The organism is Pantoea sp. UBA5035, from assembly GCF_002415245.1.
Lineage (GTDB): Bacteria > Pseudomonadota > Gammaproteobacteria > Enterobacterales > Enterobacteriaceae > Pantoea > Pantoea septica.
The window spans coordinates 109454-165757 of record NZ_DICD01000008.1; the positions used below are offsets into that span (position 1 = coordinate 109454).

At 59.3% G+C, this 56304-nt stretch carries 53 protein-coding genes and 2 tRNA genes (1 of these 55 running past the window's edge); 31 read left to right on the forward strand and 24 right to left on the reverse strand.

Annotated features, from left to right (window positions below):
• Position 1: a 1-nt sliver of an HTH-type transcriptional regulator RutR gene (rutR, locus tag B3229_RS05390; protein ID WP_048782218.1), read on the reverse strand. 635 nt of this gene lie to the left of the window's left edge; a 1-nt sliver of its 636-nt coding sequence is all that appears in the window; only part of the start codon is in view: it crosses the left edge, with 1 base visible at position 1; the stop codon falls past the left edge of the window.
• A gap of 306 nt (positions 2–307) precedes the next feature.
• Between rutR and rutA the strand changes: the two genes are divergently transcribed.
• The 6 genes from rutA to rutG are packed head-to-tail and all read left to right on the forward strand — an operon-like array spanning position 308 to position 5221.
• A complete protein-coding gene (gene rutA, locus B3229_RS05395; protein WP_048782220.1) occupies positions 308–1396 on the forward strand; it encodes a pyrimidine utilization protein A in 1089 nt (362 codons plus the stop codon).
• Positions 1396–2115, forward strand: coding sequence for a pyrimidine utilization protein B (rutB, locus tag B3229_RS05400; RefSeq protein WP_286869998.1), 720 nt, complete (start codon positions 1396–1398; stop codon positions 2113–2115). The genes rutA and rutB overlap by 1 nt, the downstream gene beginning before the upstream one ends.
• Positions 2116–2119: 4 nt before the next feature.
• The gene (gene rutC, locus B3229_RS05405; protein ID WP_033789402.1) at positions 2120–2515 is read left to right on the forward strand and encodes a pyrimidine utilization protein C; all 396 of its coding nucleotides are present in this window, start codon (positions 2120–2122) and stop codon (positions 2513–2515) included.
• Positions 2515–3318, forward strand: a complete 804-nt coding sequence (gene rutD, locus B3229_RS05410; protein ID WP_286870001.1) for a pyrimidine utilization protein D — start codon at positions 2515–2517, stop codon at positions 3316–3318. Before rutC ends, rutD begins: the two co-directional genes overlap by 1 nt.
• Positions 3319–3328: 10 nt before the next feature.
• Positions 3329–3853: an NADH-dependent FMN reductase RutF gene (gene rutF / locus B3229_RS05415; protein ID WP_048782228.1), complete on the forward strand. Its 525-nt coding sequence runs from the start codon at positions 3329–3331 to the stop codon at positions 3851–3853.
• 42 nt (positions 3854–3895) lie between these two features.
• A complete protein-coding gene (gene rutG, locus B3229_RS05420; protein WP_048782230.1) occupies positions 3896–5221 on the forward strand; it encodes a pyrimidine utilization transport protein G in 1326 nt (441 codons plus the stop codon).
• On the opposite strand, the gene B3229_RS05425 is transcribed toward rutG, so the two are convergent.
• The gene (locus B3229_RS05425; RefSeq protein WP_286870002.1) at positions 5222–6130 is read right to left on the reverse strand and encodes a DMT family transporter; all 909 of its coding nucleotides are present in this window, start codon (positions 6128–6130) and stop codon (positions 5222–5224) included.
• A 152-nt stretch (positions 6131–6282) separates the two neighbouring features.
• Here B3229_RS05425 and wrbA point away from each other — a divergent pair, with 152 nt between their 5' ends.
• Genes wrbA through B3229_RS05440 form a run of 3 tightly spaced genes read left to right on the forward strand, consistent with a single transcriptional unit; the run spans position 6283 to position 8558 of the window.
• Positions 6283–6882: an NAD(P)H:quinone oxidoreductase gene (wrbA, locus tag B3229_RS05430; protein ID WP_286870004.1), complete on the forward strand. Its 600-nt coding sequence runs from the start codon at positions 6283–6285 to the stop codon at positions 6880–6882.
• Positions 6883–6902: 20 nt separating this feature from the next.
• Positions 6903–7133: a YccJ family protein gene (locus tag B3229_RS05435; protein ID WP_033751138.1), complete on the forward strand. Its 231-nt coding sequence runs from the start codon at positions 6903–6905 to the stop codon at positions 7131–7133.
• A 51-nt stretch (positions 7134–7184) separates the two neighbouring features.
• Complete coding sequence (locus tag B3229_RS05440) at positions 7185–8558, forward strand: NAD-dependent succinate-semialdehyde dehydrogenase (RefSeq protein ID WP_286870005.1); 1374 nt, start codon at positions 7185–7187, stop codon at positions 8556–8558.
• A 56-nt stretch (positions 8559–8614) separates the two neighbouring features.
• On the opposite strand, the gene agp is transcribed toward B3229_RS05440, so the two are convergent.
• The 3 genes from agp to B3229_RS05455 form a co-directional block, all read right to left on the reverse strand.
• Positions 8615–10267 (reverse strand): bifunctional glucose-1-phosphatase/inositol phosphatase, encoded by a 1653-nt coding sequence (gene agp, locus B3229_RS05445; RefSeq protein WP_048786958.1) that lies wholly within the window; start codon positions 10265–10267, stop codon positions 8615–8617.
• 236 nt (positions 10268–10503) lie between these two features.
• Positions 10504–10591: transfer RNA gene (locus tag B3229_RS05450), tRNA-Ser, on the reverse strand.
• Between the two features lie 67 nt (positions 10592–10658).
• A tRNA-Ser gene (locus tag B3229_RS05455) sits at positions 10659–10746 on the reverse strand.
• 219 nt (positions 10747–10965) lie between these two features.
• Between B3229_RS05455 and yccA the strand changes: the two genes are divergently transcribed.
• Both yccA and tusE read left to right on the forward strand, forming a co-directional pair.
• On the forward strand, positions 10966–11622 hold the full coding sequence (gene yccA, locus B3229_RS05460) for an FtsH protease modulator YccA (RefSeq protein ID WP_048783003.1): 657 nt from the start codon (positions 10966–10968) through the stop codon (positions 11620–11622).
• Between the two features lie 139 nt (positions 11623–11761).
• A complete protein-coding gene (gene tusE / locus B3229_RS05465) occupies positions 11762–12088 on the forward strand; it encodes a sulfurtransferase TusE (RefSeq protein ID WP_048783001.1) in 327 nt (108 codons plus the stop codon).
• Here the strand turns inward: tusE and yccX are convergent, their stop codons facing one another.
• Complete coding sequence (gene yccX, locus B3229_RS05470; RefSeq protein WP_048782999.1) at positions 12089–12367, reverse strand: acylphosphatase; 279 nt, start codon at positions 12365–12367, stop codon at positions 12089–12091.
• An 85-nt stretch (positions 12368–12452) separates the two neighbouring features.
• On the opposite strand from yccX, the gene rlmI reads away from it, so the two are divergent.
• Together rlmI and hspQ are read left to right on the forward strand one after the other, a co-directional pair.
• Positions 12453–13643 carry a 23S rRNA (cytosine(1962)-C(5))-methyltransferase RlmI gene (gene rlmI / locus B3229_RS05475; RefSeq protein ID WP_048782997.1) on the forward strand — a complete coding sequence of 397 codons (1191 nt, stop codon included), beginning with the start codon at positions 12453–12455 and terminating at the stop codon, positions 13641–13643.
• A 59-nt stretch (positions 13644–13702) separates the two neighbouring features.
• Positions 13703–14020, forward strand: coding sequence for a heat shock protein HspQ (hspQ, locus tag B3229_RS05480; RefSeq protein WP_033751160.1), 318 nt, complete (start codon positions 13703–13705; stop codon positions 14018–14020).
• 32 nt (positions 14021–14052) lie between these two features.
• On the opposite strand, the gene B3229_RS05485 is transcribed toward hspQ, so the two are convergent.
• The gene (locus B3229_RS05485) at positions 14053–14475 is read right to left on the reverse strand and encodes a CoA-binding protein (protein ID WP_286870009.1); all 423 of its coding nucleotides are present in this window, start codon (positions 14473–14475) and stop codon (positions 14053–14055) included.
• A 172-nt stretch (positions 14476–14647) separates the two neighbouring features.
• On the opposite strand from B3229_RS05485, the gene B3229_RS05490 reads away from it, so the two are divergent.
• Both B3229_RS05490 and mgsA read left to right on the forward strand, forming a co-directional pair.
• Positions 14648–15289 (forward strand): DUF2057 family protein, encoded by a 642-nt coding sequence (locus B3229_RS05490; RefSeq protein WP_048782993.1) that lies wholly within the window; start codon positions 14648–14650, stop codon positions 15287–15289.
• A 68-nt stretch (positions 15290–15357) separates the two neighbouring features.
• On the forward strand, positions 15358–15816 hold the full coding sequence (gene mgsA / locus B3229_RS05495; RefSeq protein ID WP_048782992.1) for a methylglyoxal synthase: 459 nt from the start codon (positions 15358–15360) through the stop codon (positions 15814–15816).
• Here the strand turns inward: mgsA and helD are convergent, their stop codons facing one another.
• Complete coding sequence (helD, locus tag B3229_RS05500; RefSeq protein ID WP_286870138.1) at positions 15817–17871, reverse strand: DNA helicase IV; 2055 nt, start codon at positions 17869–17871, stop codon at positions 15817–15819.
• Between the two features lie 124 nt (positions 17872–17995).
• On the opposite strand from helD, the gene B3229_RS05505 reads away from it, so the two are divergent.
• Both B3229_RS05505 and yccS read left to right on the forward strand, forming a co-directional pair.
• A complete protein-coding gene (locus B3229_RS05505) occupies positions 17996–18439 on the forward strand; it encodes a YccF domain-containing protein (RefSeq protein WP_033751174.1) in 444 nt (147 codons plus the stop codon).
• 9 nt (positions 18440–18448) lie between these two features.
• A complete protein-coding gene (yccS, locus tag B3229_RS05510; RefSeq protein WP_286870010.1) occupies positions 18449–20587 on the forward strand; it encodes a YccS family putative transporter in 2139 nt (712 codons plus the stop codon).
• Here the strand turns inward: yccS and B3229_RS05515 are convergent.
• Positions 20584–21195, reverse strand: coding sequence for a TfoX/Sxy family DNA transformation protein (locus B3229_RS05515; protein ID WP_277268743.1), 612 nt, complete (start codon positions 21193–21195; stop codon positions 20584–20586). The two genes, yccS and B3229_RS05515, sit on opposite strands and share 4 nt — an antisense overlap.
• Positions 21196–21404: 209 nt before the next feature.
• Between B3229_RS05515 and sulA the strand changes: the two genes are divergently transcribed.
• Together sulA and ompA are read left to right on the forward strand one after the other, a co-directional pair.
• Complete coding sequence (sulA, locus tag B3229_RS05520; RefSeq protein WP_048782983.1) at positions 21405–21896, forward strand: SOS-induced cell division inhibitor SulA; 492 nt, start codon at positions 21405–21407, stop codon at positions 21894–21896.
• A gap of 353 nt (positions 21897–22249) precedes the next feature.
• Positions 22250–23317: a porin OmpA gene (gene ompA / locus B3229_RS05525; RefSeq protein ID WP_033751180.1), complete on the forward strand. Its 1068-nt coding sequence runs from the start codon at positions 22250–22252 to the stop codon at positions 23315–23317.
• A 72-nt stretch (positions 23318–23389) separates the two neighbouring features.
• On the opposite strand, the gene matP is transcribed toward ompA, so the two are convergent.
• Positions 23390–23857 carry a macrodomain Ter protein MatP gene (matP, locus tag B3229_RS05530; protein WP_143807619.1) on the reverse strand — a complete coding sequence of 156 codons (468 nt, stop codon included), beginning with the start codon at positions 23855–23857 and terminating at the stop codon, positions 23390–23392.
• A gap of 162 nt (positions 23858–24019) precedes the next feature.
• On the opposite strand from matP, the gene B3229_RS05535 reads away from it, so the two are divergent.
• Together B3229_RS05535 and fabA are read left to right on the forward strand one after the other, a co-directional pair.
• Positions 24020–25777, forward strand: coding sequence for a Lon protease family protein (locus tag B3229_RS05535; protein ID WP_286870139.1), 1758 nt, complete (start codon positions 24020–24022; stop codon positions 25775–25777).
• A 67-nt stretch (positions 25778–25844) separates the two neighbouring features.
• Complete coding sequence (fabA, locus tag B3229_RS05540; RefSeq protein WP_033751185.1) at positions 25845–26363, forward strand: bifunctional 3-hydroxydecanoyl-ACP dehydratase/trans-2-decenoyl-ACP isomerase; 519 nt, start codon at positions 25845–25847, stop codon at positions 26361–26363.
• A gap of 57 nt (positions 26364–26420) precedes the next feature.
• Here the strand turns inward: fabA and rmf are convergent, their stop codons facing one another.
• The 6 genes from rmf to rlmKL all read right to left on the reverse strand — a co-directional run bounded on the left by rmf (position 26421) and on the right by rlmKL (position 34382).
• Positions 26421–26588 carry a ribosome modulation factor gene (rmf, locus tag B3229_RS05545; protein ID WP_072010433.1) on the reverse strand — a complete coding sequence of 56 codons (168 nt, stop codon included), beginning with the start codon at positions 26586–26588 and terminating at the stop codon, positions 26421–26423.
• A gap of 278 nt (positions 26589–26866) precedes the next feature.
• Positions 26867–27433: a membrane integrity-associated transporter subunit PqiC gene (gene pqiC / locus B3229_RS05550; protein ID WP_286870015.1), complete on the reverse strand. Its 567-nt coding sequence runs from the start codon at positions 27431–27433 to the stop codon at positions 26867–26869.
• Entirely contained in the window at positions 27430–29073 is a 1644-nt protein-coding gene (pqiB, locus tag B3229_RS05555; protein ID WP_033751191.1) for an intermembrane transport protein PqiB, read from the reverse strand. Before pqiB ends, pqiC begins: the two co-directional genes overlap by 4 nt.
• Positions 29060–30328, reverse strand: coding sequence for a membrane integrity-associated transporter subunit PqiA (gene pqiA / locus B3229_RS05560; RefSeq protein ID WP_286870016.1), 1269 nt, complete (start codon positions 30326–30328; stop codon positions 29060–29062). The genes pqiB and pqiA overlap by 14 nt, the downstream gene beginning before the upstream one ends.
• A gap of 16 nt (positions 30329–30344) precedes the next feature.
• On the reverse strand, positions 30345–32261 hold the full coding sequence (locus B3229_RS05565) for an ABC transporter ATP-binding protein (protein WP_048782971.1): 1917 nt from the start codon (positions 32259–32261) through the stop codon (positions 30345–30347).
• Positions 32262–32267: 6 nt separating this feature from the next.
• Positions 32268–34382, reverse strand: a complete 2115-nt coding sequence (gene rlmKL / locus B3229_RS05570) for a bifunctional 23S rRNA (guanine(2069)-N(7))-methyltransferase RlmK/23S rRNA (guanine(2445)-N(2))-methyltransferase RlmL (RefSeq protein ID WP_048782969.1) — start codon at positions 34380–34382, stop codon at positions 32268–32270.
• 176 nt (positions 34383–34558) lie between these two features.
• On the opposite strand from rlmKL, the gene B3229_RS05575 reads away from it, so the two are divergent.
• Positions 34559–35668 (forward strand): YcbX family protein, encoded by a 1110-nt coding sequence (locus tag B3229_RS05575; RefSeq protein WP_286870019.1) that lies wholly within the window; start codon positions 34559–34561, stop codon positions 35666–35668.
• A gap of 3 nt (positions 35669–35671) precedes the next feature.
• Here B3229_RS05575 and B3229_RS05580 read toward each other — a convergent pair whose 3' ends face one another.
• The 5 genes from B3229_RS05580 to B3229_RS05600 all read right to left on the reverse strand — a co-directional run bounded on the left by B3229_RS05580 (position 35672) and on the right by B3229_RS05600 (position 41216).
• On the reverse strand, positions 35672–36214 hold the full coding sequence (locus B3229_RS05580; protein ID WP_286870020.1) for a cell division protein ZapC: 543 nt from the start codon (positions 36212–36214) through the stop codon (positions 35672–35674).
• 153 nt (positions 36215–36367) lie between these two features.
• On the reverse strand, positions 36368–37378 hold the full coding sequence (gene pyrD / locus B3229_RS05585; RefSeq protein ID WP_286870021.1) for a quinone-dependent dihydroorotate dehydrogenase: 1011 nt from the start codon (positions 37376–37378) through the stop codon (positions 36368–36370).
• Positions 37379–37498: 120 nt separating this feature from the next.
• Positions 37499–38506, reverse strand: a complete 1008-nt coding sequence (locus tag B3229_RS05590; protein WP_286870022.1) for a glycosyltransferase family 2 protein — start codon at positions 38504–38506, stop codon at positions 37499–37501.
• Entirely contained in the window at positions 38503–40029 is a 1527-nt protein-coding gene (locus B3229_RS05595) for a lipopolysaccharide biosynthesis protein (RefSeq protein ID WP_033751212.1), read from the reverse strand. Before B3229_RS05595 ends, B3229_RS05590 begins: the two co-directional genes overlap by 4 nt.
• A 206-nt stretch (positions 40030–40235) precedes the next feature.
• On the reverse strand, positions 40236–41216 hold the full coding sequence (locus B3229_RS05600) for a glycosyltransferase family 2 protein (RefSeq protein WP_048782959.1): 981 nt from the start codon (positions 41214–41216) through the stop codon (positions 40236–40238).
• A 765-nt stretch (positions 41217–41981) separates the two neighbouring features.
• Between B3229_RS05600 and ssuE the strand changes: the two genes are divergently transcribed.
• The 5 genes from ssuE to ssuB are packed head-to-tail and all read left to right on the forward strand — an operon-like array spanning position 41982 to position 46238.
• A complete protein-coding gene (ssuE, locus tag B3229_RS05605) occupies positions 41982–42533 on the forward strand; it encodes an NADPH-dependent FMN reductase (RefSeq protein WP_033789321.1) in 552 nt (183 codons plus the stop codon).
• A gap of 14 nt (positions 42534–42547) precedes the next feature.
• The gene (locus B3229_RS05610) at positions 42548–43495 is read left to right on the forward strand and encodes a sulfonate ABC transporter substrate-binding protein (RefSeq protein ID WP_048782956.1); all 948 of its coding nucleotides are present in this window, start codon (positions 42548–42550) and stop codon (positions 43493–43495) included.
• Positions 43496–43505: 10 nt separating this feature from the next.
• Entirely contained in the window at positions 43506–44651 is a 1146-nt protein-coding gene (ssuD, locus tag B3229_RS05615; protein WP_286870027.1) for an FMNH2-dependent alkanesulfonate monooxygenase, read from the forward strand.
• A 10-nt stretch (positions 44652–44661) separates the two neighbouring features.
• Positions 44662–45453, forward strand: a complete 792-nt coding sequence (gene ssuC / locus B3229_RS05620; RefSeq protein ID WP_048785793.1) for an aliphatic sulfonate ABC transporter permease SsuC — start codon at positions 44662–44664, stop codon at positions 45451–45453.
• Positions 45450–46238 carry an aliphatic sulfonates ABC transporter ATP-binding protein gene (ssuB, locus tag B3229_RS05625; RefSeq protein ID WP_033789312.1) on the forward strand — a complete coding sequence of 263 codons (789 nt, stop codon included), beginning with the start codon at positions 45450–45452 and terminating at the stop codon, positions 46236–46238. Before ssuC ends, ssuB begins: the two co-directional genes overlap by 4 nt.
• Before the next feature lie 191 nt (positions 46239–46429).
• Here the strand turns inward: ssuB and pepN are convergent, their stop codons facing one another.
• Positions 46430–49045: an aminopeptidase N gene (pepN, locus tag B3229_RS05630; RefSeq protein ID WP_286870028.1), complete on the reverse strand. Its 2616-nt coding sequence runs from the start codon at positions 49043–49045 to the stop codon at positions 46430–46432.
• A gap of 241 nt (positions 49046–49286) precedes the next feature.
• Between pepN and pncB the strand changes: the two genes are divergently transcribed.
• The 4 genes from pncB to B3229_RS05650 all read left to right on the forward strand — a co-directional run bounded on the left by pncB (position 49287) and on the right by B3229_RS05650 (position 54871).
• A complete protein-coding gene (pncB, locus tag B3229_RS05635) occupies positions 49287–50492 on the forward strand; it encodes a nicotinate phosphoribosyltransferase (protein ID WP_096073887.1) in 1206 nt (401 codons plus the stop codon).
• 159 nt (positions 50493–50651) lie between these two features.
• Positions 50652–52052 carry an asparagine--tRNA ligase gene (gene asnS, locus B3229_RS05640; RefSeq protein WP_033751232.1) on the forward strand — a complete coding sequence of 467 codons (1401 nt, stop codon included), beginning with the start codon at positions 50652–50654 and terminating at the stop codon, positions 52050–52052.
• Between the two features lie 301 nt (positions 52053–52353).
• Positions 52354–53472: a porin OmpF gene (gene ompF / locus B3229_RS05645; RefSeq protein WP_286870030.1), complete on the forward strand. Its 1119-nt coding sequence runs from the start codon at positions 52354–52356 to the stop codon at positions 53470–53472.
• A gap of 208 nt (positions 53473–53680) precedes the next feature.
• On the forward strand, positions 53681–54871 hold the full coding sequence (locus tag B3229_RS05650) for an amino acid aminotransferase (protein WP_286870032.1): 1191 nt from the start codon (positions 53681–53683) through the stop codon (positions 54869–54871).
• A gap of 95 nt (positions 54872–54966) precedes the next feature.
• Here the strand turns inward: B3229_RS05650 and B3229_RS05655 are convergent, their stop codons facing one another.
• The gene (locus B3229_RS05655; protein ID WP_286870033.1) at positions 54967–55596 is read right to left on the reverse strand and encodes an MBL fold metallo-hydrolase; all 630 of its coding nucleotides are present in this window, start codon (positions 55594–55596) and stop codon (positions 54967–54969) included.
• A 39-nt stretch (positions 55597–55635) separates the two neighbouring features.
• Entirely contained in the window at positions 55636–56184 is a 549-nt protein-coding gene (locus tag B3229_RS05660) for a YcbK family protein (protein ID WP_033751243.1), read from the reverse strand.
• Positions 56185–56304: the final 120 nt, after the last annotated feature.

The following is a 56304-nucleotide window of genomic DNA, read 5'->3' on the forward strand; positions in this document are numbered from 1 at the left end:
CAGCGTTACCTCATTCCTTAAGCGTACTGGCATCATAGCAAAGCCGCTCTCCCCTGCCCAACCCGGCCGCTGCACCTTTTTTGTTCAGCTTGCCTGCAAAACGTGCAGAGATTTTTGACCAGATGGTCCATAACGGACCAGCCATTCCACTTTTCTTCCTCCTGTTATGTTTAACCTTCTGTTAAATATGTTCTTTTATTTTGTGGCACAACCTTTGCAAATTTGTCAGCAAGCGCCGCCATCAGGGATGAAGCAGGATGCCGCGCAGCGCACCCCATCATTTTTCACCTGGCAAAGAGGGTTTGACATGAAGATTGGCGTTTTTATTCCGATTGGTAACAACGGCTGGCTGATTTCTACCCACGCTCCGCAGTACAAACCGACGTTCGAACTGAACAAGGCGATCGTACAAAAGGCGGAGCGCTACCACTTCGACTTTGCGCTCTCGATGATCAAGCTGCGCGGCTTCGGCGGCAAAACGGAATTCTGGGATCACAACCTTGAATCTTTCACCCTGATGGCGGGCCTGGCCGCGGTGACCTCGCGTATCGAGATCTACGCCACCGCCGCCACGCTAACGCTGCCGCCCGCCATCGTAGCGCGCATGGCGTCGACCATTGACTCCATCTCCGGCGGCCGCTTCGGCGTCAACCTGGTGACCGGCTGGCAGAAGCCGGAGTATGAGCAGATGGGCATCTGGCCGGGCGATGACTACTTTAGCCGCCGCTACGACTACCTGACGGAGTACGTTACCGTGCTGCGCGACCTCTGGGGCAGCGGCCAGTCCGATTTCAAAGGTGAGTTTTTCACCATGAACGACTGCCGCGTCAGCCCGCAGCCGCAGAAGCCGATGAAGGTGATCTGCGCCGGTCAGAGCGACGCGGGCATGGCCTTTTCCGCGCAGCATGCCGACTACAACTTCTGCTTCGGCAAAGGGGTCAATACGCCGGCCGCCTTCGCCCCGACCGCCGCGCGCATGAAGCAGGCGGCAGATAAGGCGGGTCGCGACGTTGGCTCCTACGTGCTGTTTATGATTATCGCCGCCGACAGCGACGAGGCGGCGCGCGCCAAATGGGAGCACTACAAAGCAGGCGCCGACCAGGAGGCGCTCGCCTGGCTGACCACGCAGAGCCAGCAGGACAAGCGTTCCGGCAGCGACACCAACGTGCGCCAGATGGCCGACCCCACTTCCGCGGTCAATATCAATATGGGCACGCTGGTCGGCTCTTACGCTAACGTCGCGCGCATGCTGGATGAAGTGGCGCAGGTTGAAGGCGCCGAGGGCGTGCTGCTCACCTTTGACGACTTCCTTCAGGGCATTGAAGATTTTGGCCAGCATATCCAGCCGCTGATGCAGTGTCGCAGCGAGATCAATGACAACAGAGAGGTGGCCTGATGAGTACCGTTTACTGCGCCCATGCTTCCGCGCTGCCGCAGGTTGAGCTGCCTGCGCGCCCGGAAGCGATCGCCTTCCCGCCCACGCAAAGCGCGCTGATCGTGGTCGATATGCAAAATGCCTACGCTACGCCCGGCGGCTATCTCGACCTGGCCGGCTTCGACGTCTCCGCCACGACGCCGGTGATAGAGAAGATTGCGCAGGCGGTCGCCGCCGCGCGCGCGGCTGGCGTGCAGATCGTCTGGTTCCAGAACGGCTGGGATAACCAGTATGTTGAGGCGGGCGACGCCGGTTCGCCGAATTTTCATAAATCCAACGCCCTGAAAACCATGCGCAAGCGCCCTGAGCTGCAGGGCTCGCTGCTCGCGAAAGGCGGCTGGGATTATCAGCTGGTGGACGCGCTGCAGCCGCAGCCAGAGGATATCGTGCTGCCGAAACCGCGCTACAGCGGCTTTTTCAACACCCCGCTCGACAGCATGCTGCGCAGCCGTGGCATTCGTCATCTGATCTTTACCGGCATCGCCACCAACGTCTGCGTGGAATCGACGCTGCGCGACGGCTTTTTCCTCGAATATTTCGGCGTGGTGCTGGAAGACGCCACCTACCAGGCGGGCCCGCTCTTCGCCCAGCAGGCGGCGATTTTCAATATCGAAACCTTTTTCGGCTGGGTCTCCAGCGTCGACGCCTTCTGCGAAAGCCTGCAAGGTCATAAGGAGTAACGCCATGCCGAAATCTGTGATTATTCCTCCGGGCACCGCTACGCCTATCGCCCCTTTCGTGCCGGGGACGCTGGCTGACGGCGTAGTCTATGTGTCCGGCACCCTGCCGTTCGATAAAGAGAATAACGTGGTGCATATCGGCGACGCTGCCGCGCAGACGCGCCACGTGCTGGAAACCATTAAAACCGTGATTGAAACCGCGGGCGGCACGCTCGACGACGTAACGTTCAACTCCATTTTTCTTACCGACTGGCAAAATTACGCCGCCATCAATCAGGTCTATGCCGAGTATTTCGCCGGCGATAAACCGGCGCGCTTCTGCATTCAGTGCGGCCTGGTGAAGCCCGACGCGCTGGTGGAGATCGCCAGCGTGGCGCATATCGGCAAGCGGGAGGCGTGATGCATCTGGAGATACTGGGACGACAGGATCCCGCCGCGCCGACGCTGGTGCTGGCTTCCGGCCTCGGCGGCGTAGCGGGCTTCTGGCAGCCGCAGCTGGCGGCGCTGAGCGCGCGCTATCGCGTGGTGGTTTACGACCAGCGTGGCACCGGCCGCAGCGCGCAGCCGCTGCCCGCCGACTATTCGATGGCGATGATGGCGGCCGAACTGGCCGAGGCGCTGGCGCAGCGCGCTATTACGCGCTTCGGCGTCATCGGCCACGCGCTCGGCGGCCTCGTCGGGCTTCAGCTGGCGCTCGATTACCCCGAACGCGTCGAGCGCGTGGCGGTCATCAACGGCTGGCTGCGGCTGCATCCCCATACGCGACGCTGCTTTCAGGTGCGGCAGGATCTGCTGCTCAAGGCGGGCGTCGAAGCTTTCGTGCGCGCGCAGCCGCTGTTCCTCTATCCGGCGGAGTGGATGGCGCAGCATCAGATGCGCCTCGCCGAAGAAGAGGCGGCGCACCTTGCCCATTTTCAGGGGCGCGACAACCTGCTGCTGCGCCTGAACGCCCTGATGCGCGCCGACTTCGCGCCGCTTGCCGAACGCATTCAGCAGCCGGTGCTGGCGATCTGTAGCCAGGACGACATGCTGGTGCCCTGGAGCTGCAACGGGGAGCTGGCGGCTGCGCTGCCCAACGCGCAGCAGATCGCCATGTCCTGGGGCGGACATGCCATGAGCGTCACCGACGCCGACGGATTCAATTCGCTGCTGCTGCAGTGGCTTAACAGAGGCGAAGCCGCGCCGCAGCGCGCGGCGAGCTGAGGAGATAACCATGAGCACCCTTACCCTTACGCCTGAGATCGCGCTGGTCGAGAAGCAGGCCTTTCGGGACGGCATGGCGCGCCTTGGCGCCGCCGTTAATATCATCACCACCGACGGCCCGGCGGGCCGTGCAGGTTTTACCGCCTCCGCGGTGTGCAGCGTCACCGATACGCCGCCGACTCTGCTGGTCTGCCTGAATCGCTCAGCCTCGGTATGGTCGGTGTTCGACGCCAACCGCCAGCTTTGCGTCAATACTCTGGCGGCCGGTCAGGAGGCGCTCTCAGGCCTGTTCGGCGGCAAGACGCCGATGGAAGCGCGCTTTCAGGCGGCGCAGTGGCGCACGGCGGCGACAGGTTCGCCAGTGCTGCAAGGGGCGCTGGTCTCATTCGACTGTCGCATCAGCGACATTACGTCGGTCGGCACCCATGACGTGCTGTTTTGCGAAGTGCTGGCGCTGACGTTTAGCAACGAAATGCACGGGCTGGCCTGGTTCGATCGCGGCTATCTACCGCTGCAGCGGCAGGACGCCCGCTAATCCGCCCTGCGCGGCCTGATACCACTCTTTCTGGAGATAACGATGGCGAGTTCCTGGTTTCCTCAATGGCGTAAAAAGTCGGCGGTATCGGACGGCGGGCTTATCGCCCCGGATGAGACGCTGCCGTTTGGACAAACGGCGATCCTCGGCCTGCAGCATGCGGTGGCGATGTTCGGCGCTACCGTGCTGATGCCGCTGCTGATGGGGCTGGATCCCAATCTGGCGATCCTGGTGTCAGGCATCGGCACCCTGCTCTTTTTTGTTATCACCGGCGGACGCGTGCCGAGCTATCTCGGTTCCAGCGCGGCCTTTGTCGGCGTGGTGATCGCCGTAACCGGCTTCAACGGTCAGGGACTCAACCCGCATCTCAGCGTCGCGCTCGGCGGAGTCATCGCCTGCGGCGCGCTCTATATGCTCATCGGCCTGCTGGTGATGAAGGTCGGCACGCGCTGGATCGAGCGTCTGATGCCGCCGGTGGTTACCGGCGCCGTGGTTATGGCGATCGGGCTGAACCTCGCGCCCATTGCGGTGCACAGCGTGGCGGCCTCCGGCTTCGACAGCTGGATGGCGGTGATGACCGTGCTCGCCATCGGACTGGTGGCGGTCTTTACCTACGGGATGGTGCAGCGCCTGCTGATTCTGGTGGGGCTGATCGTCGCCTGGGCGATTTACGCGCTGCTGACCAACGTGCTGGGCTTCGGCAAACCGGTCGACTTCAGCGGCGTGGCGCAGGCCGCGTGGTTCGGCATGCCGCAAACCACCGCGCCCAGCTTCGATCTTCAGGCGATGGTGATGATCGCGCCGGTGGCGATTATTCTGGTGGCGGAAAACCTCGGCCATCTCAAGGCAGTCGCGGGCATGACCGGCCGCAATCTCGATCCCTGGATGGGACGCGCCTTTGTCGGCGACGGCCTGGCGACCATTATCTCCGGCTCGATCGGCGGCAGCGGCGTCACCACCTACGCGGAGAATATCGGCGTGATGGCGGTCACTAAAGTCTATTCCACGCTCGCCTTCGTGGCGGCGGCAGTCATTGCGCTGATCCTCGGCTTTTCACCGAAGTTCGGCGCGCTGATCCATGCGATTCCCGCACCGGTTATCGGCGGCGCCTCGATTGTGGTCTTCGGCCTGATTGCGGTCGCGGGCGCGCGCATCTGGGTGCAGAACCATGTGGACTTTAGCCAGAACGGCAATCTGATTATGGTCGCCACCACGCTGGTGCTGGGCGCAGGCGATTTTTCTCTCAAGATCGGCGGCTTTACCCTGGGCGGTATCGGCACCGCCACCTTCGGCGCGATTCTGCTTAATGCGATTCTGCGCCGGCGCGGCGCGGCGCTGGCGGAGCGTCCGGCGCGGCAGCAGGGATGATTATTCGCGCGGCGCCTCGGGCGCCGCTTTTTTTCGCCTGAGCTTCAGCTCGCTGACGATAACGCCGCAGACGATCAGCGCGCCGCCGAGAATGGCCGCCGCAGGCAGTCGCTCTCCAGCAAGACGCCCTACCACGCCCGCCCAGACCGGCTCGCCCGCGTAAATGACCGTGGCGCGCGTCGGCGAGACGCTGCGCTGCGCCCAGTTCATGGTGACCTGAATCAGCGCGCTGGCCGCGCCGAGACCCAGCGCGCTCAGCAGCAGCGTCGGACTGAGCGCCGGCATCGACTCGCCGTTCGGCGCCATCAGGGCGAAGGCGCACAGCGAAGCGACCGCCAGCTGAATCAGCGTTACGCGGCGCACGTCTACCTGACCGGCGAAACGGCTAATCAGGATGATCTCGGCGGCGATCGCCAGCGTGCTGAGCAAGGTGGCAATTTCGCCCTGGTTAAGGCTGATGCGGCCATCCTGCGGCCCGGCCACCAGCAGCAGACCGAGAAAAGCGAGCAGTATGCCGCACCACGCCATCACGCCCGGCGGCCGCCGCAGAAACAGCCACTGCAGCAGCGGCACCACCGGCACGTAGAGCGCGATGAGAAACGCGGACTGGCTGCTGGAGATGGTCTGCATGCCCCAGGTTTGCAGGCCGTAGCCGCCAGCGATCGACAGGCCGATCAGCGCGCCGGCGATCAGCTCCTGCCGCGTGGTGCCCGCCAGCGCGCGGCGAAAGACGCAGGCAAGGATCAGCGCGGCGGTGGCGAAGCGCAGGCCGACGAAGAAGAACGGCCCTGAAACGGCCATCGCGCGATGCACCACCAGGAAGGTGCCGCCCCAGATCATGGTAATCAAAATCAGCACCAGCTCTTCGCGCGATACGCGCAGTGTCAGGGTGCGGGAAACGTCCGACATATCTCACCTTCAGCGATTTAAGGGCGCCATTGTGCGCAGGTCGCGACCTGAATGCAATGCATCAGAAAAACCGCAAATTTTGCGATCTCGCCGCAGGGCCAAAAAGCTCTTCTATACTTCTGCTTAGGTTTTCACATGCTGAGGAGAGCGCAATGGCCAGAATTTTGGTGCTTTATTACTCAATGTACGGACATATCGAAACCATGGCGAATGCGGTAGCGGAAGGCGCGCGTCGCGTTCCGGGCGTCGAAGTCGACATCCGGCGCGTGCCGGAAACCATGGACGCCGAGCGTTTCGCTCAGGTGGGCGGAAAAACCGACCAGGCGGCCCCGGAAGCAACGCCGGACATATTGCCGCAGTACGACGCTATCCTGATCGGCACGCCGACGCGCTTCGGCAATATGTCCGGCCAGATGCGCACCTTCTGGGACCGCACCGGCGGCCTGTGGGCATCCGGCGCGCTGCACGGCAAGGTCGGCAGCGTCTTTACCTCGACCGGTACCGGCGGCGGTCAGGAGCTGACTATTACTTCGGTCTGGACCACCTTAGCGCACCACGGCATGGTGATCGTGCCGATTGGTTACGGAACGCAAGAGCTGTTCGATATCTCGCAGGTGCGCGGCGGCACGCCTTACGGTGCCACTACGCTGGCGGGCGGCGACGGCTCGCGTCAGCCCACGGAAGCGGAACTGAATATCGCTCGCTATCAGGGCGAACACGTTGCCGGTCTGACGGTAAAACTCAAAGGGTAAGTTTCATTAAGGAGAAAAGTATGTCGAACGATCAAGCGAAAGCACACCACGTTGGCGAATGGGCCACGCTGCGCCACACCTCGCCGGAAATCGCCGAGGCTATTTTCGAAGTGGCCAACTATGACGAAAAGCTGGCGGAGGAGATCTGGCGTCAGCAGGGTAACGACGAAGTGCTGTTTCGCGCCTTTGACAAAACGGAAGCCGACGTGCTGACGTGGGACGATACGCCGGTAGAGCGCAAAAATATCTGATTGCGAGGCGGGATTTCCCGCCTCACCTTTTTTACTGACCAAGGAGAATCTATGTCTTCCTATCAGAGCATTAACCCCGCCAATAATCAGCTGCTGAAAAGCTGGCCTTCTCACGACGCCGCTGCGGTAAGCCAGGCGCTGGACACCGCCGATCGCCTGTTCCACTCGTCGTGGAGCAAAGGGGATATCGCGCCGCGTCTGCAGGTGCTCGCCAGGCTGGCTGATTTGATTGAAAGCCGGGTTGACGAGCTGGCCGCCATCGCCAGCAAGGAGATGGGCAAGCTGATTGGTCAGAGCCGTGGAGAAGTGAAAATTTGCGCGCAGATCGCGCGTTACTACGCCGACCATGCGGCAGAGATCCTTAAACCGCAGCCCTACCCCAGCGAACTGGGCGAGGCCTGGGTCGAGTATCATCCCATCGGCGTGCTGGTCGCCGTCGAGCCGTGGAACTTCCCTTATTATCAGCTGATGCGCGTGCTGGCGCCTAACCTGGCGCTGGGAAATCCGGTGCTGGCGAAACATGCCAATATTGTGCCGCACTGCGCCGACGTGTTTGCAAAGCTGGTTATTGAAGCGGGCGCGCCGGAAGGCGCCTGGACTAACCTGTTTATCAGCAGCGACCAGGTCGCCGAGCTGATTGCCGACGATCGCGTGCAGGGCGTCGCCCTGACCGGTTCAGAACGCGCCGGCAGCGCCGTAGCGCAGCAGGCGGGCAAATACCTGAAGAAATCGACGCTGGAACTGGGCGGCAACGACGTTTTTGTCGTGCTTGACGACGCCGATATCGATGAAGCGGTGCGTCAGGGCGCGCAGGCGCGGCTCAGCAACTGCGGTCAGGTCTGCACCGCCGCCAAGCGCTTTATTCTGCACGAAAAGATCGCCAGCGCCTTTATCGATAAGTTCAGCGCGGCGCTGAAGGCGGCCCGCCTGGGCGATCCGCTCGACGAGCAGACCACGCTGGGGCCGCTCTCTTCCAAAGAGGCGCGCGATCGCCTGGCGAAACAGGTCGACGAGGCGGTGCGGAACGGCGCGACGCTGCTGATCGGCGGCAAGCCGGTCGAGGGCGTCGGCTGCTACTTCCAGCCGACGATCCTGACCGATATCCGCCCGGATAATCCTGCCTACTATGAGGAATTTTTCGGACCGGTGGCGCAGATTTATGTGGTAGGCGACGACAACGCCGCCGTTGCGCTGGCAAATGACTCTCACTACGGCCTGGGCGGCTCGGTCTGGACGCAAGACAGCGCGCGCGGACGCCGACTCGCCTCGGCGATCGAGACCGGCATGGTGTTTATTAACTCGCAGAGCGATACCTCAGCCGAGCTGCCGTTCGGCGGCGTGAAGCGCTCCGGCTATGGCCGCGAGCTGTCGGACCTGGGTATCAAAGAGTTCGCCAACCAGAAACTGGTGGTGGTTGCAGGCTAATCCGCCTCGCCCATAAAAAAACCCCGCTGAGGCGGGGCTTTTCATTGGAGCGGGTTTTACTGGGTGACGGCTTGTTTCGCGTCGCTGTTCTGCGCGGATTCTACCGGCTTCTGCGCGGGCACGTCGGCAGGTTTAACCGCGTCGGCTTTGTCTGCCGCCGCTTTATCCGCGGCGGCCTTCTCGGCAGCCGCCTTTTGCGCCGCAGCGCGCTCTGCCTTCGCTTTCTCCTCGGCCGCTTTCGCCTTCTCTTCTGCAGCTTTCGCTTCAGCCGCTTTTTGCGCGGCGGCTTTTTCCGCTGCCGCTTTGTCCGCAGCAGCTTTATCAGCGGCGGCTTTATCGGCAGTAGCTTTATCGGCAGCAGCTTTATCAGCGGCGCCCTTACTGGCGGCCGGTTTATTCTCCGCCGGCTTAGCGGCATCTTCAGCCGCCGCCGCGGTCGGCTGCGCGGCCGGCTCCATCGGCGTGCCCTGCAGCGCGCCGTTCAGCGCCTGAGCGAACTGATCCCAGCTGCAGTAGCCATTGCCGTCGGTCGGACAGCCTTCCAGCTGCAGCGTCACGCGCTTCGGCGGATTCTTCAGGCTCAGCACTTCGCCGTCGCGCAGCTGATCGGCGGTCTGGTAGACATATTCCAGCTTCAGCAGATCTTTATTGTTTTTCGCATCGTGCCAGCGTTCGAACACCAGCTGGCCGCCGATAGGCGTATTTTCCCAGGTGCCCGGCAGTTCATAAGGCTTAACCTGCAGCGCGCTCAGCAGCGAGGCGATATTCGAGTCGTGTCCGACCATCAGGGTGATTTTCGGCGCATTGGCTTTGTCCTCATCCACCAGCTGGCTGCGGATGTAGTCCACCAGCGGCGCGGCGACTTCGCGCGCGATGTCCGGGCTGGTGAAGAGCGCGTCCTGATAGCCGTTTTTGATCGCCGACAGGGTTTTCCACTGCTCTGGCGTTTTGATCTGGCCCCAGGCGACCTGCTCAAGCGGGAAGCCTTCATAATATTGCAGCGTGAAGGCGTCCATCAGCGAGTTGCCGACTTTCAGCGGGCCGCTTACGTTCGGCTCTTTGCCGTTTTCGGCGCTGAAGACGTTATCACCGCTGCTTAAATCGCACTGTTTTTTGTTGTTGCAGGCCGGCGCGGATTTGTAGTCGACAATCTTATCCAGCTGCTGCAGCGCAGGCTTCAGCGCCAGCTTTTCGTTTTCCGCCGTCATCGCCGCCAGCGCTTTCTTATTAAAGGCTTCGCTGTCGTCGGTGATCACCGGGTTAAACACCGGATCCATAGTGCCCATGGCGTCCTGATGGGTGACGGCGATATCACAGCCGGGGAACGCGCCGTTAACGAAGAACTGAGCCGTCGCGACGGTGCGCTGCAGGCTGTTGGCGTAGACGAAGACGTTGCTGCTGTCGGGACAGCTGCCGTTCTGCACCAGGCCCTGCTGCGCCAGCCACTGACGCGTATAGTTGCCCATGTAGACTTCCAGCACGCCGCCTTTGGTGGTGAGCTGTCCGCCCGGCACGCTCCACTGCGGCCAGCTTTTCTTCGTCGACTGTTCCAGCACGCTGCCATTATCGGCCAGCGGCGCGCGCAGGTTGTGGCGGCTAAACATCAGTACCTGTTGCAGCTGCATGTCGCCTTCAGCCGCCTGGGCCGCCATGCCAATCGGCAGCGCGGCGAGCACCGACAGTGCGCAAAGACTCAGTTTCTTGATCATTGTGCCTATTCCATTTATTCAGTAGAGAAACACTCTGGCTATCAACCGATTAGCTCTGATCAGAGCATAGTGGCCCACAGTGTAACCTAAGCTGGCCGCGAAATGCGCCCGATGTTTGCAAAAACGTGAATGGACTATAGCAGAGCAGGCCGAAAGCAGCCTGTGAAGCGCAGTGCGAGTAGCGGTCGAAAGGCAGAAATGCAACAGGCCAGCACATTGTGCTGGCCTGTCTGGTGTGGCGGAGGAAGAGAGATTCGAACTCTCGGATGGTTTCCCATCGGCGGTTTTCAAGACCGCTGCCTTAAGCCGCTCGGCCATCCCTCCGGGGTGATGCTTTTCACATCGGCAAAACGACATTGCCGCATTGCCTGTTCCTGCCTGAGCAGGAAAGTGGCGGAGGAGGAGAGATTCGAACTCTCGGATGGTTTCCCATCGGCGGTTTTCAAGACCGCTGCCTTAAGCCGCTCGGCCACCCCTCCGCAATGAGGCGCACTATAAACATCCCCCCGAAGGATGTAAAGCCTGTACGAATTCATTCGCCTGAAAAACAGCCAAAACGGCGTTATTCGTTGGCGAAATCGCCATTCCGCTCAGAGAAACAGCGATTTATCGCGTAAAGAAGGGTAAAACGCCTTTCCCGTTTTGCCCCCGCTGCGTATTCTCAGCGCAAACCTCGTGTTCTGATAAAGGAGCGCATTATGGACAGAATTATTACCTCGTCTTCACGGACATCGCTGCTCAGTACCCATAAGGTGCTGCGTAACACCTATTTCCTGCTCGGCCTGACGCTGGCGTTTTCCGCCGCGACCGCCACCGCCAGCACCGTGCTGGGCCTGCCTGGTCCGGGACTGATTTTAATGCTGGTCGGTTTTTACGGCCTGATGTTCCTTACCCATAAGCTGGCTGACAGCCCGATGGGCATTCTGGCGGCCTTCGCCTTCACCGGCTTTCTCGGCTACTGCCTGGGTCCGATCCTCAGCTCGTTTTTAGCCGCAGGCATGGCTGACGTGATTGCGCTGGCGTTAGGCGGCACGGCGCTGGTCTTCTTCTGCTGCTCGGCCTATGTCCTGACCACCCGCCGCGATATGTCTTTCCTGGGCGGTATGATGATGGCGGGCTTCGTGGTGTTGCTGGTGGCGGTCGTCGCCAATCTGTTCCTGCAGCTGCCTGCGCTGCACCTGGCGATCAGCGCGCTGTTTATTCTCTTTTCCGCCGGCGCCATCCTGTGGGAAACCAGCAATATTATTCACGGCGGCGAGACCAACTATATTCGCGCCACCGTCAGCCTCTACGTCTCGCTCTACAATATCTTTATCAGCCTGCTGAGCATTCTGGGCTTCGCCCGCAATGACTAGCGCTCACAGACGCAGGTAGCCTGAACGAAGAGCAAAGCGTCCCGCGACAGCTCATCCTGACCCCGCTTCGGCGGGGTTTTGCTTTTTCTGACGGCGCAATTTGGTAGAATGCCGCCGGATAACGCAGTCAGGAGCAAACGTGGAATTTAACGGTAAAACCATTGAGGTCGACGGCGAAGGCTATTTGAAACATCGCGACGACTGGAGCGAGGCGCTCGCACAACAGATCGCCGATAAAGAAGGTATCGCCATGAGCGACGCCCACTGGGAAGTCGTGCGTTTCGTGCGCGCGTTTTATCTGGAGTACAACACGTCGCCCGCCATTCGCATGCTGGTAAAGGCGATGGCGCAAAAGTACGGCGAAGAGAAAGGCAATAGCCGCTACTTGTTCCGTCTGTTCCCGGACGGCCCGGCGAAACAGGCGACTAAAATCGCCGGCCTGCCTAAACCAGCGAAGTGTCTCTGATCAACCGGTGGTGAAACGGCGCGGCGGCTCGGCGGGTTGATGCGGCTCCATTAATACCTTATCGACGCGCGCGCCGCGCGGCCCGCCCGCCTTCAGCCAGGCGATAAGCGCGTCAACCTTGTCCGGCTCGCCCCAGGCCAGCACCTCGACGCTGCCGTCATCCAGATTTCGCGCGTAACCCAGCACGCCAAGCTGCGACGCCTGCGCCTGGGTACTGTAGCGGAATCCTACCCCCTGCACTCTGCCGTGCACCCATATTTTATAACAGGCTGATGTCATCACTCTCTCCTGCCGCTGCGCGTTGCAATTTTCCGTTATCCGCCGGACAATGGCGCCTCATTTTTTCAGGTAAGCATAGCAAACTATGACCGTTCGATTGATTCTCGCTAAGGGACGTGAAAAATCCCTGCTCCGCCGCCATCCGTGGGTGTTTTCCGGTGCCGTCGCGCGCCTTGAAGGTAAAGCGCAACTGGGTGAAACCGTTGATGTCTGCGACCATAACGGCAAATTTCTCGCGCGCGCGGCCTGGTCGCCGCAGTCGCAAATTCGCGCCCGCGTCTGGAGCTGGCAGCAGGACGAATCAATTGATATCGCCTTCTTCGTACGCCGTTTCGAGCAGGCGCGGCAGTGGCGCGACTGGCTGGCGCAGAAAGATGGGCTTGACAGCTATCGCCTGATCGCCGGCGAATCTGACGGCTTGCCTGGCGTCACCATCGATCGCTTCGGCAATTTCCTGGTGCTGCAGCTGCTCTCTGCCGGCGCGGAGTATCAGCGCCCGGCGATTCTCTCCGCGCTGCAGCAGTGCTTTCCGCAGTGCGCTATCTACGATCGCTCCGATGTGGCGGTGCGTAAAAAAGAGGGTCTGGAGCTGACGCAGGGCCCGGTGACCGGCGAACTTCCGCCGCCGCTGCTGCCGATTACCGAACACGGCATGAAGCTGTTGGTCGATATTCAGGGCGGCCATAAAACCGGTTATTACCTCGACCAGCGCGACAGCCGTCTGGCGACGCGCCGCTATGCGCAGGATGCGCGCGTACTGAACTGCTTCTCCTATACCGGCGGATTTGCCGTATCGGCGCTGATGGGCGGCTGCCGCGAAGTAATTAGCGTGGATACCTCGCAGGAGGCGCTCGACGTGGCGCGCCAGAACGTCGAGCTCAACGAGCTGGATCTGTCACGCGCCCAGTTCGTGCGCGACGACGTGTTCAAACTGCTGCGCCGCTACCGCGACGCCGGCGAGAAGTTCGATCTGATTATCATGGATCCGCCGAAGTTCGTGGAGAACAAAAATCAGCTGGCAGGCGCCTGTCGCGGCTATAAAGATATCAATATGCTGGCGATGCAGCTGCTCAATCCCGGCGGCATCCTGATGACCTTCTCCTGTTCAGGTCTGATGGCGACTGAGCTGTTCCAGAAGATCGTGGCCGACGCCGCGCTGGATGCAGGCCGCGAAGCACAGTTTATCGAGCAGTTCCGTCAGGCGGCCGATCACCCGGTGATCGCCAGCTATCCTGAGGGTCTTTATCTTAAAGGTTTTGCATGTCGTGTGGTGTGACTTGAAAAAGCGCCTTCTGACGCCATATTGATCAGGAGGCAGTTTTTCTGGAGGTCACTATGATTGCCACTAAATTTGGTATTGGTCAGCAGGTTCGGCACCGCCTTTCGGGCGTGCTGGGCGTAATAGTCGATGTCGATCCCGAATATTCGCTGGATACGCCGAAGCTGGACGAGGTCGGCGCGACCGAAACGCTGCGCCGCGCGCCCTGGTATCACGTGGTAATGGAAGATGAAGAAGGCGATCAGGTGCACACCTATATCGCTGAGATTCAGCTTTCCGGCGAAACCAGTTCGGAGCATCCGGAACAGCCGGAGATGGACGAGCTGGCCGCATCGATTCGCCAGCAGCTGCAGGCCCCGCGCCTGCGCCACTGATCGCAGGCGGCATTCCTACGCCGCCTGTGATGCTACTGTTTCTGTCGCGTCACGCCCAGACGCGGAATTTCTATTTTAGGACAGCGATCCATAATCACGGTCAGACCCGCATCCTGCGCCAGTACGGCAGCCTGCTCGTTGATCACGCCCAGCTGCAGCCAGAGGGTATCCGCGCCCGCCGCGATCGCTTCCTGCGCCACGCCCCATGCTGCTTCTGAATTGCGAAACACGTCAACCATATCGATTTTGCCCGGAACCTCTTCCAGTTTCGCGTAGGCCGTCTGGCCCAGCAGCGTCTGCCCGGCCAGTTTCGGGCTTACTGGAATCACCTCGTAGCCCTGATCCAGCAGATATTTCATCACGCCGTAGCTCGGCCGGTCTGGACGATCGCTGGCGCCTACCAGTGCAATGCGCTGAGTGCGCGTCAACACGTCGCGAATCGTTTGATCGTTCATCTTTTTCTCCTTATTTCAGAGCATTAAATGTAGCGTCGCCTGTTAAGCGCGCCGCTCTTCAGAAAGCGGAATTTTGCACTGGCGCACAAAAATATATGTTCAAATGTAAATTTACTGCCATAATGTAAGAATTTGCTACACACAAAACTTTGCGCCCTATTCTGGAGTCTACATGAAACTCTCTCTGGCCGTGACGGGGTTGACTGTTCTCCTCGTCTCGGCAACCTGTCAGGCCATCACGCTGAAGCTTGATCCGCAGATCGATCTGCTGGTACTGGACGGGCGCAAAATTTCCGGTTCGCTGCTGAAAGGCGCCGACAGTCTTGAGCTGGAGCGCGGGCAGCATCAGTTTCTTTTCCGCGTCGAACAGCTGCGCGACGCGCGCAAAGACGCGTCGCTGCGCTATCAGTCTGCACCGATGATCGTCACCTTCAACGCCCAGGTTAAAACCATCACCATCCGCCTGCCCGCGCTGGAAAACCGTCGCGAGCGCCATCACTTCGATCGCACGCTCAATTTTCAGCTGGTCGACGAACACGGCAAAGAGATCGATATTCGGCGCGATCGCCTGCCGCTCTCTGCGGAAAGCGATATGGAAAAGGCGATGATCCTCTATAACCGCAACGGTCAGGTCGCCTCCGTGCCCCATTTCGCCGCCGTGCGCGACGGCGCGGCAAACCTGGCGCCCGTCGAGGCCGAATTCGTCTGGATAGACGAAGCGCAGTCGCCCGCGATTAAGCGCTGGTTTCATCGCTTCGATCAGGCGACCCGCCAGCAGTTTATGTCGCTGGTCAAATTGTTAAGGACAAGTTGATAGGCGGGAAAGACGCAGGGTAAACTCGTGCCACTCTTCTTCGCACGCGACTTCACCAGGACGTCTTTATGGAACAGACCACTCGCACGCTTGGCCTTAGCAAACATATCGCGCTCGTTGCGCATGACCACTGCAAGGCCTCGCTGCTCGACTGGGTAAAACAGAACCAGCCCACCCTTGAACCCCACACGCTTTACGCCACCGGCACCACCGGCAATCTGATTAATCGCCATACCGGACTGAACGTGAACGCGATGCTGAGCGGCCCGATGGGCGGCGATCAGCAGGTGGGCGCGCTGATCGCGGAAGGTAAAATCGACGTGCTGATCTTTTTCTGGGATCCCCTTAACGCGGTGCCGCACGATCCCGATGTTAAGGCGCTGCTGCGCCTCGCCACCGTCTGGAATATTCCGGTTGCCACCAACCGCGCCACGGCCAACTTTATTATTCAGTCGCCGCTGTTTGCCCAGACGGTGGAGATCGCCATCCCCGATTATCAGCGCTATCTGCAGGCGCGCCTGAGCTAATCAGGCTTTACGCAGCATCGGCACGCCGAGCTGACGAAACGCCTCGACAAAGCGTGAAGGCTGTTCGCGATCGTAGAGCATCCATACCTGCTGGCGCGCGCGCGTTAACGCCACATAGGCCAGACGCCGCTCCTCCGCATCCGGAAAATCCTCCGGCTGCGGCAGCAGTCCCTGCTCGATCACCGATTCGCGCGCCTCGGCGGGAAAGCCCTCTTTTCCCGCCTGCAATCCCAGCAGAATAACGAAATCCGCTTCCTGTCCTTTACTGGCGTGAATGGTCATAAAGTCGAGGTTGAGCTTCGGCCAGCGGGTTTTGGCTTTATCCAGCACATCCGGGCGCAGATGGTGATAGCGCGCCAGCAGCAGCACCCGCTCGTCCTGTTTCACGTAGCCGCTCAGCTTGTTCAGCAACGGCTCCAGCTGCTCCTGCGGCAGCAGGCCTGCGGCTTTTTTGCTGCCTTTGGTCAGGCTGTTGAGCGGCTTGCGCAGCTGGTGCGGGTTCTGCTGGACGAAGCGGTTAGCGATATCGCCGATGCGCTCGTTAAAGCGATAGGTGGTATCCAGCACGCAGCGATCGCCGTCGCCGAAGTAGTGATGAAAGGCGGTGGTCAGCGTCATCTCTGCGCCGGTGAAGCGATAGATCGCCTGCCAGTCGTCGCCCACGGCGAACAGCGTGGCGCGCTTGTTCTGCTGACGCAGCGCCGCAAGCAGGGCGGCGCGCTGCGGTGAGATATCCTGAAATTCGTCTACCAGGATATGCTTCCACGGGCTGATAAAGCGTCCCTTGTCGAGGATCGCCACGGCCTGATGGATCAGCCCGGAAAAATCGACCGCGCCCTCCTCTTTCAGCGCGCTTTTCCAGGCTTTCAGCAGCGGCGCCATCAGCTTCACTCGCTTGCTGAACAGCTCGCGCACCTCTTCCGGCGCGTCAGCGATCATCGCCGCCTGCGCGCCGCCGTGCATGCGCATCAGTCCCAGCCAGCGTTCGAGGCGCGACGCCAGCCGTTTCGCCAGCCGATCGTCCTGCCAGAAATGCCCTTCAGGCAGCTCCCACTCCAGCTCGTCGCGCAGCCAATGACGCCAGCCGTTCGCCTGCGCCTTCTTCTCGTCGCACTGCTGACGCCAGGTGTCGATCAGCAGCGCGTGACGCGCCGCGATATCGCTCTCCAGCTTGCTGACGACCGGCTGCTTATTGCTGCCTTCGCGGATAATGTGCAGCGCCAGCGCGTGAAAGGTGCGCGCCTGAATGTCGGCAACGCCCAGCCGTGATCGAATGCGATCGTTCATCTCTTCCGCCGCCTGCCGTCCAAACGCCAGCAGCAGAATCTGATCGGGCGCGGCCAGCTTGCGCCGCAGCAGCCAGCCCGCCCGCGCCACCAGCACCGAGGTTTTGCCGCTGCCTGCGCCAGCGAGCACCAGCACCGCATCTTCGCCGTTTACCACCGCTTCGCTCTGCGACACGTTGAGCGGCGAGGATTCCACCGTGGCGAAAAAGTCGTGATGCGCGCTGAGCATGCGCGCCGTCCAGTCGAGGTTGCGCTGGCGCAGCGCCGCGTCGCCCTGCTCCAGCCAGTGCTGGCAAAGCAGGTAAGGCTCGCGGCAGTCGCTGAACTCTTCCAGGCGCGCCAGCGGCAGCGGCAGCGCGGCGAACTGTTTCTCGATGGTGGCGCGCAGCACCTGCAGTTCGCTGCGTTTGATCCAGCGATCCTGCTCGCCGAAGCGCGCGATCTCCTGCCTGAGTTCGTCTAGCACCCCGGCGCAAATCGCGCTCATCTCGGTGCTCCACGCCTGCCAGGCCTGCAGCAGATAGTGGTAGAAACGCTGCGTCTCCTGCCATTCGGTGCCGTGCAGCCGCACCACTTTGTCGTCAGGGAGTAAAAATTCCAGCTCGCCCCAGACCATGCCGCGCTTGCAGCTGATATTGAGCAGCTCGTTGAAAGGAATCAGGTATTCGTGCCGGTCGCCGCTTACTTCCACCCCAGCCGCCAGCAGGCGTACCCGGTTATAGGGATGCTGGGCAAGCCGTTTGCCCATCGATGTCGCTTTGAGTTCCATGTCCATACCGTCGAACCTGGGAAAAGAATATCGGGAGTTTACCTGTCAGACTCTTGGCGCTCCAGCCTTAAAACAGGCTAAACTTGGCGGCACATCTTGCGGAAAGCAAAAGGAAAAAAACGCCATGCGCACTGTGTTGAACATTCTCAATTTTATTCTCGGCGGGTTTATCACCACCCTTTGCTGGCTGTTCGCCACGCTGGTGAGTATCGTCCTGATCTTTACCCTGCCGCTGACGCGATCCTGCTGGGAAATCACCAAACTCTCTCTGCTGCCTTACGGCAACGAGGCGGTGCACGTGGACGTGCTGCGCCCGGAGAGTAAAAGCGCGCTGCTCAACACCGGCGGCACCTTTCTTAATATTTTCTGGCTGATCTTTTTCGGCTGGTGGCTCTGCCTGACCCATATCTCCACCGGCATCGTACAGTGCATCAGCATCATCGGCATTCCGGTGGGCCTCGCCAACTTTAAAATCGCCGCCATCGCGCTCTGGCCGGTCGGCCGCCGCGTGGTCTCGGTTGAAGAAGCGCGTGCCGCGCGCGACGCCAGCGCCCGTCGGCGCTACTGAGGCCGCTATATGATGTCCAAAGCCTTGCCGGGCTGGCGCAACTATCTCTTTAACAGCAGCTGGCGTTATCTGCTGCGCATCTTTCTGGCGCTGACCGGCTGCGCGGCGGTGCCCTGGTGGCTGCATCAGATAGACTGGACCATACCGCTGACGCTCGGCGTGGTGGCCGCGGCGCTGGCCGATCTTGACGATCGCCTTACCGGTCGGCTGCGCAATCTGCTGATTACCCTGCTCTGCTTCTGTATCGCCTCGGTGTCGGTAGAGCTGCTGTTTCCCCATCCGCTGGCCTTTATGGCCGGTCTGGCGCTCTCCACCTGGGGCTTTATTCTGCTGGGCGCGCTCGGCCAGCGCTACGCCACCATCGCCTTTGGCGCGCTGCTGATTGCGGTTTACACCATGCTGGGCATCGGGCTCTTTTCGCAATGGTATATGCAGCCGATACTGCTGCTGGTCGGGGCGCTCTGGTACAACGTGCTGACGCTGCTCGGCCATTTGATGTTCCCGGTGCGGCCGGTGCAGGAACAGCTGGCGGGCAGCTACGCGCAGCTGGCGCAGTATCTTGAAGCCAAGGCGAATTTGTTCGATCCCGACGGCGAGGCGCAGGACGACGCCACCCTGATCCGCACCGCGATGGTCAACAGCCAGCTGGTTGCGCAGCTGAACCTGACTAAAAGCACGCTGCAGAGCCGCCTGCGCGGCGATCGCGGATCGCGCAGCACCCGCCGCAGCCTGCACTACTACTTTGTGGCGCAGGATATCCACGAGCGCGCCAGCTCCTCTCATCTGCAGTATCATCTGCTGCGCGACGACTGGCGCTACAACGAGATCCTGTTCCGCTTTCAGCGGCTGCTGAATATGCAGGCGCAGGCGTGCCGTCAGCTCTCTCAGTGCATTTTGCTGCGCGAGCGCTGGGAGCACGACCCGCGCTTCGAGCGCGCCTTCGATCGCCTGCAGACGGCGCTGGAGCGCCTGCAGCAAAACGAGCCTGACGCGCCTCATCTGCGCCCGCTGTTCTGGCTGTTGCGTAATTTGCGCGCCATCGATGCGCAGCTGGGATCGATAGAGTCCGAGCAGTCTTTAGCCAGCGAAAACCTGGCGGGGGATAACCGATTGTCGCGCGAAGGGCTCAGCGGCTGGAGCGACATTCGCCTGCGTCTAAGCCGACATATGACGCCCGCCTCGGCGCTGTTCCGCCACGCGGTGCGCATGACGGTGGTGCTCTGTATCGGCTACGGCTTTATTCAAATTACCGGCCTCGATCGCGGCTACTGGATCCTGCTTACCAGCCTGTTTGTCTGCCAGCCTAACTATAACGCCACGCGACGCAGGCTCGCGCTGCGTATCGGCGGTACGCTGGCGGGCATCGCCATCGGCCTGCCGGTGCTTTGGCTGGTGCCGTCGACCGAAGGCCAGCTGGTGCTGATCGTGGTCAGCGGCGTGCTGTTTTTCGCCTTTCGTCAGGTGCAGTACGCGCAGGCGACGCTTTTTATCACGCTGCTGGTGCTGCTCTGCTTCAATTTGCTGGGAGAGGGGTTCGAGGTGGCGCTGCCGCGCATCGTGGACACGCTGCTGGGATGCGCGCTTGCCTGGCTGGCGGTGGCGTTTATCTGGCCCGACTGGCGTTTTCGCCAGCTGCCCGCGGTAGCGGCGCGCACCCTGAATGCCAACTGCCGCTATCTGGATGCGATTATGGAGCAGTATCACCAGGGCAAAGACAACCGCCTCGCCTATCGTATCGCGCGCCGCGACGCCCACAACGCCGATGCGGAGCTGGCTTCGGTGGTTTCCAATATGAGCGGCGAGTCGCGGACGCAGCAGAAACATAAAGAGTCCGCTTTCCAGCTGCTCTGCCTTAACCACTCGTTCCTGAGCTATATCTCTGCGCTGGGCGCACACCGCGATAAGCTGAACGACGGCGCGCTGCTAACGCTGCTCGACGATACGGTCTGCTATGTCGAAGATGTACTGCAAACCGACGTAGTGAGCGACGCCGAAGCGGAAACGATGCAGAGCGCGCTAACGCAGCGCATTAGCGATATGGCTGCCAATCAGGAGACGCGCGCTCCGCTGGTGCTGCAGCAGCTCGGCTTGCTGGTCGCCCTGCTGCCGGAGATTGCCCGTCTGCGCCGGACGCTGGCGCAGCCCTAAGAGGCATCGCCTTTTAACGTCTCCTGATACCATTCATTCAGTTGCGCCCTGACCGTTTGCGGCAGGGCGGCTTCATGGCGCCCTTCTATCGCCCCTTCCAGCGCCAGCAACGTTTTAAAGCCGATATGCTGGTTGATCGCTCTGAGCCTGAGCCAGCACCGTTTTGATCCCAGCTCTCTCAGATGGCGCACGGTCCTCACGCCCGCCTCGTGCAGCAAGAGCTCCATGCGCAGGCTAAGATTGGGCAGATCTTTCAGCCGCAGCGGCCGCTGCCTGGCCAGCGTCTCCTGTCGGGCGGTGCGCAGCGAAGCGGCGGAGAGCGACAACAGCTGGTCAGGGTCGCTCCAGAGCGCGTCATCGACGCGATAGTAGTTAAGGCTCACCTCGGCGCCGCGCTTGCGAAACACCAGCGGCTGCATCGGCTGCTGCGCCGCATATTCCCGCAGCGCTTCGCTGGCGCGCAGGTAGAGCGCGTCGTCGTTGACCAGAGCGAAAACCACTTTTTCCACCGCCAGCGCATAGCCGCCGAACTGAGTGCGCGACTCGATGTGGCCTAGCGCGGCCAGACGACTGCGGGACCGTTCTACAACAGGGTGCTGTTTTTTCATGACACGCTCTCCTTGTGTGCAATTAATAAAAAGCCATCACTATCAACCCGTTAGAGATATAGAAAAAATTAATTAAGGGTTCAATTAATTCTTTTGTTTGAGCCCGACCTTCTCCCTTTTTTGCGAGCCGTTTTCCAAATTTGAGGTTGATCTTTATCCAGGAAGCCATTACTGTATATCCATACAGTCCAATGCTGAGTGGTTAACTTATGCGCACCCAACACTTTAATAATGCAGGCTTCGCTCACCGTCACGTATCCGCTTCCAAACCGTCGCAGCACAGCGGCTGGATTACGGAACTGCGCTATAGCGAACAGCCTGGCATGATGCAAATGTTGCTGCTGCCGTTACTGCAACAGCTCAGCCAGGAGTCTCGCTGGCAGCTGTGGCTGACGCCCGCGCACAAGCTCAATCGCGCCTGGCTGCAGCAGTCGGGTCTGCCGCTGGAAAAAAGCATGCACGTCGCGGACTCCGAGCGTTGTACCTCTGTCGAGGCGATGATTAAAGCTTTGCGCACAGGGAATTACAGCGTCGTGCTGGCGTGGATACCTTACGATCTGGATGAGGAAGAGCGGCGCGAATTAGAACAGGCTGCGGCAGAAGGCAAAGCGCTAGGGTTGATTATGCGTCCAAATGGGACGACCGAACCCACGCTGCGACCAAATAAAGGACTAAAAATTCAGTCGGATTTGTTTCATTAAGTAAAAATAGGATTTTTCTCGCGCCATTTACCTTTTTTGTTTCAGCTAAACCACTGATTCTTTTCCCTCCAGCTTTGACAATGGTTTAGCTGCATTTTGCCTTAAAGCGCGACGGCATTAAGGCCGGGCGAAATGTTAGAATATGTGTATAAAGCCCTGTTTTTTTGCAGCATCCCCTCACATCATACTTGTAACTTTCCAATCTCGTTGTAGACTTTACCTCGCCAGGGTGCTCAATAATCTCCGTTTTTTAATCGGTAGAGTCATAAGCGAGCGTATTAACCCGGCGAAGGATTACAACCAAGAGCATCCCTTTTTGCTCATTGCCTATTTGGATGATAACGAGGCGCAAAATGAAAAAGACAGCTATCGCAATTGCAGTGGCACTGGCTGGCTTCGCTACCGTAGCGCAGGCCGCTCCGAAAGATGACACCTGGTATACCGGTGCTAAACTGGGCTGGTCTCAGTATCACGATACTGGTTACTACGGTAACGGTTATGGCAACAACAATGGCCCGACTCACGAATCTCAGCTTGGCGCTGGTGCATTCGTAGGTTACCAGGCTAACCCGTACCTGGGCTTCGAGCTGGGTTACGACTGGCTTGGCCGTATGCCGAACAAAGGCACCGTAAACAACGGCGCATTCAAAGCACAGGGCGTTCAGCTGGCTGCTAAACTGAGCTATCCGATCACTGACGATCTGGATGTCTACACCCGTCTGGGTGGTATGGTATGGCGCGCTGACGCAACTCAGAACAACGCTGTCAACGGCCGCATCAGCGACCACGACACCGGCGTTTCTCCGCTGGCAGCAGTGGGTGTTGAATACGCTCTGACTCAGAACTGGGCAACTCGTCTGGACTACCAGTGGGTTAACAACATCGGCGACGCACAGACCGTTGGCGCACGTCCTGACAACGGCATGCTGAGCGTAGGCGTTTCATACCGCTTCGGTCAGGATGAAGCAGCACCGGTTGTAGCTCCGGCTCCGGCTCCGGCTCCAGTTGTTGAAACCAAGCGTTTCACCCTGAAGTCTGACGTGCTGTTCACCTTCAACAAATCTACCCTGAAGCCGGAAGGCCAGCAGGCTCTGGATCAGCTGTACAGCCAGCTGAGCTCAATGGATCCGAAAGACGGTTCAGTTGTCGTTCTGGGCTTCACTGACCGCATCGGCTCTGAGCAGTACAACCAGAAACTGTCTGAGAAACGCGCTCAGTCAGTGGTTGATTACCTGGTATCTAAAGGTATCCCGTCTAACAAGATCTCTGCACGTGGCATGGGCGAATCTAACCCAGTTACCGGCAACACCTGTGACAGCGTGAAAGGCCGTCAGGCTCTGATCGACTGCCTGGGTCCGGACCGTCGCGTAGAAATCGACGTGAAAGGCATCAAAGACGTTGTAACTCAGCCGCAGGCTTAAGTTACTCCGTAAGAAAAAACCCCGCAAAGCGGGGTTTTTTTATGTCTCTTTTCTGGCTTTTAACGCGCCGCGCTAGTCGCTGCCCGTTTCTGATTTGCCGAGAATCGCCTGTAGATCCTGTTTCAGACTCGACATCTGGGTAGCGTACTTCTCTTTACGTTCGGCATCTTCGATCAGCTGGACGATAGTTTCCGACAGCGTGCAGCCGCGACGCTGCGCCAGCCCCGCCAGACGCTGCCACACCAGATACTCCAGGTCGATCGACTTCTTACGCGTATGCTGATGCTCAGCGTTGAAGTGCCGCTTGCGACGCGCGCGAATTGTCTGTTTCAGCCGATTATCCAGGTCCGGATGAATATGTTGCGCGATCCATTCAGCCACATCGACCGGACGGTTTTCCATTGAGAGCAGTTCATCCACGGCTGCCTGCGCGGCGCTGAGTTCAAGATGACGCGTGATCAGCTCGCCTTCCCGGTGCTTCTTCACCAGGTATTTCCATTTCCATCCACTTTCAAGATTTTCGAGTTGTTGGTATTTCATCGGAATCTCATCGTGACCGCGTAACAAACTTAGAATAACAGTTTTTTTGCTGGATGCAGTAAGGAAAAAGGCGTTGTATGTCTCAGGGTTAATCCGAACCATGCAGTGCTTAACAAAGGGGTTTACTGTATAATCCCGCTTTTCTTTAATTAACCAAATGCGATTATTTTGACCAGCTCCCAACTTTCCTGGCAAGACCTGCAGCCGAATATTACCGGATACGCGTCCGTTTTCTCCCGTATTACCGAAGAAGAGACCGATAGCCTGGCGACGGTACAGCCGCGTTTGCTGAATGCGCTGGCCTGCCTCGATCAGCAGAGCGAGGGCTTTCCCCTTCTGCTGGTGTGTAGTCAGGAGAACCTGGACTACCTGGCGCTTATCGCGCGCCAGATGGAGCGTATCGCCGACGAATCCACTGAACTGTTCGGCGGACATTATCATATCATCGCGGATAACGTGACCCTTCAGCCGCCCGGCGATGCCTCGCATCCCTTTACCGGCAGCGGTCAGGTTCAGTTCGCAGAGTGGATTGAAAACGATCAGCTGTTCGGTTGCGTGCGCCTGCATCGCGACCGACTGCAGCTTGAGCCGGGCCTGATTCACCGCGCCAACGGCGGAACGCTGGTGCTGTCGCTGCGCACCCTGCAGGCGCAGCCGCTGCTGTGGCTGCGGTTGAAACGCGCTATCCAGCTGGGCCGTCTGGAATGGCAGTCGCCCGATGAACGTCATCCTCTGCCGGTCTCTGTTCCCCCGCTTCCGCTTAGCCTGAAACTGGTGCTCTGCGGCGACCGCGATGCGCTGGCGGCGTTTCAGGAGAGCGATCCTGAACTGCACGAGATGGCGATCTATACTGAATTCGAAGAGAACATGCAGATCGTCGATGAAGACGACATGCTCGCCTGGTGCCGCTGGGCGCAGGATGTCGCGCTGCAGGCGGGACTGCCCGCTCCGCAGGCCGATTTCTGGCCGCCGCTGATCCGCGAAGCGGTGCGTTACACCGGCGATCAGGAAGTGCTGCCGCTCTGCCCGCGCTGGCTGCTGCGTCAGATGCGCGAAGCCTTCGCGCAGGAGAATGCGCTTAATGAGGCGGCGCTGATCAGCGCCCTTGACGTGCGCACCTGGCGCGAAGCCTTCCTCGCCGAGCGCATGCGCGACGAAATTCTGCTGAAGCAGATCCTGATTGAAACCGAAGGCGAAGTCGTCGGTCAAATCAACGGTCTTTCCGTGGTGGAGTTTCCGGGCCATCCGCGCCCGTGGGGCGAACCTTCGCGCATTACCTGCGTAGTGCATCCGGGCGACGGCGAGTTTACCGACGTCGAACGCAAAGCTGAACTAGGCGGCAATATCCATGCCAAAGGCATGATGATTATGCAGGCGTATCTTATCGCCGAGCTGGAGCTCGATCAGCAGTTGCCCTTCTCGGCCTCGCTGGTGTTTGAACAATCCTACTCGGAAGTCGACGGCGACAGCGCCTCTCTGGCGGAACTCTGCGCTCTCGTCAGCGCGCTAGCGAATCAGCCGATTAATCAGCAGATTGCGGTAACCGGATCGGTCGATCAGTTCGGCAACGTTCAGCCGGTAGGCGGCCTGAATGAGAAGATTGAAGGCTTCTTCACTATTTGCAACGAGCGCGAACTGACCGGACAGCAGGGCGTGATTATTCCGGCGTGCAATGTGCGTCACCTCTGCCTGAGTCAGGATGTGGTCGACGCCGTTGAACAGGGCCGTTTTCATATCTGGGCGATCGATCGCGCCGATGAGGCGCTGCCGCTGCTGACCGGCGTGGTCTGGCACAGCGAAGAGGATAACGGTGACGCGCTGCTGCGCCGGATCCAGGATCGTATTACCCAACTCAATCAGCAGGAAGCGAGTCATCGCCCCTGGCCGCTTCGCTGGCTAAACTGGTTCAACCAGAACTGATTGAATTGCTCAGCGTACAGCTGTTCGCTAAACTTCGTGCTTCACTAAAACAAGGCTTATTGAAAACATGGTTGATAAACGCGAATCCTATAGCAAAGAGGACCTGATTGCGTCAGGTCGCGGTGAACTGTTTGGCGAGAACGGTCCGCCGCTTCCGTCAGGCAACATGTTGATGATGGACCGCGTGGTCAAGATGACCGAAGATGGCGGTAAGTTCGACAAAGGTTTCGTTGAAGCCGAGCTGGATATCAATCCGGACTTATGGTTCTTTGCCTGCCACTTTATTGGCGATCCGGTGATGCCGGGCTGTCTCGGTCTGGATGCGATGTGGCAGCTGGTCGGATTCTATCTGGGATGGCTGGGCGGCGAAGGCAAAGGCCGCGCGCTGGGCGTCGGCGAGGTGAAATTCACGGGCCAGGTGCTGCCTACCGCGAAAAAAGTGACCTACCGCATTCACTTCAAGCGCGTCATTAACCGTAAGCTGGTGATGGGCGTCGCCGATGGCGAAGTCTTCGTCGATGGTAACCTGATTTACTCTGCCAGCGATCTGAAAGTCGGTCTGTTCAAAGACACCAACGCTTTCTGATAGCGCAAATGAAAACCTCCGCCAGCGCGGAGGTTTCTTCCTTTTCCTGACGGTCGATTACACCGTAACCGCCCTGTCCTCCATGGCTTGTCGCCAACCTCCCAACCAGTGAGACTTAGCCTCAATCATCTGATACGGACACATCTCTTTTGAGCGTCCTGTAATACCGGCCTGGTAGCCACGTGCATGAGCGCGTTCAAGGCGGTCTCGTTTCTGTCTCTTCATACTCCGTATCCCTCATATCAGGTCTGTGGAATCTGGTGGAAAGAAATAGAGTGGCGAATTATTACTCAGCCACCATTAAGTTCTACCTGCCCTGCCTCTAAAGGTCAATGCGCAAATTTCACGCCAGTGTCATCATCTTGACGCTAAATCTTCATGATTTCGCTGTCGCGCAGGCGGGCAGATGCCCTTATCGTCTTGAAGCGGCAATAAAAAAGCCCCCGACCGCCGTCGCATTTCGCTGACGACAACCAGGGGCTGAGCAACATCTTTAGCAAATTTTATTCTGTGGTTATCGCTGCATTGGCGATTTGCTGCGCAGTTTGCTGCCAGCCGATAGCCAGAGTACGTACCAGCGCGTCATAGCCATCGTCGTTCTGCGGCAGCGCCAGGTCGAATCCCTGCTTCACCACATGACCATTATGCTGTAGCACCCATTCGCCGCTTACCACGGCGCGCCCGTCATAGCGGCCCTGGAATCCGGTCACCGTCACGCTCAGCGTGTCATGCTTTTCGCCCAGCGGCGCGGCGGAAACCAGCCGGCCCGGCAGCGCCTTGCTCAGGTTCGCCACCAGCGTTTGCTGGAGCTGCTGATCCAGCGGGCTGGCCCAGAGATTATTGGCGGCGATAACGTACTTCACGTCGCTGGTCTGATAGACCAGGCCATTGCCCGCCAGGTAATCAGGCACCGCCACCTGCTGAACCCACAGCGCCGGCGGCTGCGCGTCGTCGCCGCTGCGTACCTGCATCGCCGCCGGCTTCGACGGCAGCTGGTAGTAGGTGTTATCGATGGTGCTGCTGCATGCGCTTAACAGCAGCGCGGCGCAAAAGACGGCTCCTTTTCTCACTGTTTCGCCCTCTTTGGCTGTGGATCCTGACCCGGTTTGGCCTCGAAGACCAGCGCGTTGCTCTTGGTATTAAGGGTTTTCAATACCGGCTGCAGTTCGCGCAGCACCTGATCGAGTCGCTGCATATCGCCCACCAGCTTGTTATAGGCCGGTGAGCCAGGCTGCAGCCCCTTCATGCTGCGATTCAGCTCGCGCAGCGTTTGCTGCATATCTTCTGGCAGCGTCTTCATCGCCGGGCTGGCGGTGATCTGATTGAGGTTTTTCAGCGTGCCCTGCATTTCACGCAGCGTGCGCTGGCTCTCTTTCAGCGTGCCGGTCGCCTCGGTCACCACGTTGTTAAGCGGCAAGGCGTTGATCTTGTCGAGCGCCGCCACCAGTTTTTGCTGGATCTGGCTCAGGCCGCCGCTGGTGGTCGGAATGATCTCGTAGCCTGCGATTTTGTTCGGGCCTTTATAGGCCGGCACGTTATCGTAGAAGTCGAGGTCGATATAGAGCGAGCCGGAGAGCAGGTTGCCGGTTTTCAGCGAGGCGCGCAGGCCGCGTTTTTTGCCGTCCTGCAGATGCTGCTCCAGGTTAAAGTCCTGACCCAGTCTGGCGGTAAAGCGGTCAGGCTCAATGCGGATCAGCACCGGCACGCGATAATCGTTATTCAACGCCTGATTCACCCCTTCGGTCATAAAGGGCGCCTGCGCCACCGTACCCAGACGGATGCCGCGGAACTCGACCGGCGCGCCCACCTGCAGGCCGCGAATCGAATCGGTGAAGAACATCAGGAAATCGACGTGATTAGTGTAGAGCGAATCCTGGATGCTGCGCTGATCGTCGAACAGATGATAGTCGGCGTTGTTCGCTGCCGCCTGGCCTAAATCCCAGCCGTCCGGCACGTCGAAACTGACGCCGCCGCTGAACAGCGTAGTCAACGAGCCCATCTCGACGCGCATGCCCGATGCCGACATATCCACCGCGATGCCGCTGTCCTTCCAGAAACGTACATTGGTGGTCACCAGCCGATCGTAGGGCGCGGCGATAAACAGCTGGTAGGTCATCATACGCTTATCGGTATCGAAGGTGCTGGTCTCCACGGTGCCGACGCGATAGCCGCGGAACAGTACCGGATCGCCGGCGTTGAGCTGTCCCGCTTTTTTGCTGTCGAGCGTAATGCGGATGCCTTTGGCGTCCGGCGGCGCCAGCGGCGGCGCGTCGAGCAGCTCATAGCGCTCTTTCGGCTCCTCTTTTTTGCCCGGCTGCAGTTCGATATAGGCGCCGGAGAGCAGCGTATTCAGACCGGTTACCCCTTCGCGACCAATCTGCGGCTTCACCACCCAGAACACGCTGTCGCCGTGCAGCAGCTTTTCCATGCCGGAGTTGAGCCGCGCGGTGATTTCAACGTGATGCAGGTCGTCGGTCAGCTCCGCTTTTTCCACCACGCCGACGTCAACGCTGCGGCTTTTGATGGTGGTTTTCCCCGCTTCGATACCTTCCGCGTTTTCCGTAATCAGGGTCACTTCCGGCCCGAGGTGGCTGAAGTGGTAAAACAGGATCCATCCACCGATCAACAGCGTCACGATGGGGACAATCCAGACCGGCGACCAGCGTTTGATCTGGTCGACTTTGGCATGGCCGTGGTTACTTTCCGTCAAGGCGCGGCTCCTTTGTAGTGTGTTCCCGTACGCGATCCCAGGTCAGGCGCGGGTCAAACGTCATGGCGGCGATCATGGTAAGGATTACCACCAGCGCAAACAGCAGCGCACCCGTTGCGGGATAAACATTCATCAGTTGCCCCATGCGCACCAGCGCAGAGAGCACGGCGATAACAAACACGTCGATCATCGACCAGCGGCCGACAAATTCAACGATTTCATAAATCAGATGCATCCGTTCGCTGTCGCGCTGGCCGCGCCCGCTGGCGTTCCAGCAGAGCCAGCCAATCGCCAGCATCTTCAGCGACGGCACCATAATGCTGGCGATAAAAATCACCAGCGCTACCGGATAGGATCCGTCGCTCCAGAGCAGGATTACGCCCGCCATAATGTTAGACGGATAAGGCGTGCCGAGGGTTTCGGTCACCATAATCGGCAGCAGGTTGGCGGGAATATAGATGATCAGCGAGGTAAACAGCAGCGCCAGCGTCCACTGCAGGCTGTGCTTGCGGCGCGGCGCGGCGATCACACCGCAGCGCGGACAGTCGGGATGGTCCGCGGCCAGGATCGCGGTGCAGCACGGACAGGAGCGCAGCCCCTGCTCCAGCCCGCTGACGCCTTTCTCCGGCGCATGCGGCAGCGGCGGCATCGGCGCGATCTGCTGCCACAGCCAGCGTCGATCCACGCACTGAAAGGCGCGCAGCTGCAGCAGGCAGAACAGGCACCAGGGCCAGAAGCTGGTCTCCAGACCGATATCGCCGTAGGCCATTAGCTTGACAAAGCTGACCAGCACGCCGGCCATAAAGATCTCCGCCATGCCCCAGCTGCGCAGCTGGAACAGGATGCGCGCCAGCCCCAGACGCAGGCTGACCGGCATCGGTATGCGGTTCACCAGCAGAATAATGGTCAGCATACAGAGCGCAGGGATCGCCTGAACGAATGCCAGAAACAGCGTGGCCAGGCTGCTGTAATCCTCCGACACCATCACCTTCGGGATCTCCAGCAGCGAGATCTGGCTGCTGAGGCCCGCGACCTTCATGGTGATAAAGGGAAACAGGTTGGCCAGCAGCAGCATAAACAGCGCCGCCAGCGCGTAGCCGGTCGGCCGTTTGCGCGGCTCGGGCCAGTTCGCGGTCAGCACCGAATGGCAGCGCGGGCAGGACGCACGGCTGCCCTGCGGCACGTCCGGCAGTTTTACCATTAAATCGCACTGTGGACAGAGCATCCACGCCTGACTTTCAGCGGCTGAACACATCCCGACTCCCTTATGGTTACGCGCCGTTTTTCAGCGCTTCCAGCTCTTCCCAGCGAGCGAACGCCGTTTCCAGCTCCTGCTCGGTCTGCGCCAGCGCATCCAGCACCGGTTGAGTCTGGTCATGCGGCTGGCTGAAGAAGTCAGGATGGCTCATTTTCGCCTGCAGCTCGCCGATGCGCGCCTCCAGCGACTCCAGCTTCTGCGGCAGCTGCTCCAGCTCTCGCGTCAGGTTATAGCTTAGCTTGCCGCCGCCGCGTTTCGCGCCGTCAGCTTTGTCCGCCGCCGGTTTCGCCGCAGCGGCAGGCTTGTTTCCCTGGGCGCTTTTCTGCTGTTTGTAGGCGGCGCGCTGCTGCTGCGCGTCGTGATAGCCGCCGACGAAGCTGCCGATTTCGCCGTTGCCTTCGAAAATCCAGCACTCGGTCACGGTGTTGTCGACGAACTGACGATCGTGGCTCACCAGCAGCACGGTGCCCTGATAGCCGTCGATCAGCTCTTCCAGCAGCTCCAGGGTTTCGACGTCGAGGTCGTTGGTCGGTTCATCGAGGATCATCAGGTTGCTGGGACGCAGGAAGAGGCGTGCCAGCAGCAGGCGGTTGCGCTCGCCGCCGGAGAGCGCGCGCACCGGCGTCATGGCGCGTTTCGGATGAAACAGGAAGTCCTGCAGGTAGCCGAGCACATGGCGCGGCTTGCCGTTCACCATCACCTCTTGCTTGCCTTCCGCCAGGTTATCCATCACGGTGCGATCGGGATCCAGCTCGGCGCGATGCTGGTCGAAATAGGCGACTTCCAGCTTGGTGCCGCTGTGCACGCGGCCGCTGTCGGCCTTCAGCTGCTGCAGCATCAGACGCAGCAGCGTGGTTTTGCCGCATCCGTTCGGGCCGATGAGCGCGATCTTGTCGCCGCGCTGCACCTGCGCGGAGAAGTCATGCACCAGCGTCTTGCCGCCCACGCCATAGTTGACGTGCTCCAGTTCGAAAACGATTTTGCCCGAGCGCGACGCTTCGCCCACCTGCATATTGGCTTTGCCCATCACTTCACGGCGCTCAGAGCGTTCGCGGCGCAGCGCTTTCAGCGCGCGTACGCGGCCCTCGTTGCGGGTGCGGCGCGCCTTGATGCCCTGACGGATCCACACCTCTTCCTGCGCCAGCTTGCGGTCGAATTCAGCGTTCTGCATCTCTTCCACACGCAGCGCCTCTTCCTTGCCTTCAAGGTAGAGATCGTAGTTGCCAGGCCAGGAGACCAGCTTGCCGCGATCGAGGTCGACGATGCGCGTCGCCATATTGCGGATAAACGAACGGTCATGGGAAATAAAAACGATGCTGCCGCTGAAGGTCTTCAGGAAGGTTTCCAGCCAGTCGATGGTTTCGATATCGAGGTGGTTAGTCGGTTCGTCCAGCAGCAGCACGCGCGGGTTGCTCACCAGCGCGCGGCCCAGCGCCGCTTTGCGCAGCCAGCCGCCCGACAGCGACGACAGCTCGGTATCAGGCTCCAGACCGATCTGCTGCAGCACGTCGTTGATGCGGCTCTCCAGCTGCCACAGATTGTGGTGGTCGAGGATAGTCTGCAGGCGTCCCATCTCGTTGAGATTTTTCTCGCTGGGATCGAGCATCACCGCATGCGAAATTGCGTGATAGGCTTTGAGGTGTTCGGCCTGCTCTTCCACGCCTTCCGCCACGAAGTCATAGACGGAGCCGGTAATATTGCGCGGCGGATCCTGCTGCAGACGCGCCACCACCAGGTCCTGCTCAAAAATGATGCGGCCGTCATCCAGCGGCTGCTCCCCGTTAATGATTTTCATCAGGGTCGATTTGCCTGCGCCGTTACGGCCGACCAGACAGACGCGCTCGTTCTCTTCGATATGCAGCTCGGTGTTGTCGAGCAGCGGCGCATCGCTGAATGAGAGGTAAGCGCCGTGAATACTGATTAATGACATCTGAACTTATTCCTTACCGGCGTGAGTAATCAGCCAGCAGTTGTGAATTTGACGGTTGCGGGCAAAATCCTGCGACAGGGTTTTCTGGGTAATGTCCTGCGCCTTCAGGCCCAGCGACGCCAGACCCTCAAGATCCATTTTAAAGCCGCGCTTGTTGTTGGAGAACATGACGGTGCCGCCCGCGCGCAGCAGGCGTTTCAGGTTGCGCATCAGCATAATATGATCGCGCTGCACGTCGAAATCCTCTTCCATGCGTTTGGAGTTGGAGAAGGTCGGCGGATCGATAAAGATCAGATCGAACGTCTCGTCGCTCTCGCGCAGCCAGCTCAGGCAGTCGGCCTGCATCAGACGATGCTGTCGGCCGGTCAGCCCATTCAGACGCAGGTTGCGCTCCGCCCACTCCAGATAGGTGCGCGACATGTCAACCGTGGTGGTGCTGCGCGCGCCGCCCAGCCCGGCGTGCACGCTGGCGCTGCCGGTATAGGAGAAGAGGTTGAGGAAATCTTTATCCTTGCTCATTTTGCCGAGCATATGGCGCGCGATGCGGTGGTCGAGGAATAGCCCGGTGTCCAGGTAGTCCGTCAGGTTAACCAGCAGGCGCGCGTTGTACTCCTGCACTTCGAAGAAATCGCCCTTCTCGCCTAGTTTCTGATACTGATTCTTGCCTTTCTGCCGCTCGCGCGTTTTCAGCACCAGACGGTTGGCGGGCAGTTCCAGCACGCTAAGCGTCGCGCCGATAACGTCGAACAGGCGCTGGCGCGCTTTCGCGGCGTCAATGGTCTTGGGCGGCGCGTACTCCTGCACCACCACCCACTCGCCGTAGCGATCCACCGCCACGTTGTACTCCGGCAGATCGGCGTCATAGAGGCGATAGCAGGCGATACCTTCCTGACGCGCCCACTTCTCCAGCTTCTTCATGTTCTTACGCAGGCGGTTAGCGTAATCCTCGGCGATCTGCGCGCCGTTTTCGCTGCTGTTTTCCGCCAGCTGATAATTCTTCTGCACGCACTCGATCGGGCCGTTTTTCGCCTTGAACTGGCGCTCCGCGCGCAGCTGCAGGCAGCTCAGCAGTTCAGGCGAACCGCTGAAGAGCGACAGGGTCCAGCCGCCGAAGTGCTGTTTCATGATGCGACCGAGCTGGCTGTGCAGCGCGATCAGCGCCGGCTCGCTCTCCAGACGTTCGCCGTAAGGCGGGTTGCTCAACACCGTGCCGCGCTGCTCGCCCGGCAGCGGATTTTTCAGCTGCAGCACATCCTGACGCGCGAAGGTAAAGAGATCGGCGACGCCGGCGCGCCGTGCGTTAGCCTGCGCCCATTCCAGCACGCGCCCGTCGCTGTCGTAGCCGAAGAAGCGCGCCTGCGCGGCGGCGGTGCCAGCGCGCGCGCGCTGCTGCGCCTCGCTTTTCACCTCGCGCCACAGCGCGTCGTTATGCTGACGCCAGTGGGTGAAGCCCCAGCGGCTGCGCAGCAGGCCTGGCGCGCGATCGCAGGCGATCAGCGCTGCCTCGATCAGCAGCGTGCCGGAGCCGCACATAGGATCGAGCAGCGGCGTGGTTGGCTGCCAGCCGGAGCGCAGCACGATCGCCGCCGCCAGGTTCTCCTTGAGCGGCGCCTGGCCGGTCTGCTGACGATAGCCGCGCTGATGCAGCGCGTCGCCGCTCAGATCCAGCGCGATGCTGGCGCGATCTTTATTCAGCCAGACGTTGATGCGGATATCCGGCTGCTCGCGATCCACATTGGGACGCGGCAGTTTCTGGCGGGTAAAGGAGTCGACAATTGCGTCCTTGACCTTTAACGCGCCAAACTGGCTGTTGCGAATTGATTCGTTGGTGCCGCTGAAGTGCACCACGAAGGTATGCTGACTGCCGAACAGTTCGGTCCAGTCGATGCTCTGTACGCCGACATAGAGATCGAGATCGCTGTAGACGCCGAATTCGCCGAGCGGCAGCAAAATACGCGACGCCAGCCGGCTCCACAGCAGACTCTGATACATCGTACGGTCATCGGCTTCAAAGTGAACGCCTCCCTGTACCACCTGCAGATCCTGCGCGCCCAGCGCGTCCAGCTCACTTTTCAACAGCTCTTCGAGCCCACGCGCCGTACTGGCAAAGAGAGAATTCATATCGTCACTATTACTCTTGAGAAAATTGCTGCGCATTATACCCTAATTACGCCTCATTGTTGGAAAGCTACGCGCGCGCCTCTCACCGGGTCGATCACGAGGCTATAGCGTCCCGACGCCATGTATCATAAAGTTAGCTTCTTTTGCCGCCCACGCCCGCTTCTCTGGAGATCGCCATGCTTACGCTGTCCCGTCTGTTCATTCATCCGGTCAAATCGATGCGGGGTGTACACCTCTCTCATGCGCAGGCGCTGGAGAGCGGACTGGCTTTCGACCGCATTTTTATGGTGACGGATCTGGACGGCACCTTTATTACCGCGCGCCAGTATCCGGAGATGGTGCGCTTTACCCCAGCGCTGCTGACCGACGGCCTCTCTCTGCAGGCGCCCGACGGCAGCCAGGCGATGATCCGCTTCAGCGATTTCGCCGCGCAGGAGGCGCCGACGGAAGTCTGGGGCAACCATTTTACCGCGCGCATCGCCCCCGACGCCATCAACGCCTGGCTCAGCGCCTTTTTTCCGCGCCCGGTGCAGCTGCGCTGGGTTGGGCCGCAGCCGTCGCGCCGGGTGAAACGCTTTACCGAGGTGCCGCTGGGTTTCGCCGACGGTTTCCCTTTTTTGCTGGTTAACACCGCCTCGCTGCAGGATCTGCAGCAGCGCTGCCCGGCCAGCGTGCGCGCCGAGCAGTTTCGCGCCAACCTGATTGTGAGCGGCGCGCCGGCCTGGGATGAAGACAGCTGGGCAACGGTGCAGATCGGCAGTGTGATCTTCGACGTGCCCAAACCCTGCAGCCGCTGCGTCTTTACCACCGTCGGCACCGAAAGCGGCCGCAAGCATCCAGACGGGGAGCCGTTAAAAACCCTGCAGGGCTTCCGCAGCGCGCAGGACGGCAGCGGCGATATCGACTTCGGCCTGAATTTGATTGCGCGCGGCAGCGGCATCGTTCGCGTCGGAGACGAGGTGCAGGTGCTGGCGCGCCATACGCCGCGCGCCTACGGGCCTGGCGCAGTGGTCGAAACCCTTAAGCCGCAGCAACAAACGACGGCGGCGGTCTCTGTTACCTGGCAGGGCGAGCGGTTTCAGGGCGATAACCAGCAGGTGCTGCTGGAGCAGTTAGAGCAGCAGGGCTTTAAAATCCCCTACTCCTGCCGGGCTGGGCTGTGCGGCAGCTGTAAAGTGACGCTGGTTGCGGGAGAGGTAAAAGCGCTGAAGAAGAGCGCCATTCGCGACGACGGCACCATTCTGAGCTGCAGCTGCATTCCCGCTGGCGATATAGAACTGGCGTGAGAATCAGACCGCGTAAGCGAAGCGCGGCGCACTCTCCGCATGGTGCGGCAGCAGGCGATCGTTCATGATTTTGATGGCTTCGCCTAACACCATCTGCTTGCCCGCCAGGGTAAGCGTAGGCTGCGCCAGCAGGCAGAGCGTGGCGTTGCCGCCGCTTTCCACCGCCAGCAGCCGCGCCTGTTCGCCGTTTTCCGCCAGCGTAACCTCCACCATATCGCCCGCCTCAGGCTGCAGCACGCAGGTCCAGGCGGTGAAATGCCAGCTTTTCGGCATCAGCGGCTTCAGAAAGCGGCTCGCCACCAGCGCGTTGAGCGTCAGCTCGGCGCGCTGATTAACGCTCAGCGAACTCTGTCGGCAGCGTTCTTCGAAGGTGTAGTAGAGGGCGGCGTCGTCAACGCTGAATCCGGTCTGGGTGAAGGCGTCGGGGGTCAACATTTTGCGGGGAAAGCGAGAGCGGAAAAGCATACCGTCAGCCAGGTCCAGCATCATCCGGTCATGGTCGGCGTCAAAATACCAGCGCCAGTTATCGTCAGGTTTGATTTTCATGATTTGCCTCGTCATTAACCGCCGCGTTTCTCTGCACAGACTCAGCGAAGCCCTGTTTGTGGGGAAAAAGCTGAAAATACGCACAACAGGGGAAAAATATAAACGAGCCGAAGTGAGAAATAAACCCCCCGGCGTCGTTTTATTAGAAATGTCTTAGAGATGGGTCACGATATCTTTTATTAATCCCGGCCCTTTATAAATAAAACCGGAGTAAATCTGTACCAGCGCGGCGCCCGCGGCCATTTTTTCTCGCGCCGCGGTTAATGAATCAATACCGCCGACGCCGATAATCGGCAGCGCGCCGTCCAGCTCCTGCGCCAGCCGCTTGATCACTGCCGTGCTGCGCGACTGCACCGGACGCCCGCTCAAGCCGCCTGATTCCGTGCTGTATTTCAGGCCGCTGACCAGCGAACGATCCAGCGTCGTATTGGTGGCGATCACGCCATCGATATTATGGCGCACCAGGCTGTCGGCAATTTGTATTAATTCTTCTTCAGAAAGATCGGGCGCAATTTTTACTGCGACCGGCACATATTTCAAATGCTGCTGCTCCAGCGCTTTCTGTTTGGCTTTAATCGACGCCAGAAGATCGTCGAGCGCTTCGCCATATTGCAGCGTACGCAATCCCGGCGTATTTGGCGAGGAGATATTTATCGCGATATAGCCGGCATGCGCATAAACCTTCTCCATGCAGATCAGGTAATCCTCTTTGCCGTTTTCTACCGCCGTATCTTTATTTTTGCCGATATTAATGCCGAGAATACCTTTGAACCGCGCTTTTTTGACGTTCTCCACCAGGTGATCAACGCCGAGATTGTTAAAGCCCATGCGGTTGATGATGCCTTCGGCCTCGACCAGCCGGAACATGCGCGGCTTATCGTTGCCCGCCTGAGCGCGCGGCGTGACGGTGCCGACTTCGACGAAGCCGAACCCCATCGCGCCGAAGGCGTCGATGCATTCCGCGTTTTTATCCAGTCCGGCCGCCAGCCCCAGCGCGTTATCGAACCGTAAGCCCATGCAGGTCACCGGACGGGAAGGAAGACGCTGACGGATCAGCGCCTCCAGCGGCGTGCCGCTGATGAAACGCAGTTGCTGAAAAGTGAGTTCATGAGCGCGCTCGGGGTCGAGCTTAAACAGCGCAGGTCGGACGATAGGATAAAGCATGCACTCTCCTGGAGGTCGGAAGCGATGAGTTGTCGGGGTGCACGGGAAAATGTGCGCCAGAATGGTAAAGGCCTCTGGCGCAAAAGTAAATTACTGACGGGACAAGATTATTGATCGCGATCAGCGCTTGCTGGCATAACGCGCCAGACGGCGACACGCCTGCAGACCGCTGTAAATCGTCGGATAGTACCAGAGCAGTTTAAGACGTTTGCTTTCGCCCGTGACCTTGCGCACCAGCTGATCGATAGTGGTATGCCAGGAGGCGGGCACCGCAATATTGTTTTTGCGGATTTCGATCAGGCAACCGTACATCACCGGCTGATAGTAGATGTCCAGCAGCTTCTCTTCCGGCGGCATTCCCTGCTCGCGCAGGAAGCTTTCGCTGCTGCGGCGGGCGATATAGTAGTTTTCCACCCAGGAGAAGGTCGCCTTGCCCTGCGACAGCGAGGTCGGCATAAAGCGCTTGTTGTAGTAGCTTTTCCGCGTAAAGCCGATCTGCCGCGCCGACATATAGAGCGCGAACATATAGGGCGCGTCCTCATGGTTCTGGATCGGCAGAAACTGCACGCCGGTGCGCATAATAAGAGCGCGCGAGAGAATGCTGCTCCATAGCGTGCGGTGGGCTGAGCGGTGCGGGATCATGCTGCGCAGCGTATCGGCGCCGCCAGGCAGGACGGCGTCGACGTGGCGCTGATGGAACTGCTCATACTGACGCTCGGCAACCGGTTTATCGGTAAACATGCGCGCGCCGAAGCAGAACATCTCCATCTCAGGATGCTGCGCCAGCGTACTGCGGAAGTCGGCGAAGAGATCTTTTGAGACAAAATCGTCGGCGTCCATAAAGTAGATAAAGTCGCCGGTGGCGATCTCCAGCCCTTTGGTGCGCGCCGCGCTGACGCCCCCGCGCTCGCCGCGCAGCAGCGTCAGCTGCGGATGACGGGCGGCCAGCGCCTCCAGCAGCGCGACGCTGTCGTCGGTGGAGCCGTCGTCGATAACGATCACCTGCTCCGGCGGAGATGACTGACCCAGCAGCGAATCGATCGCTTCCGGCAGCCAGGGCGCGCAGTTCCAGTTCGGCACGATAACAGAGATCGTCGCTGCGCGGCTGTCAGAGTTCCGTGTGCTCATTCTCGCTCCTCAATAGTAAAACCTTTGGCTCGGGCAGGCAGCAGACGCTTAATCACCAGGCTGTGCAGCAGACAGCAGACTGAGAGGTTAACCAGGCCGATCAGACCCAGCCACAGCAGGTTAAGCCAGCGGTTCTGGTTCCACTCAATTGGCAGGAAGGTGCAAAGCCAGGCGATCAGCCCCGCAACAGCCCAGATCAGCAGCACGTCGCGCGTCAGCCAGGTAAAGTGAATGCCCGGCGCGAAACGGCGGTGCACCAGCCATGCCCAGCCGGCCAGATAGAAGACGTTCTGCCCCAGCCACAGCCAGCCTGTGCCCTCCGCGCCATAGTGAATCGCGGCCCAGATGTTGAGCGGAACCAGGATCACGGCGAAGCAGGAGAAGCCCTTCAGATGCAGCTTGAGGTTGCCGTTGACGTACTGCAGATGGTAAAGCAGGCCGCAAATCGCCTGCACGCCGCTGCCCAGCGCGTAGAGGCTGAGCACGAACGACATATCCGTCACGACCTGCGTGTTCTGCGTCCAGGCCCAGAGCAGCGGCGTGGCGAACATCGCGATAGTAATGCTGAGCGGTGCCATAAAGATTGCCACCGCCTGAGTGGTGTAGCGGTAGAGCGTCAGGGATTCGGCATCGCCCTCTTTGCGCGTTTTAATGCCGGTCATGCGCGGCACGATCGCCTGCATAATCGGGCTGCTGAGCAGGATAATGCCGGTAGCCGCAGTAGCGACGACGGTAAAGGAGCCGTAGGCGCTCAGCGGCAGGGTTTTCGACAGCACCAGACGGTCGATTTGCGAAATAAAGGTCCAGATAGCGCTGGCGAACGCCGCGCTCAGCGCAAAGCGAATAAAGGGCTTTAACACCGTCTTTAAGTTTTCGTGCTTCTGTTTACGCGCGGCGGCAGGCACCAGCTGATAGGATTTGGCAATCAGGCAGATCGCCTCCGCTATCGACACCGCCAGCTGCCAGATAAAGAAGCTCAGCACCGGATTGGAGAAAAGCTGAATGATCAGCACCGCGCCAAAGGTGCGCAGCGTGACGATGACCAGGTTGACGCCGTTAAGCCATACCTGATGTTCAAAGCCGACAATCACGCTGCGATAGGGGCTGGTACGCCAGCGAATCGCCGCCGTAATCACCATGATAGCGACAGCGAGCGTCACGTCCGCCGAAGGCAGATGGCGCGCGTCGAGCCAGTTATGGGCGATCCATGGCGTCGCCAGCCAGCCGATCACCACCAGAATGACCGTAGAGATAAGAAAGAATTTCGACAGCGCGGAGAAGAGCGCCGGGAACCAGATAAATTCCGCCTGATTGGCGCGATAGCGCGCCGCTTCGCGCATTAGCGTGGTCGACACGCCGGCGTCGAGCAGCTGGAGCCAGGTTAACAGGATCGAGAAAAAACCCACTAGCCCGTAAGCTTCCATCCCGAGATGTTGAATATAGAGCGGCACGACCAGAATGCCTGACAGCGTCAGGTAAATCTGACCGACATAATTGGCGATCGCGTTACGTTTAATTGACATAAGTATGATTGTATCTGGGCAGTTTTCTCGGAGGCCACAAGCGTGGCACACATCATCAGACCTGCCTACCAGACATAGTCTTAAATTTATCTCTGGCGCTGCGCGCCAGATTTAATCTGACCTGCCGCGGGTGAAGTCAGAGGGTGAAATAATATTTATCCGCGGTGAATCGTCCGATAAGCAGGCATTCCGATGCGAGTGAAAAGTCAGGCGGCTTTTTTCAGCTCTTTTGTAACTTTATATTTTTGCAGCAGGATAAACATGCGCGGGCGATTAATAAGCAACCACTCTTTGGCGTTGACCGGCTTAAATTTGCCGCCCATAAAGCGAATCGCATTAATGACATATTCCGGCACCGGCGTGCCGTTGTAGAGCGAAAGATAAATCATCAGGCGGAAAGAGTGCATTAAATAGGCTTTTTCCAGCTGCGCCTTCAGCGGCGAATGATCTAAATTATGCTTGAGGATGCCGTAGGTCTGCATAAAGGCGTTATAACGCTGCAGAAAATAGTCGTCGTTTTTGCGGCTGTTGGTGAGCGAACCGCTGCGTACGCGCTGGCGATAGTAAACGTGCTGGCTTACCCAGGCGTGCGTGGCGTGAACGAATACCGACAGCGTAAATTTATGATCTTCATGCACCCGGTCGACAAAACGCAGGTTGTGCTGCGTAATCAGGCTTCTTTTCACCGCGTAGTTCCAGGCGGCGGAAGTATAGGAGCCGTTATTCAGCAGACGCGACAAAACCTGCTGCGGCGACTGCAGGCCGAATTGATCGTGGCGCACTTTAGGACGGGTCTGATTTTCCCGACCGTCTTCGAACATCTGCGAATTAAAGCAAAAGAGGTCGATCTCAGGGTGCGCAGTGGTAACCTGCTGCAGCTCTGCAACGAAACCTTCCGGTACGATATCGTCCGGGTCGCAGAAGAAGACAAACTCTCCCTGTGCGGCGTCGATGCCGGTATCGCGCGCTTTACCCGCGCCACCGTTGGGCGTGGTAATAACGCGAACCTGCGGCTGGTGGCCATATTTCTGCTCCACCAGCGCCAGAGTGCCATCGGTCGAGCTGTCGTTAACAATGATAATTTCTGTCGGCGCGTCAACCTGACGCAACAAGGAGTCGACACATTCGACTATATATTTCTCCACGTTATACGTGGGAATAATGACTGATAGCAGCGTCTTTGCCATACATCTTTCTCTGGGTCGATTAAAAGAAAAGGCACGAGCGTTACACAAATATTAAAGTTGTGTTAAAGCATGGCGCAGAAAGAATTAAACGAGACGTCAGCAGCGAGTCTCTCGTGGTGGAATAGTATAGGCAGAAGCTTTTTTCTATTAACAGGGCCAGTGTTTTATTCAGACTTGTGCTCAGCGCGTAATCTATCACGCCGGGTAAAGTATCAGAGGCAAAGCGCGGCTTTTGCTTAACATCGTGTAACTTTTCTGGCTAAACCCTCAGCGCTTTTAGAGGGAAAAAAGGTCACAAAGCGTTTCAGTCTGGCAGCTTTATTATCACTTAACGAAAATGACGTTTCCCCAACGTCCGTTATCGGCATGGCGATATTCCGATAATAACGCCTGCGTTCCCACGGCGGATGCGGCATGTTTAGCGCGCGCTCCTTTAGGCCGCATCAAATGGGTTGCAGGAAATAAATAGCGTCACGTGCCCTGCCTGATTAATAAGCCTGCACCAGATAATATGCAGATACTTTTGCTGCTATTTGTTAAGTCGGCATAAACAATGCCTCTGGATCTGCGCCAGTGTTTTAGGATTATTCGGAACTCCGTCCTGCCGCTGCCGGCAACGCTTTCATTAATAACGCTGCGCGTTTTGCGCTTTTCGCCTTTAGATTGCCAGATAAATCATTTAAGCCCTCTCCCCCGCTCTGTCAGGATGTGACCATCAGTTCTCAACAATAGCTAATCAATAACTTTCAGTTATAAGGAGTAACGATGCGAGTTATTACGCTAGCGGGCAGCCCGCGTTTCCCGTCACGTTCGACTTCGCTGCTTACCCTGTGCCAGCGCGCGCTGGAAGCGCGCGGCGTTGAGGTGATCCCCTGGAATATCCAGAACTTTCAGCCTGACGATCTCATTAACGCGCGGTTCGATGCCCCGGCGCTGCTGGCGCTACGCGAAGATCTGCTTGCTGCCGACGGCGTGATTGTCGCCACGCCGGTCTATAAGGCCTCTTTCTCAGGCGCGCTGAAAACCCTGCTCGATCTGCTGCCCGAACGCGCCCTGGAGCACAAAGTGGTGCTGCCGCTGGCCAGCGGCGGCAGCGTGGCCCATATGCTCGCGGTCGATTACGCCCTGAAGCCGGTGCTGAACGCGCTAAAGGCGCAGGAGATCCTGCACGGCGTGTTTGCCGAAGATCATCAGATTACCCACTACGATCGCCAGCCCGAGCTGCAGGCGGCGCTGGCGCGCCGGCTGGATGAGGCGGTCGAGGCGTTCTGGCTGGCGCTGACCCGCCATCACAAACCTCTGGCGCAGGCTGTTTAAAGGAAGAAACCGACATGAAGAGCATCACCGGCTGGCTACTTGCCGCATTCGCCGTGCTGAGCCTGCAAACGCAGGCGGCGGACGCGCCCGCGCAGATTCGCATCGGCTACCAGAAGGGTTCCGTCAGCATGGTGCTGGCGAAATCGCACCGACTGCTGGAGCAGCGCTTCCCCAACACCAAAATTCAGTGGATCGAATTTCCCGCCGGTCCGCAGATGCTGGAGGCGCTAAACGTCGACAGCATCGACCTCGGCAGCACCGGCGATATACCGCCGCTGTTCGCCCAGGCGGCGGGCGCCGATCTGCTTTACGTCGGCTCGGAGCCGCCTAAACCGCAGGCTGAGGTGATTCTGGTGGCGAAGAACAGCCCGCTAAAAAGCGTCGCCGATTTGAAAGGCAAGAAAGTCGCCTTTCAGAAAGGCTCCAGCTCGCACAACCTGCTGCTGCGCGCCCTGCAGCGTGAAGGGCTGAGCTTTAAGGATATTCAGCCGATCTATCTGACGCCCGCCGACGCGCGCGCCGCCTTCCAGCAGGGCGACGTGGATGCCTGGGCTATCTGGGATCCCTACTATTCCGCCGCGCTGCAGCAGGGCAACGTGCGCGTGCTGGCCGACGGCAGCCAGCTCAATCTTACCGGCTCATTCTACCTGGCGACGCGTAAGTTCGCCGAGCAGAACGGCGCCTTCGTTCAACAGGTGCTGGATACCTTTAGCCAGGCGGATGCGCTGACGCTCAGCCAGCGCGATCAGAGCATCGATCTGCTCGCCGCCGCGATGGGCCTGCCGAAGCCGGTTATCGCCAGCTATCTCGATCACCGTCCGCCGACCCGCATTTCGCCGGTCAGCGCGCAAACCGCAGCGGCGCAGCAGCACACCGCCGATCTGTTCTATTCCAGCCACCTGGTGCCGGTCAAACTGACGATCGCCGATCGCATCTGGCATCCCAGCGCCCAACTTCAGTAAGGAGCGAATAATGAGCTTATCCGTATTCTGGTTTCTTCCGACGCACGGCGACGGACACTATCTCGGCACCTCGGAAGGGGCGCGTCCGGTCGACCACGGCTACCTGCAGCAAATCGCGCAGGCCGCAGACCGCCTGGGCTTCGGCGGCGTGCTCATTCCGACCGGCCGTTCGTGCGAAGACGCCTGCCTGGTCGCCGCCTCGCTGATCCCGGTAACGCAGCGCCTGCGTTTTCTGGTGGCGCTGCGCCCCGGCGTGATTTCGCCGACCCAGGCGGCGCGCCAGGCCGCGACGCTGGATCGCCTCTCTAACGGCCGTGCGCTGTTTAATCTGGTGACCGGCGGCGATCCCGAAGAGCTGGCGGGCGACGGCGTGTTTCTCGATCACCATGAGCGCTACGTCGAGTCGGCGGAGTTTACCCGCGTCTGGCGTCGCGTGCTGGAGGGCGAAACGGTCGATTACGCCGGCAAATATGTCAAGGTGCGCGGCGCGCGCCTGCTGTTCGACCCGGTGCAGCAGCCGCGTCCGCCGCTCTGGTTCGGCGGCTCCTCTGAACCGGCGCAGGATCTGGCCGCCGAGCAGGTCGACGTTTACCTCACCTGGGGCGAACCGCCCGCGCTGGTGAAAGAGAAGATTGAACAGGTGCGCGCCAAAGCGGCGGCGCAGCGACGCAAGGTGCGCTTCGGCATTCGTCTGCACGTCATCGTTCGCGAAACCAACGATGAAGCCTGGCGCGCCGCCGATCGTCTGATCGCCCATCTCGACGACGACACTATCGCGAAGGCGCAGGCCGCATTCGCCCGCACCGACTCGGTAGGCCAGCAGCGCATGGCGGCGCTGCACAGCGGGCGCCGCGACCAGCTGGAAATCAGCCCGAACCTGTGGGCGGGCGTCGGTCTGGTGCGCGGCGGCGCCGGCACCGCGCTGGTCGGCGACGGCCCGACCGTGGCCGCGCGCATGCAGGAGTACGCTGACCTCGGCATCGAGACCTTTATTCTTTCCGGCTACCCGCATCTGGAAGAGGCGTATCGCGTCGGCGAGCTGCTCTTCCCGCATCTCGACCTGGAGGTGCCGCAGATCCCGCAACCGCGCAACGTGCAGGCGTTCGGCGAAACCGTCGCCAACGATTTCCGTCCGCAGAAAGTGTCGCAGAGCTGAGGGTGAAATGATGGCGAAAACCACTAAACGCATTACCAACCAGCTGGTGCCCTGGATTTTCCCGGCGCTGCTGGTGGTGATCTGGCAAATTGCTTCCCAGACCGGGCTGCTGTCGACGCGCATTCTGCCTTCGCCGGAAAATATCGTCATTACCTTCTGGCATCTGGCTGCCAGCGGCGAGCTGTGGCAGCACCTCGCCATCAGCGGCTGGCGCGCGCTGATCGGCTTTAGCATCGGCGGCTCCATCGGGCTGATTCTGGGGCTGATCACCGGCACCTCGCGCCTTGGCGAGCGGCTGCTCGATACCTCGGTGCAGATGCTGCGCAACGTGCCGCATCTGGCGCTGATCCCGCTGGTGATCCTCTGGTTCGGCATCGACGAGGCGGCGAAGATTTTTCTGGTGGCGCTCGGCACCCTGTTTCCCATCTACCTCAATACCTACCACGGCATTCGCAATATCGACCGGGGTCTGGTGGAGATGGCGCGCAGCTACGGCCTCTCCGGCTGGAGCCTGTTTATTCAGGTGATCCTGCCCGGCGCCCTGCCCTCGATTATGGTCGGCGTGCGTTTCGCGCTCGGCCTGATGTGGCTGACGCTGATTGTCGCCGAGACCATTTCCGCCAATTCGGGCATCGGCTATCTGGCGATGAACGCGCGTGAATTCCTGCAAACCGACGTGGTGGTGGTGGCGATTATTCTTTACGCCCTGCTCGGCAAACTGGCGGATGTCGCCGCCCTGCTGCTGGAGCGCGTCTGGCTGCGCTGGCATCCGGCCTATCAACTGAAGGAGGAGAACGCATGAGCACTTCACTCTCTCCGGCGCGGCTGAACGCCGGCACGCCGGTCGGCGTCAACGGCGTCAGCAAGCAGTACGGCAGCCGCACCATCCTGAATCATATCGATCTGCATATTCCTTCCGGTCAGTTTGTCGCGGTAGTTGGGCGCAGCGGCTGCGGCAAGAGTACGCTGCTGCGCCTGCTGGCGGGGCTGGAGCAGACCACCCAGGGCGAGCTGCTGGCGGGCAACGCGCCGCTGCACACCGCGCGCGAAGATACCCGCCTGATGTTTCAGGACGCGCGTCTGCTGCCGTGGAAGCGGGTTATCGATAATGTCGGTCTCGGCCTGAAGGGTCGCGAGTGGCGCAGCGCGGCGCTCGAGGCGCTGGAGGCAGTCGGGCTGGCGGAGCGCGCGCATGAGTGGCCCGCTGCGCTCTCCGGTGGACAGAAGCAGCGCGTGGCGCTGGCGCGCGCGCTGATTCACCGTCCGGGTCTGCTGCTGCTCGACGAGCCGCTCGGCGCGCTTGACGCGCTGACGCGTATTGAAATGCAGGGGCTAATCGAGTCGTTATGGCAGCAGCACCATTTTACCGTGCTGCTGGTAACGCATGACGTCAGCGAAGCCGTCGCGATGGCGGATCGCGTGCTGCTGATCGAAGAGGGTCAGATTGGGCTCGATTTGCTGGTGGATTTGCCGCGTCCGCGCCGTCGCGGGTCGGTCAGGCTGGCGGAGCTAGAGGCGGAGGTGCTGGATCGCGTGATGCGCCGCAGCGAAAGCGAGCAGCCGGCGCGCTACGCCCACCAGCGCTAAAAAGAGTTGGTAACACCAGGATCAGATGACAACGCGGGTGGCAGGGACCGATCGCAAAGTCGCTCAAGGCATCCTTGCGCGCTCGGACCACGACATCCCTGTCGCGGGACGCTTTGCTCTCCGGTCCCTGCTACCCGCGTTTTATACTTTTCTGCTGCCTGTAAGGCGGGAATATTTCCCGCCTTTGCCATTTAAGCGTTTAGCGCGCGGGTGATCTTCTCATAGAGATCGCCCGAGAGCTTATCCAGCCCCTGCAGCGTTTCCAGCGCCTGACGCATCAGCGCCTGACGGTCGGCGTCGTAGCGCTTCAGGCGGATCAGCGGCTCGATCATACGCGCCGCCACCTGCGGGTTGCGGGTATTAAGATCGGTCAGCATCTCCACCAGGAACTGATAGCCGCTGCCGTCTTTGGCGTGGAACGCCGCCGGGTTGCCGGAGACGAACGCGCCGATCAGCGCGCGGATGCGGTTAGGGTTGCTCATGGTGAACGAGCGATGATGCAGCAGCTCGCGCACCTTCTGCAAGACGTCCGGCGACGGGCTGGTGGCCTGCAGCATTAACCATTTATCCATCACCAGGCCATCACGATGCCAGCGCTCGTCGTAGTGCGCCAGTAGCGCGCCGCGGCACGGCAGCTGCGCCGCCACCGACGACGCCAGCGCCGCCAGCGCATCCGTCATATTGTTCGCCTGCTGATACTGCGTCTGCACCAGCCTGTCCGCCAGCGTGGTTTCGCCGAACGCCAGATAGTAGAGGCAGATATTCTTCAGCGCGCGCTGCCCCATCGCATCGTGCTCGATGCGGTACTCACCCTGCTGATTCGCGTTGTAGACGGCATAAAACTCATCCGCCAGCTCGGCGGCCAGCGTGCGCACCAGCGCCTCGCGCACCACCGTAATCGCCTGCGGATCGATCACCTCGAACAGCTCGGCAATCTCGTTCTCGCCCGGCAGCGTCAGAATCTGCGCGGTCAGCGCCGGATCGCGCCCTTCGTCCAGCAGAACCGCACGGAAAGCGTCGGCAACGTGCAGCGGCAGCGACAGCGGCTGGCCCTGCTGATGGCGCGCCACGTTAAGGCGGATATAGGTAGCCAGCAGGCTCTGCGCCGCATCCCAGCGTGCAAAATCGTTGCGCGCATGGCGCATCAGGAAGGTGAGCTGAGCATCGCTCCATTTATAGTCGAGCTTCACCGGCGCGGAGAATTCGCGCAGCAGCGACGGCACCGGCTGGAAGTAGACGTTATCGAAGATAAAGGTCTGGAACTCCTCGGTCACGTTCAGCACATGATGCACCGGATGACCGTTATGCTGCAGCGGAATCACCTTGCCTTCGCCGTCATAGAGTTCGATATCGAGCGGAATATGCAGCGGCAGCTTCTCTTTCTGATCGGCGGTCGGCGGCGTGTGCTGCGTGACGTGCAGCGTATACTGCTCCAGCTCGGGGTTGTAGTCGTCACGTACTGTCAGCACCGGCGTGCCGCTCTGGCTGTACCAGCGGCGGAACTGCGACAGATCGACATTCGAGGCATCTTCCATCGCCTGCACGAAGTCGTCGCAGGTCGCCGCGCTGCCGTCGTGACGCTCGAAGTAGAGCTGCATCCCTTTCTGGAAGTTCTCTTCGCCGAGCAGCGTGTGCATCATGCGGATCACTTCCGATCCCTTTTCGTAAACGGTCAGGGTATAGAAGTTATTCATCTCCATCATCTGATCCGGGCGGATCGGATGCGCCATCGGGCTGGCGTCCTCGGCGAACTGCGCGCCGCGCATCACGCGCACGTTATCGATGCGGTTGACCGCGCGCGAGCCGAGATCGGAGCTGAACTCCTGATCGCGGAATACCGTCAGCCCCTCTTTCAGGCTGAGCTGGAACCAGTCGCGGCAGGTGACGCGGTTGCCGGTCCAGTTGTGAAAATATTCGTGGCCGATCACCGCTTCGATGCCGAGATAGTCTTTGTCGGTTGCGGTTTCCGCCTTCGCCAGCACATATTTGGAGTTAAAGACGTTCAGGCCTTTGTTCTCCATCGCGCCCATATTGAAGAAGTCGACGGCGACAATCATAAAGATGTCGAGGTCATACTCGAGGCCGAAGCGCTCCTCGTCCCACTTCATGCTGTTTTTCAGCGAGGTCATCGCCCAGTCAGCGCGATCCAGATTGCCGCGATCGACGAAGATCTCCAGCGCCACGTCGCGGCCGGAACGGGTCTTAAAGCTGTCGCGCAGCACGTCGAAATCGCCCGCCACCAGCGCAAAGAGATAGCAGGGTTTCGGGAAGGGATCCTGCCATTTCACCCAGTGCTTGCCCTGCTCCGCTTTGCCGCCGTCGATGCGGTTGCCGTTGGAGAGCAGATAGGGGTAGCGCGCCTCGTCGGCGATGATGGTCGTGGTAAAGCGCGCCAGCACGTCCGGGCGATCCAGATACCAGGTAATGTGACGAAAACCTTCGGCTTCGCACTGGGTGCAGAGCGCTTCGCCAGACTGATAAAGCCCTTCCAGCGCGGTATTTTTATCGGGATGAATATCATTGACGATCTTGAGCTGGAACTGCTCCGGCAGCTGGCTCAGCACCAGCGCGCCCTCTTCCTGACGGTAGGCGCTCCACGGCGATCCATCCACTTCAATGGCGATCAGGGTTAACGCTTCGCCATCGAGACGCAGCTCAGCCTGCGCATCGCCGAGACGTTTAACCTGACTGACGGCGGTGACGCGCGTCGCCGCCGCGTCGAGCGCAAAGGTCAGGTCGATATCGGTGATGGTGTAATCCGGCGCACGATAGTCGTGGCGATATTTAATGTGGTGCTGTTGCGTCATATTCCGTCTCGCATTGTTATAGGTTTACCGCCAAAGTCTAAGCGCGTTGCCTTTAGCTTGCCATGCACAATGCGCATCGCGGCATAAATAGCTACAATTCATTAACAACGGCACGTTTTAACCTCGACCTGCGGGCTTGAAATATGCTGTGATCGGTCGCAGTTACTGATTTATACTCCTGCGTCTTTATGACTCTCACACACCGGGCTCTGCGCCGCCGAACAGGATGCTGAAACGCACCATGACAGGACATGCTTCCCCGATACTGACTTCCCTGCTGGATACTGACGCCTACAAGCTTCATATGCAGCAAGCCGTATTCCACCGTTATCACGATGTCACGGTGGCGGCTGAGTTTCGTTGCCGCGGCGACGATCTGCTTGGTCTCTATGCGAACGAGATTCGCGAGGCCATTAACGCCATGCAGACGCTAGCGCTGACCGATGACGAACATACGTATCTCTCCAGCCTGCCCTTCTTCCACGCCGACTACCTTAACTGGCTGCGCGATTTTCGTTATAACCCCGACCAGGTGCAGGTGCGCAATAGCGACGGCCATCTCGCTATCCGCATCACTGGCCCCTGGCGCGAAGTGATTTTATGGGAGGTGCCGCTGCTGGCGCTGATCAGCGAAGTGGTGCATCGCCACCGCTCGCCGCTGGTAAGCGCGCAGCAGGCGGTCGACCATCTTCAGCAGAAGCTGAGCGCCTTCCGCCGCGATGTCGCCGACATCGATATGTCGCGCTTTCGCCTGATGGATTTCGGCACCCGCCGCCGTTTCTCGCAGGAGGTGCAGCAGGCCATCGTCGCCACCCTGAAGCAGGACTTCCCCTGGCTGATCGGCACCAGCAACTACGATCTGGCGCGCCGCCTGGCGCTGACGCCGGTCGGCACGCAGGCGCACGAATGGTTTCAGGCTTTTCAGCAGATTAGCCCGGTGCTGGCCAACAGCCAGCGCGCGGCGCTGCAGGCGTGGCTCGACGAGTATGACGGGCAGTTGGGCATCGCGCTCACCGACTGCATCGCGATGGACGCCTTTCTGCGCGACTTCGGCGTTAACTTCGCCAGCCGCTATCAGGGACTACGTCACGATTCAGGCGATCCCGTCGAGTGGGGCGAAAAGGCGCTGGCCCACTATGAGAAGCTGGGCATCGATCCGCACAGCAAAACCCTGGTCTTTTCCGACAACCTCGACCTGGATAAGGCGCTGGCGCTCTATCGCCACTTCGGCCAGCGCGCCGGCGTGGTGTTTGGCATCGGTACCCGCCTGACCTGCGATATTCCCGGCGTCAGACCGCTCAATATCGTGATTAAACTGGTGGAGTGCAACGGCAAGCCGGTGGCGAAGCTCTCCGACAGTCCGGGCAAGACCATTTGTCAGGATCAGGCCTTTGTTCGCGCCCTGCGAAAAGCTTTCGATCTGCCACTGGTGAAAAAAGCCAGCTAATCCTCGCGTTATCGGGGCGTTGATGCGCCCCGCTTCTGCTGTAATAAATCTGCCGTCCCGCCGGATTTTGCTTGTTTCCTTGCGACTCGCAAGTAACATAGCAACACCCCGGTGTGGGGAGATTGTTTAAACTCACTTCTTCTATATAGAGAGATATTTATGAGCGTAGTGCCTGTAGCGGACGTACTGCACGGTCGCGTCGCGGTTGACAGTGAAGTCACCGTACGTGGTTGGGTGCGTACCCGAAGAGATTCAAAAGCCGGTCTTTCCTTCGTCGCCGTTTATGACGGTTCCTGCTTTAATCCCGTTCAGGCCGTTGTGAATAATTCTCTGAATAATTATCAGGACGAGGTTCTGCACCTGACCACCGGCTGCTCGGTGATCGTGACCGGCACCGTAGTGGCCTCGCCGGGCCAGGGCCAGGCGTTTGAGATCCAGGCGACCCGCGTGGAAGTGACCGGCTGGGTGGACGATCCCGACACCTATCCGATGGCGGCGAAGCGTCACAGCATCGAATATCTGCGCGAAGTGGCGCACCTGCGTCCGCGCACCAACCTGATCGGCGCCGTGGCGCGCGTGCGCCATACCCTGGCGCAGGCGCTGCATCGCTTCTTCCACGAGAACGGCTACTTCTGGGTATCGACCCCGCTGATCACCGCCTCGGACACCGAAGGCGCCGGCGAAATGTTCCGCGTCTCGACGCTGGATCTGGAAAACCTGCCGCGCACGCCGCAGGGCGCCGTCGACTTCAACGAAGATTTCTTCGGCAAAGAAGCTTTTCTGACCGTTTCCGGCCAGCTGAACGGCGAAACCTACGCCTGCGCCCTGTCGAAAATCTACACCTTCGGCCCGACCTTCCGCGCGGAAAACTCCAACACCAGCCGCCACCTGGCGGAATTCTGGATGCTGGAGCCGGAAATCGCCTTCGCTACGCTGGATGACGCCGCCGCGCTCGCCGAAGCGATGCTGAAATATGTATTTAAAGCGGTGCTGGACGAACGCGCCGACGATATGGCGTTCTTTGCCGAACGCGTGGATAAAGAGGCGGTCGATCGTCTGGAGCGCTTTATCTCCACCGACTTCGCGCAGGTTGACTACACCGACGCTATTACCATTCTGGAAAAGTGCGGGCAGAGCTTCGAAAACCCGGTTTCCTGGGGCATCGATCTCTCTTCAGAGCACGAGCGCTATCTGGCCGAGCAGCACTTTAAAGCGCCGGTGGTGGTGAAAAACTATCCGAAAGAGATCAAGGCGTTCTATATGCGCCTTAACGAAGATAATAAAACCGTGGCGGCGATGGACGTGCTGGCGCCGGGCATCGGCGAAATTATCGGCGGTTCGCAGCGTGAAGAGCGTCTCGACGTGCTGGACGCGCGTATGGAAGAGATGGGCCTGAATAAAGAAGATTACTGGTGGTATCGCGATCTGCGTCGCTACGGCACCGTGCCCCATTCAGGCTTCGGTTTAGGCTTTGAACGTTTAATCGCCTATGTCACCGGCGTACAAAATGTAAGGGACGTTATCCCTTTTCCACGTACCCCGCGCAATGCAAATTTCTAAAATTATCTATTAATTATAAGAAATTCATATATATAACGAGGTCGGCACTGCCGGCCTTTTTTTATTTTTGTAAATTTTGAGTTCTCTCACAAAGTTCCCCAATATTTACATTTTGTAATACAAATTTGCTTTTAGAAACCAGATTACGAGTTTAGTAGCATTTTCAGTGTGGCATATCCTGCTTCGGGATGGAAAGATGCGTGCAGACACAGGAAGACACCAAACTTCTCTCAGGGTTCCGTAACGGTTTCTTGACGGCAGTGGCAGGTGTCCGAATAAACTCCAATGAGGGTAATAAATAATGATGAAGCGCAACATTCTTGCAGTGGTTATCCCTGCTCTGTTAGCTGCCGGCGCAGCAAACGCAGCAGAAATTTATAATAAAGACGGCAACAAGCTGGATCTGTACGGCAAAGTAGATGCGCGTCACCAATTTTCTGATAGCGATGGTGATGATGGTGATGAGTCTTATGTTCGCTTTGGTTTCAAAGGTGAAACCCAGATTAATGACCAGCTGACCGGTTACGGTCAGTGGGAATACAACGTTCAGGCAAACAACTCAGAAGGTTCAGACGCACAAGACGGCAACAAAACTCGTCTGGGCTTTGCCGGTCTGAAATTCGGTGATGCAGGTTCTATCGACTACGGCCGTAACTACGGCCTGGTTTACGATGCAATCGGCTGGACCGATATGCTGCCAGTATTCGGTGGCGACTGGGGCAGCTCAGACAACTTCATGAATGGTCGTAGCACCGGCCTGCTGACCTACCGCAACAAGAACTTCTTCGGCCTGGTAGATGGCTGGGACTTCGCAGTTCAGTATCAGGGTAAAAACGACCGTAGCGACGTTCGTCGTGCTAACGGCGACGGCTGGGGCGTATCAACTTCCTATACCTCACCAATCGGCGTAGGCATCGTTGGTGCATATAGCAGCAGCGACCGTACTAATGCTCAGGCAGCAGGTACTACTGACGTCAACGGTAACGTATACGGCCAGGGCAAACGTTCTGAGAACTGGGCAACTGCGCTGAAGTATGATGCGAACAACGTTTACCTGGCAGCAATGTATGGTGAAGGCCGTAACTCTTCATTCTTTGGCGTCAGTGTACCTGGCGCTAATAATACCGTTGCCGATGGCACCGCTTTCGTTAACAAAAGCCAGACTATTGAGTTAGTTGCTCAGTACCAGTTTGACTTCGGTCTGCGTCCATCCATTGCCTACGTGCAGCAGAAAGGCAAAGATATCGAAGGTATCGGCGATGCTGACCTGTACAAATATTTCGACATCGGCGCGACTTACTACTTCAATAAAAACATGTCCACCTACGTTGATTACAAAATCAACCAGCTGGACGACAACAACCCACTGGGTCTGAATACAGACGACGTGGTTGGTGTTGGCCTGGTTTACCAGTTCTAAGTTACCTGTCGCAGAAAAAACGGAGCTTCGGCTCCGTTTTTTTATGCCTGCTATTCGCCGTAAAACGGCCCCTTTCTCTTTTTTGCCATAAGCCAGTTGAATGACCGATGCCCGGCGACGATTTTTTGCGTAAACGGTTGGCAATGCGCAGCGCTGACGTTAACCTGAAGGCTCATTTCGTTAAAGTTCACGCTACTGGACACGACTCATGTTTGAATCTATCTCTGCGGCACCCGCCGATCCTATTCTTGGGCTGGCCGATCTGTTTCGCGCTGACGACCGCCCGCACAAAATCAACCTTGGCATCGGCGTTTATAAAGACGAAACCGGTAATACGCCGGTGCTTACCAGCGTAAAAAAAGCCGAGCAGTATCTGCTGGAAAACGAAACCACCAAAAACTACCTCAGCATTGATGGCCTGGCCGATTTTGCGCGCTGCACCCAGGAGCTGCTGTTTGGCGCAGAGAACCCGCTGATCGCCGCTGGCCGCGCGCGCACCGCGCAGACCCCTGGCGGCACCGGCGCGCTGCGCGTCGCGGCAGATTTTCTCGCCACGCAGACCGCCGTTAAGCGCGTCTGGGTAAGCAATCCCAGCTGGCCGAACCATAAAAACGTCTTTAACGCGGCAGGCCTGGAGGTGTGCGAATACGCCTGGTACGATGCGGAAAACCATCAGCTCGACTTCGACGGCATGCTGGCCGCGCTGCAGGAAGCCAAAGCAGGCGACGTAGTGCTGTTCCACGGCTGCTGTCATAACCCGACCGGCATCGATCCGACGGCGGAACAGTGGAGCCAGCTGGCGCAGCTCTCTCAGGCGAAAGGATGGCTGCCGCTGTTCGACTTTGCCTATCAGGGCTTTGCGCGCGGCCTGAATGAAGATGCGGAAGGACTGCGTATTTTCGCCGCCTCGCATCAGGAGCTAATCGTCGCCAGCTCATACTCCAAGAACTTCGGCTTATACAATGAGCGCGTCGGCGCCATTACCCTGGTGGCGGCCGATGCGGCTACCGCAGATACCGCCTTCAGCCAGGTGAAGTACACCATTCGCGCCAACTACTCCAACCCGCCGGCGCACGGCGCCGCGGTGGTGGCGACCATACTGAGCAATCAGGCGCTGCGTACCATCTGGGAGCAGGAGCTGACCGATATGCGCCAGCGTATTCAGCGCATGCGTCAGCTGTTCGTGAATACCCTGGCGGAGAAAGGCGCCACGCGCGACTTCAGCTTTATCATTCAGCAGAACGGCATGTTCTCTTTTAGCGGCCTGACCAAAGATCAGGTGATCCGCCTGCGTGACGAGTTTGCCGTCTATGCGGTGAATTCGGGTCGGGTTAACGTGGCGGGCATGACGCCGGATAACATGTCAGCGTTGTGCGAGGCGATTGTCGCGGTGCTGTAAATCAGCACGCTTCCCGCGCCTGCGCGGGAAGCTTCGCGCTGAGACGCTCGCGATTGGCGTGCGTCAGGAGAGAAAATGCCGCTACGGCCCATTTTTTATTGCAGAAAGGGGTTGCTGATACGTTCACGTCCCAGCGTCGAGATGGCGCCGTGGCCGGGCACGAAGGTGATATCGTCGCCCAGCGGCAGCAGCTTCTCTTTAATCGAGGCGATCAAATCCTGATGGCTGCCCTGCGGGAAGTCGGTTCGCCCTACGCCGCCGTGGAAAATCACATCGCCGGAAATCAGCAGACGGCCTGCGCGATCGAAAAAGACGATATGGCCAGGCGTGTGGCCAGGCGTATGCAGGATCGTCAGCTCGACGTCGCCGACCTGCACGCTGTCGCCCTCCTTCAGCCAGCGATCCGGCGTAAAGGGCGCGCACTCCGCCAGCCCAAACATTCGGCTCTGGGTCGGCAGCGCTTCCAGCCAGAAAGCGTCCAGCCGGTGCGGGCCGATAATCGGCGCCTGATAGTGCGCCGCCAGCTCCGCCGCCGCGCCAACGTGATCCAGATGGCCGTGCGTCAGTAAAATTTGCGTGGGGGTAAGGTTGAGCTGCTGGAGCGTTGCGATAATGGTCGCCGCATCGCCGCCCGGATCGACCAGGGCGGCGTCGCGCGTCGCCTCGCACCAGATAACTGAACAGTTCTGCGCAAAGGCGGTAACAGGAATAATGTGGTAGTTCATAACGCTCCATGACCGGCGCACGCAGCGTTGCCGGCGTCGTTACCAGTGCCGTACCGGCCCGGTATCAATATGAACGAAGTTGCTGCGAGGATAATATCCTACACCACCCGCGCGCATTGTTAAGGCCGCTTTGCGAATGTTATTCAGCGCGATGCCTTCAATGTGAAAATCCATCGCCTGCCCCTTGGTGTGATAGCTGTGTTTCGCTACGCCCGGGCCGCTTTCGCGCAGCATATTGTTGGTCGCCAGCGAGCGATAGCCGGAGATCAGCTGAATCGGCTTACGGGTCTCGAGCAGCGCCTGCAGGCGATAGATCTGATCGAAGAGATGAGGATCGATGCTTTTCGTCAGATTGGCGCGATAATCGCGGAAAAAGTGGTTCAGACGAGCCAGCTCGCTCTTATCGTAACTTTTCCCATTAAAAAACTCAGTTTTAAGGGTTTCACCGGTGTGAAGATTGCTCAGCGTCAGCACGCGAGGACGCGACGTTGAAAGCGAAGCCATGGCTGCGTTGGGCAGCAGCGCCATGCCAGCCGCAGCCGTTCCGCCAAGAAGCAATTTGCGACGTGTTAAGTTAAAACTGGACATGAAAAACGGTTACCTGAGATTGAAGCCATCGAAATGTGCAAAAACCGCACAAGGCCGCACCATAACCGGCCATCCGGATTACGTCAACCCGCCGTAAAGAGGTTTGTGCGGCGATCCCGG

Excerpts from the sequence above, each read along its gene's own strand:
- rutA (WP_048782220.1), top strand. The coding sequence starts at position 308 with ATGAAGATTGGCGTTTTTATTCCGATTGGTAACAACGGCTGGCTGATT.
- rutB (WP_286869998.1), top strand. The coding sequence starts at position 1,396 with ATGAGTACCGTTTACTGCGCCCATGCTTCCGCGCTGCCGCAGGTTGAG.
- rutC (WP_033789402.1), top strand. The coding sequence starts at position 2,120 with ATGCCGAAATCTGTGATTATTCCTCCGGGCACCGCTACGCCTATCGCC.
- rutD (WP_286870001.1), top strand. The coding sequence starts at position 2,515 with ATGCATCTGGAGATACTGGGACGACAGGATCCCGCCGCGCCGACGCTG.
- rutF (WP_048782228.1), top strand. The coding sequence starts at position 3,329 with ATGAGCACCCTTACCCTTACGCCTGAGATCGCGCTGGTCGAGAAGCAG.
- rutG (WP_048782230.1), top strand. The coding sequence starts at position 3,896 with ATGGCGAGTTCCTGGTTTCCTCAATGGCGTAAAAAGTCGGCGGTATCG.
- B3229_RS05425 (WP_286870002.1), bottom strand. The coding sequence starts at position 6,130 with ATGTCGGACGTTTCCCGCACCCTGACACTGCGCGTATCGCGCGAAGAG.
- wrbA (WP_286870004.1), top strand. The coding sequence starts at position 6,283 with ATGGCCAGAATTTTGGTGCTTTATTACTCAATGTACGGACATATCGAA.
- B3229_RS05435 (WP_033751138.1), top strand. The coding sequence starts at position 6,903 with ATGTCGAACGATCAAGCGAAAGCACACCACGTTGGCGAATGGGCCACG.
- B3229_RS05440 (WP_286870005.1), top strand. The coding sequence starts at position 7,185 with ATGTCTTCCTATCAGAGCATTAACCCCGCCAATAATCAGCTGCTGAAA.
- agp (WP_048786958.1), bottom strand. The coding sequence starts at position 10,267 with ATGATCAAGAAACTGAGTCTTTGCGCACTGTCGGTGCTCGCCGCGCTG.
- yccA (WP_048783003.1), top strand. The coding sequence starts at position 10,966 with ATGGACAGAATTATTACCTCGTCTTCACGGACATCGCTGCTCAGTACC.
- yccX (WP_048782999.1), bottom strand. The coding sequence starts at position 12,367 with ATGACATCAGCCTGTTATAAAATATGGGTGCACGGCAGAGTGCAGGGG.
- rlmI (WP_048782997.1), top strand. The coding sequence starts at position 12,453 with ATGACCGTTCGATTGATTCTCGCTAAGGGACGTGAAAAATCCCTGCTC.
- hspQ (WP_033751160.1), top strand. The coding sequence starts at position 13,703 with ATGATTGCCACTAAATTTGGTATTGGTCAGCAGGTTCGGCACCGCCTT.
- B3229_RS05485 (WP_286870009.1), bottom strand. The coding sequence starts at position 14,475 with ATGAACGATCAAACGATTCGCGACGTGTTGACGCGCACTCAGCGCATT.
- B3229_RS05490 (WP_048782993.1), top strand. The coding sequence starts at position 14,648 with ATGAAACTCTCTCTGGCCGTGACGGGGTTGACTGTTCTCCTCGTCTCG.
- mgsA (WP_048782992.1), top strand. The coding sequence starts at position 15,358 with ATGGAACAGACCACTCGCACGCTTGGCCTTAGCAAACATATCGCGCTC.
- helD (WP_286870138.1), bottom strand. The coding sequence starts at position 17,871 with ATGGAACTCAAAGCGACATCGATGGGCAAACGGCTTGCCCAGCATCCC.
- B3229_RS05505 (WP_033751174.1), top strand. The coding sequence starts at position 17,996 with ATGCGCACTGTGTTGAACATTCTCAATTTTATTCTCGGCGGGTTTATC.
- yccS (WP_286870010.1), top strand. The coding sequence starts at position 18,449 with ATGATGTCCAAAGCCTTGCCGGGCTGGCGCAACTATCTCTTTAACAGC.
- B3229_RS05515 (WP_277268743.1), bottom strand. The coding sequence starts at position 21,195 with ATGAAAAAACAGCACCCTGTTGTAGAACGGTCCCGCAGTCGTCTGGCC.
- sulA (WP_048782983.1), top strand. The coding sequence starts at position 21,405 with ATGCGCACCCAACACTTTAATAATGCAGGCTTCGCTCACCGTCACGTA.
- ompA (WP_033751180.1), top strand. The coding sequence starts at position 22,250 with ATGAAAAAGACAGCTATCGCAATTGCAGTGGCACTGGCTGGCTTCGCT.
- matP (WP_143807619.1), bottom strand. The coding sequence starts at position 23,857 with ATGAAATACCAACAACTCGAAAATCTTGAAAGTGGATGGAAATGGAAA.
- fabA (WP_033751185.1), top strand. The coding sequence starts at position 25,845 with ATGGTTGATAAACGCGAATCCTATAGCAAAGAGGACCTGATTGCGTCA.
- rmf (WP_072010433.1), bottom strand. The coding sequence starts at position 26,588 with ATGAAGAGACAGAAACGAGACCGCCTTGAACGCGCTCATGCACGTGGC.
- pqiA (WP_286870016.1), bottom strand. The coding sequence starts at position 30,328 with ATGTGTTCAGCCGCTGAAAGTCAGGCGTGGATGCTCTGTCCACAGTGC.
- B3229_RS05565 (WP_048782971.1), bottom strand. The coding sequence starts at position 32,261 with ATGTCATTAATCAGTATTCACGGCGCTTACCTCTCATTCAGCGATGCG.
- rlmKL (WP_048782969.1), bottom strand. The coding sequence starts at position 34,382 with ATGAATTCTCTCTTTGCCAGTACGGCGCGTGGGCTCGAAGAGCTGTTG.
- B3229_RS05575 (WP_286870019.1), top strand. The coding sequence starts at position 34,559 with ATGCTTACGCTGTCCCGTCTGTTCATTCATCCGGTCAAATCGATGCGG.
- B3229_RS05580 (WP_286870020.1), bottom strand. The coding sequence starts at position 36,214 with ATGAAAATCAAACCTGACGATAACTGGCGCTGGTATTTTGACGCCGAC.
- pyrD (WP_286870021.1), bottom strand. The coding sequence starts at position 37,378 with ATGCTTTATCCTATCGTCCGACCTGCGCTGTTTAAGCTCGACCCCGAG.
- B3229_RS05590 (WP_286870022.1), bottom strand. The coding sequence starts at position 38,506 with ATGAGCACACGGAACTCTGACAGCCGCGCAGCGACGATCTCTGTTATC.
- B3229_RS05595 (WP_033751212.1), bottom strand. The coding sequence starts at position 40,029 with ATGTCAATTAAACGTAACGCGATCGCCAATTATGTCGGTCAGATTTAC.
- B3229_RS05600 (WP_048782959.1), bottom strand. The coding sequence starts at position 41,216 with ATGGCAAAGACGCTGCTATCAGTCATTATTCCCACGTATAACGTGGAG.
- ssuE (WP_033789321.1), top strand. The coding sequence starts at position 41,982 with ATGCGAGTTATTACGCTAGCGGGCAGCCCGCGTTTCCCGTCACGTTCG.
- B3229_RS05610 (WP_048782956.1), top strand. The coding sequence starts at position 42,548 with ATGAAGAGCATCACCGGCTGGCTACTTGCCGCATTCGCCGTGCTGAGC.
- ssuD (WP_286870027.1), top strand. The coding sequence starts at position 43,506 with ATGAGCTTATCCGTATTCTGGTTTCTTCCGACGCACGGCGACGGACAC.
- ssuC (WP_048785793.1), top strand. The coding sequence starts at position 44,662 with ATGGCGAAAACCACTAAACGCATTACCAACCAGCTGGTGCCCTGGATT.
- ssuB (WP_033789312.1), top strand. The coding sequence starts at position 45,450 with ATGAGCACTTCACTCTCTCCGGCGCGGCTGAACGCCGGCACGCCGGTC.
- pepN (WP_286870028.1), bottom strand. The coding sequence starts at position 49,045 with ATGACGCAACAGCACCACATTAAATATCGCCACGACTATCGTGCGCCG.
- pncB (WP_096073887.1), top strand. The coding sequence starts at position 49,287 with ATGACAGGACATGCTTCCCCGATACTGACTTCCCTGCTGGATACTGAC.
- asnS (WP_033751232.1), top strand. The coding sequence starts at position 50,652 with ATGAGCGTAGTGCCTGTAGCGGACGTACTGCACGGTCGCGTCGCGGTT.
- ompF (WP_286870030.1), top strand. The coding sequence starts at position 52,354 with ATGATGAAGCGCAACATTCTTGCAGTGGTTATCCCTGCTCTGTTAGCT.
- B3229_RS05650 (WP_286870032.1), top strand. The coding sequence starts at position 53,681 with ATGTTTGAATCTATCTCTGCGGCACCCGCCGATCCTATTCTTGGGCTG.
- B3229_RS05655 (WP_286870033.1), bottom strand. The coding sequence starts at position 55,596 with ATGAACTACCACATTATTCCTGTTACCGCCTTTGCGCAGAACTGTTCA.
- B3229_RS05660 (WP_033751243.1), bottom strand. The coding sequence starts at position 56,184 with ATGTCCAGTTTTAACTTAACACGTCGCAAATTGCTTCTTGGCGGAACG.